Origin of the sequence: Streptomyces chattanoogensis, from assembly GCF_001294335.1 — a bacterium.
In the GTDB taxonomy this organism is placed as follows: Bacteria; Actinomycetota; Actinomycetes; order Streptomycetales; family Streptomycetaceae; genus Streptomyces; species Streptomyces chattanoogensis.
Genome location: NZ_LGKG01000151.1, coordinates 1 through 57,088 on the forward strand (window position 1 = coordinate 1; position 57,088 = coordinate 57,088).

The following is a 57,088-nucleotide window of genomic DNA, read 5'->3' on the forward strand; positions in this document are numbered from 1 at the left end:
GGGGGGGGTGGGGTGGGGGCGGGGGGGAGGGGCCCCGGGGGGGGAGCGCAGGGCTCAGCCGTCCCGCTTCGCCCCCACGACGTCCCCCGTCGCCGTCTCCGAGGTGTCCGCCGGGAGGATGCCCAGCGCCGCGTCCTTTGCCGTTTCGGCCTCGCGGCGGAAGAGGCGGAACCACATGAAGACGACGAAGCCCGCGAAGACGAACCACTCACCGGTGTAGCCGAGGTTCTGGAACGCCTTCAGGTCCAGGCCGCTGCCCTCGGCCGCGACCGGCGGCACGGCATGCAGCGGAGCCGGGGCATCACTGAGGGTGATCCAGGCGTCGTAGACCTTGTACGGCACGATGTTCACCAGCGACGCCGCGCTGATCATGCCGAGCTGCCCCTCCGGCAGCCCGCCTCCGGCCTGTACCCCGGCGGTGCCCTGGTTCTCGGAAGCCTGCAGCGCCCCGGTGACCGTCACCTCGCCCTTCGGCGGCGCGGGCACCTTCAGCCGGTCGGCCTTGTCGTCGGCGTCCCCGGGCAGCCAGCCCCGTACGACCGGCAGCGCTCGCCCGCCGTCCGTACGCAGCAGGGTCAGCACATAGAAGCCCCGCCGCTCGCCCTTGTCGCGCAAGGTGCGGTCCGGTACGAGCAGTTGGTGACCTGCGTCATAGCGCCCGCGGGCGCTGGCCTGGCGGCCGGAGGTGACCTGATCGACCGGCAGCAGGCTCTCCAGCGGCCGGGCCGCCGCGGCCTTGGCCCGGGCGGAGCGGTCCTCCTGCTGCTGGTGCGTATCGACGCGGTCCTCGAAGCGGCCCAGCTGCCAGCTGCCCATGAAAATGCAGAAGGGAATCGCCAGTACGGCGAAGACGTTGATCCCCCACCACCGCGGGGTCAGCAGGAACCGGTACACCCCACCAACGGTACGGGGCGCGTGCGGCGAAGCCGCACCGCCCCCTCCAGGGCCGCCGTACGCCGCGGGCCCCGCGGCCGCCGCCGGGCGGCCGGCACGCCCGCGCCCGTTACTGCGCCGCCAGCGCCCCGGTCCGATACACCGTGCCGGCACACGCATCCGCGATCTTGGCGTCGGCCGAGGCGGGCTCGCCCGCCTCCGGCGTATGGCTGAGGACGACGCCGCCGGACGACGCACCGCCGCCGTCGCCACCGCCCGTACCGCCGGTGCTGCCCGCTTCGCCGCCGCTGCCGTCACTGCCCTCGGCGGCGCCGGCGTCCGGGCTCTCCCCGGCCCCCTTCGACGGGTCGGGCGTCGGCGAGGGCCCCGGACTGGCGCATCCGGTCGTGCCGCCGCCGGCTTCCGGGATCCAGGCGAACTTGACCTCGTACGCCTCGCCCGGCTTGAGAACCAGCTGGTCAGGAGTGGTCGCCGGATCGGGCAGGCCGGTGGCTTCGTCGCCCGAGGTGTGGTCGACGACATGGATGCGGTCGGCGTTCGTGGTGCCCTGCCCGGTGACGCCGACGGCGCCGCCGCCGTCGATCGAACAGGCCGTACCGGACGTGTTGACCACCCGGAACGCGCCGTAGACGCGGCCGGCCGAGTCCGCCGGACCGACCGAGCTGGTGCCCCGGCCGAGCTGAGTGCGACTGCAGACGGGCGAGGTCACGTCCATCGTCTCGTTCGGGGCCGGGGTGCCGTCACCCGCACCATGCCCCGCGCCGTTCTTCTCCGCCGGGTGGCCGCCCTTGTCCTCGGGCTTGTCGGTGCCCGGCTGCCTGCCGTCCCGGCCGGGCAGCTGCGGGAAGGCATGCTCGGTGCCCTCACCGTGTGCGCCCTGGCTGTTGCCCTGTGCCTGCTGGCTGCTGGCGGCGTTGGCGGACCGGTCCTGGGCAGGGTCGCCGAGATTCGCTACGTGCACCATGGCGGGGATCGCCGTACCGCCGAGCAGCAGCGCGGCTGCGGCGCCCACGACGGCGTGCCGACGGCGCTGACGGCGGGCCGGGACCGCGCGGCGCAGCTGTTCCAGCGCGTCCTGCGCGGGCTCCAGGTCGCCGACGCGGGCCTGCAGCAGTCGCCGTAGATCGTCCTCGTCGCCGAAGCCGCCGCCGAAACCTCCACCGAAGCCGCCGCCGGTTCCGCCCTTGCGGCCGCCGCCACCAGAGCCACCACCGAGCTCGGGACGATCGCCGACCTCGGCCACTTCGCCGGCCTCGGGCCGTTCGCCGGCCTCGGGGCTGTCATCGAGCCCCGTACGACCATCCGCCCCGGAGCCACCATCGGCTCCAGAGCCACCGTCGATCCCGGAGCCACCACCGGGCCCGGAGCTATCACCATTCACGGAGTCAGCGGAACGCACCGAGCCGCCGGAACCCCCAGAGCCCTCAAAACCACCAGAGTCCCCAGAGCCCCCGGAACACCCAGCGACCCCAGCCCCCCCAGCCGTCCCGGGCTCCCCCGCCCCCTGTCCCTCACGCACCACGTACAACCCACGCACCACATCACCCGGCAGCCCGCGAACGCCATACGCGCCACCGACCGCCCCGAACGAACCAACTGGCCGCGCCGACGGAACCGCTCCGCCCGGCCCCCGCCGCGTCCCACGCCGCTCGCTACGGTCGAACCGGCCACCCCGCACCCCGGCCCGATCAAACCGATCGGCCGGCTCGTACGGGCCGAACACCTTCGCACTCATGCCGGAGCCTCCATCGCGACGCGCAGCGCCGCGATCCCCCGGGACCCGTACGCCTTGACCGAGCCGAGCGATATGCCCAGCGTCTCGGCGACCTGCGCCTCGGTCATATCGGCGAAATAGCGCAGCACCAGCACCTCACGCTGCCGCCGCTGCAGTCCACGCATCGCCTGGATCAACTGGTCCCGCTCCAGCAGGTCGTACGCGCCTTCCTCGGCGCTCGCCATGTCGGGCATCGGCTTGGACAGCAGCTTCAGCCCGAGTATGCGGCGGCGCAGCGCGGAGCGCGAGAGATTCACGACCGTCTGGCGGAGATAGGCGAGGGTCTTTTCGGGTTCGCGCACCCGTCCGCGCGCGGAGTGCACGCGGATGAAGGCCTCCTGGACGACGTCCTCGCAGGAAGCGGTGTCGTCGAGGAGCAGCGCGGCGAGGCCGAGCAGTGAACGGTAGTGCGCGCGATAGGTCTCGGTGAGGTGGTCGACTGTTGTGCCCGCTGCCATCGCGCCGTCAGTGTCCCCACGCTGAGAAGGAAGCTGCGCGGGGCCCGCGGTGGGCCAGGGGGCGATCACCGGCATGCCCCCGGACACACGGGAACGCGGCGGGCGCACTGCCGCGCCTGCTGCACCCCCTGGGGCGATGGTGAATCCGAGTACCTCTGCCACGCCTGTTGGACACGCTTCCCCCCATAAGGGTTGTACGCGCAAGGCACCGCTTTCGACGATGCATCAAATGCCCTCATGCGTACCAGCTCTTCCTCAATGCCCCATATTTCCGACGCATTCACTCCGACACCCGAGGCCCCCAAGGCGGCCCGTGGGCACCCCCGGGCCACCCGTGAGGGGCGGCCGGAAAGACGTTTCCCGCCGACGGTCGGTTGCAGCGTGACGGCGTGAACAGCCGAACGAACCGTCAGCCCGGATCGACCGGCCCGAACCGACAGTTACTCACGGAATCTTCACACGTCACACAGGGCATCCACAACGTATCTCTGAGGGATCAAGCCCGCGACACCCAATCCCGCCAAGTCACCGGAGCGGGCCGCCCAGAGCAGGTCATCAAGAGCAGCCCACCCGGAGCAAGTAGCGGGGACGAACTCACAGGAGAACTCACAAGGAGAACTCACGAGGAGACCTCACAGGAGAACCCACACGGAGAGCCCAAAGGGAGAGCCCACAAGGAGAACTCGCAGGGAGAACCCGCAGAAGAGGTCACAGGGAAGAATTCTCCCCCACGACCAACTCCCCTACCTGCACCGTGTTCAGCGCCGCCCCCTTGCGCAGATTGTCCCCGCAGACGAACAGTTCCAGCCCCCGCGGGTCGTCCAGCGACCGCCGCACCCGCCCCACCCACGTCGGATCCGTCCCCACCACATCGCACGGCGTGGGGAATTCACCCTCCGCAGGGTCGTCGCACAGCACCACCCCCGGCGCCGCGGCCAGGATCTCGTGCGCGCCGGCCACCGTCACCTCCCGCTCGAACCGCGCATGCACGCTCGCCGAGTGCCCCGTGAGGACCGGCACCCGTACGCAGGTGGCGGAGACCCGCAGATCCGGCAGACCGAGGATCTTCCGGGATTCGTTACGGATCTTGAGCTCCTCCGAGGACCAGCCGTCGTCGGGCACGAGCGATCCGGCCCACGGCACGACATTGAGCGCGACCGGCGCCGCGAACGGCCCCAGCGTGTCGCCGACGGCCCGCCGCACATCGCCGGGCGTGGTCCCCAGTTCCGTACCGGACACCGCGGAAAGCTGCGCCCGCAGCGTCTCGATGCCGGCCTGGCCCGCCCCCGAAACGGCCTGGTACGAGGAGACGACCAGCTCGCGCAGTCCGTACTCGGCATGCAGCGCGCCCAGTGCGACGATCATCGAGAGGGTGGTGCAGTTCGGGACGGCGATGATCCCGCGCGGCCGGACCCGCGCCGCGCACGCATTGACCTCGGGTACGACAAGGGGCACGTCCGGATCCATCCGGAACGCGCCCGAGTTGTCCACCACCACCGCGCCCTTGGCCACCGCGACCGGTGCCCATCGCGCGGAAATCTCGTCCGGTACGTCGAACATCGCGACGTCGATGCCGTCGAAGACGTCCTCGGTCAGCGCGACGACCTCGACCTCTTCGCCCCGTACGGTCAGCTTGCGGCCGGCCGAGCGGGGAGAGGCGATCAGCCGGATCTCGCCCCAGATGTCGGCGTGCTCGGACAGCAGGCCGAGCAGCACCGAGCCGACGGCGCCGGTGGCACCGACGACGGCGAGATGCGGTGTGCGGGCCGTGCGGGCGCCCGTCCCCGCGAAGACCTCGTGGGACGGACGGCCCGCCTCGGCCGGAATCATCGTCCGGTGCCGCTCATCCGGCGCTCAGCGTCCGGTGCCGCCGTAGACGACGGCCTCGTCGCTCTCGGTGTCGAGACCGAAGGCGCTGTGGACGGCCTGTACGGCTTCCTTGACGTCATCGGCGCGGGTGACGACCGAGATGCGGATCTCGGAGGTCGAGATGAGCTCGATGTTCACGCCCGCGTTCGACAGCGCCTCGAAGAAGGTCGCCGTGACGCCCGGGTTGGTCTTCATCCCCGCGCCGACCAGCGAGATCTTGGCGATCTGGTCGTCGTAGCGCAGCGAGTCGAAGCCGACCGCGGCGCGGGTGCGCTCCAGTGCGGCGACGGCCTTGCGGCCCTCGTCCTTGGGCAGCGTGAAGGAGATGTCGGTCAGACCCGTCGACGCCGCCGACACGTTCTGGACGACCATGTCGATGTTGATCTCGGAGTCCGCGATCGCGCGGAAGATCTGCGCGGCCTCGCCCGGCTTGTCCGGGACTCCGACGACCGTGACCTTCGCCTCGGAGGTGTCGTGTGCGACGCCCGAGATGATTGCCTGCTCCATCGGCTGGTCCCCTTGCGGTTCGTTGCTGACCCACGTGCCCTTCAGCCCCGAGAACGAGGACCGGACGTGGATCGGGATGTTGTAACGGCGTGCGTACTCGACGCAGCGGTGCAGCAGCACCTTGGAGCCGGAGCTGGCCAGCTCCAGCATGTCCTCGAAGGAGATCCAGTCGATCTTCCGGGCCTTCTTCACGACCCGGGGGTCGGCGGTGAAGACACCGTCCACATCGGTGTAGATCTCGCAGACCTCGGCGTCCAGCGCGGCCGCCAGCGCGACGGCGGTGGTGTCCGAGCCGCCGCGGCCGAGCGTCGTGATGTCCTTCTTGTCCTGGGACACACCCTGGAAGCCGGCGACGATGGCGATATTGCCCTCGTCGACCGAGCTCTTGATCCGGCCCGGCGTGACGTCGATGATCCGCGCCTTGTTGTGCACGGAGTCGGTGATGACGCCGGCCTGGCTGCCGGTGAAGGACTGCGCTTCATGGCCGAGGTTTTTGATCGCCATCGCCAGCAGGGCCATGGAGATCCGCTCTCCGGCGGTCAGCAGCATGTCGAACTCGCGCCCCGACGGCATCGGGGACACTTCCTGAGCGAGATCGATCAGCTCGTCCGTCGTGTCGCCCATCGCCGAAACCACGACGACCACCTGGTGGCCGTTCTTCTTGGCTTCGACGACTCGCTTGGCAACGCGCTTGATGCCCTCGGCATCCGCAACGGATGAGCCGCCGTACTTCTGCACGACAAGGCCCACGTGCGCTCCTCGCAACTGTCTCTTCGGGAGTTTCCTCCCGGACCCCCGAAATGGGGGTACTGCGGTCGGCTCAGTCTAACGAGCAAGCGGAGTCCGCCCCGTAAATACCACATCGTGAGACACGAAACTCAGATAGCGATCATGGTGTGACCGCTGCCGAGCGTCGCATCGGCTCCGTATCCAGTGGCGGATCCGCAAGGCGCATCGTCACGCCCGCTCGCCCAGCACCTGCCCGCTACGGGCTCGGACACACGGGAACGTAACTCAGGTCACACGCCCAGGGCGGCCGGGCCGCCCGCTCACGTCCCCCGCAGCCCCAGCGGCCCCGCGATCTCCGCCGCCATGACCTTTCCGGCCTCCTCGGCGAGCCGTTCCTCGCCGTCGGCGCCGCCGAGCGCGCTGTCCGTGTCCAGGCCGTCCAGCTCGTCCAGCGGCTGGTCGAGGCGTACGTGGGCGACCAGCGACTGCAGCGCGCGCAGTGCGGCCGAGGCGGTCGGGCCCCAGTTGGTGAGGTAGGAGAACTGCCACCACCACAGGGCCTCGATGACCCGGCCCGCGCGGTAGTGCGCCAGGCCGTGCCGCAGGTCGGTGATGACGTCCGCGAGGTCGTCGGAGATCCGGCAGGGCACCGGCTCCGCGCGCGGCACATACGGGTCGAAGACCTCGGAGTAGACGTCCACCGGGTCGAGCAGCGCCGCGAACCGCTCGCGCAGTTCGTCCACGTCCGGCTCCGGGCCGCTGTCCGGCTCGTACCGCTCGTCGGGGACGATGTCCTCGTGGGCGCCCAGCCGGCCGCCGGTGAGCAGCAGCTGGGAGATCTCCAGCAGCAGGAACGGCACCGCGCTGTCCGGCTCGTCGCCCTTGGCGACCTCCGTCACGGCGACGATGAAACTCTCGATCGAGTCGGAGATCGATACCGCGAAGTCGTCCGGGTCCTGCGTCGCGTTGTGCAGCGTGGCATCAGACATCGAGAAGTCTCCTCCCTTCGAAGGCCCGCCCGAGCGTGACCTCGTCGGCGTACTCCAGATCGCCTCCGACCGGCAGTCCGCTGGCCAGTCGCGTCACTTTCAGCCCCATGGGTTTGATCATGCGGGCCAGATACGTGGCCGTGGCCTCGCCCTCCAGATTCGGGTCGGTGGCCAGGATCAGCTCGGTGACGGCACCGTCCGCGAGCCTGGCCAGCAGTTCCCGTATCCGCAGGTCGTCGGGGCCGACGCCCTCGATCGGGCTGATCGCCCCACCGAGGACGTGATAGCGACCGCGGAACTCGCGGGTCCGCTCGATCGCCACGACGTCCTTGGGCTCCTCGACCACGCAGATGACCGCCGGATCGCGCCTCGGGTCCAGGCAGACCCGGCACTGCTCCTCCTGCGCCACATTGCCGCAGACGCTGCAGAACCGGACCTTCGCCTTGACCTCCATCAGCGCGTTCGCGAGCCGGCGGACATCGGTCGGCTCGGCCTGAAGAATGTGGAAGGCGATCCGCTGCGCGCTCTTGGGACCGACGCCGGGCAGCCTGCCCAGTTCGTCGATCAGGTCCTGAACCACGCCTTCATACACGGAACGTCTTCTCTCTCTTCTGCCGTGCTGCGTACGCTAGTTGGCTACTCCTCGGAAAGGGAGATCCGGGAGGGCAATCCCTGACGGGATCCCTGGAAAATCCCTGGGGAATCCCTGAGGGAACCCCTGACGGGGACGCCTAGAACGGGAGGCCGGGGATTCCGCCGCCGCCCAGGCCCTGGGCGAGCGGACCGAGCTTCTGCTGCTGCAGCTGCTGGGCGCTGGCATTGGCATCCCGGACCGCCGCCAGGACGAGGTCGGCGAGGGTCTCGGCCGTCTCCTCCGCGGAGTCGGTGTCGACCGCCTTGGGGTCGATGACCAGACTCTGAAGCTCGCCGGAGCCGGTCACCGTCGCCTTGACCAGACCGCCGCCCGCAGAACCCTCGACGGGCGTCTCCGCCAGCTCCTGCTGGGCGGCCGCGAGGTCCTGCTGCATCTTCTGGGCCTGCTGGAGCAGCTGCTGCATATTGGGCTGACCACCGGGGATCACGACGTGACTCCTGCCATACGACAACGATTGGTGCGGTAGCCCGAGCCTACGTGTTTCCCGCCCCGCGCGCCCTACGCCGTACGCAGGAGCTGCGGGGGACCTAGGGAGGAGCCGGGGAGGAGCTACGCAGGAGCCCGGATATCCCCGGAAGCTCCCTGCACGCACCGTCGTTCGCCGCTGCGCCGCGGCGACCGGACCGACTGCGAACCCACCCGAAGCCCGCCTCCGGCCAGCCACGATGACGGACCGCAAACACCTGCAGCAGTCCGTAACCGGCCCGGCTGCCCGGCTCCCTGCGGCAGCCGTCGCCCCTCACTCGTTGTTGAACTCCTCCACGACCGTTGCGCCCAGCTCGCGGACGATCAGGTCGTGCCCGCTCAGCGCGGTGTCGACGAGATCCGGGTCGTCCTCGGCCGGCATGTCGTACTCGATCGACACCGGCGGGGGCTCGGGGGTGTACGAGGGCTCCGGCGCGGGCCCGCTGCGGGCCGCCCCGGCGGACGCCGACGGGGCCACCGCCTCCCGCGCCATCCGCGCGCCCTGACCGCCGCCACCGGACCCGCCGCTCTGGCCGCCCTGCGCGCCGGGCCCGTGCTGCCCGCCGGGGCCTTCGGGCGCCGCCGGGGCGCTCTGCGGGGGCGGCTGCGGTACGGACTGCTGCGGCGCGGCGGGCGCTCCTCCGCCGAAGCCGCCGCCTCCGCCGCCGCGGGGCGCGCCACCGGCAGGCGGGTTGGCGCCGCCCGACGGGTCGACGATCGCCTCGACGCGCCACTGCACCTGGAACCGCTCGGCCAGCACGTCCTTGAGGACGTCCTCGCTGCCGCCGTTGGCGAAACTGTCGCGGGCACCGGCGTTGGGGAAGCCGATCTGGAGGGTTGTGCCGTCGAATCCGCTCACCTGGGCGTTCTGGCTGAGCAGGATCCAGGTGAAGCGCCGGCGGCCCTTGACCGCATCCAGAATGTCCGGCCACATCTGCCGCACCTGCGCGGCTCCCTGCGCCGCCCCGGGCACGGCACCGGCGGGCGGCTGCTGCTGTACGGGCGCGGGCGCGGCGGCCGGCGGCCCGGCGGGTGCGGAGGGCGCGGGCGGGGCCGGGGGCGCTCCCTGGCCGCCCTGTCCCGGCGCCACGGCCGAGGGCCAGCCGCCGGGCTGACGGCCGCCATGACCGGCGCCGGGACCACCGCTGCCGGGCCATGCCCCGGGCCGCGCGGGCGCACCCGACGGGCCGGCCGTATCGGCCCGGTGGTGCTCACCACCGGACGCGGGCGGCCCGGCGGCCGGTGGCGCGGAATCGGGCGCCGTCGGTGCCACCGGTGGCGCCGCAGCCTGCGCGGGGGCCGCCTGGGGTGCCTGAGCCGGTGGCGTACCGCCGCCGCCCGTGGCTCCCCGCACCGCGGCCCGGGCGGCCGCCGGTCCCGACGGTCCGGCGGGCGCCGCCACCGGATGGGCCTCCGGCCCCGGCACATACCCGGCCGCCGGTCCGCCCCCGGTGGAAACCACCGGCGCTCCGGCCCCGAGGCCACCACCGGCCGGCGCCCCGCTCATGCCACCGCCCGGCGCCATGGCCCCGACACCGCGCTCCAGCCGGTCCAGCCGCGCCTGCAGCGACCGCTCGTCGTCGTACGCCGCGGGCAGCAGCACCCGCGCACAGATCAGCTCCAGCTGCAGCCGCGGCGACGTCGCCCCGCGCATCTCCGTAAGGCCCGTATTGACCAGATCGGCGGCCCGGCTCAGCTCCGCCGCCCCGAACACGGAAGCCTGCGCGGACATCCGCTCGACAACATCGGCAGGGGCATCGATCAGCCCCTTCTCCCCCGCATCCGGCACCGCCGCGAGGATCACCAGATCCCGCAGCCGCTCCAGCAGATCGGCCACGAAGCGCCGGGGATCATTGCCGCCCTCGATGACCCGGTCGACCACCTCGAACGCGGCCGCCCCGTCTCCCGCGGCAAACGCCTCGACCACCGCATCCAGCAGCGATCCGTCGGTGTACCCCAGCAGGGCCGTCGCCATGGCATATGTCACACCGTCGGCACCCGCCCCCGCGAGCAGCTGGTCCATCACGGACATCGAGTCCCGCACGGACCCGGCGCCGGCCCGCACCACCAGCGGCAGCACACCGTCCTCGACGGGGATGTCCTCCCGGCCGCACACCTCCGCCAGGTATTCGCGCAGGGTCCCTGGCGGCACCAGCCGGAACGGATAGTGATGGGTCCGCGAACGGATCGTCCCGATGACCTTCTCGGGCTCCGTCGTCGCGAAGATGAACTTCAGATGCTCCGGCGGCTCCTCGACCACCTTCAGCAGCGCGTTGAAGCCCGCCGACGTGACCATATGGGCCTCGTCGATGATGTAGATCTTGTACCGGCTGCCGGCGGGCCCGAAGAACGCCTTCTCCCGCAGCTCACGGGCGTCGTCCACGCCACCGTGCGATGCGGCGTCGATCTCGATGACATCGATCGACCCCCGCCCGTTCCTGGCAAGATCCACACACGACTGGCATGTGCCGCAGGGCGTGGGAGTGGGACCTTCCTCACAGTTCAAACAGCGCGCCAGGATCCGCGCACTGGTCGTCTTGCCACAGCCGCGCGGCCCGCTGAACAGATACGCATGGTTGACCCGGTTGTTCCGCAACGCCTGCTGCAGCGGGTCGGTCACGTGCTCTTGCCCGATGACCTCGGCGAAGGTCTCGGGTCGGTAGCGGCGGTACAGCGCAAGGGACGACACGCATACGACGATATCGGGCCCCGCTGACAACCGGCCCTTCCCCAGGTTCCCGGCTTCGCTCGAGCGGGGAGGCCCCCTCACCAACGCAAGCGCCCCCCACGCACCCGCCAGAGCCGACCTACCCTTGCTGCCTTCCGGCCCTGGGGGAGTTCAGTCAGATAGCGCCACGTGAGGGGCTGGGCTCCACACTAGCCGATCCCCCGCCCCAAAAACGAACCCCTCCCCCACCCCCCCCCCGTCCCGACCCCCTCCTCCGGATCATGTTCGCGAGCACTCCCCAACGTCTTGTATTGTTTGCGGCGGAGGATTCGCCTAGTGGCCTAGGGCGCACGCTTGGAAAGCGTGTTGGGGGCAACCCCTCACGAGTTCGAATCTCGTATCCTCCGCACTCGCCCGGCAGGGCAGATGAAGGTCCCGACCGCTCAGCGGCCGGGACCTTCGTCGTTGTCGGGCTTCGGCTCGCAGCTGCCCCCTCCGACGGCGAGTGGGACCGGTACCGGTACCCCTCTGCGGCTACGGCTACGGCTACGGCGTGGACGAACTGCCCGGTTCGCGCGCGGCCGTGACGGTGATGGCCGCGGCGGGGCAGAGGCCGGCGGCCAGGCGGGCCGCGGCGTGGTGGGCGGGTGACGGCTTCGTGTCGAGGAGGACCACGCGGCCGTCCTCGTCGTCCTGGTCGAACACCCCGGGGGCGGTCAGTGCGCACATCCCGGCGCCGACGCAGCGGTCTCGGTGAAGGGTGATGTCCACCGGGTTACTCCTTGTCCCAGGTCACGAGGAGGCGGTGTACGCCGTAGATGTTCATGTTGGCCCGGAAGGGGACCTCCTCGGCCGGGACCGCGAGCCGCAGCGTCGGGAAGCGGGTGAGCAGCGCCGGGAAGGCGACGGCCATCTCGACGCGGGCCAGCTGCTGGCCCAGGCACTGGTGGGGACCGTGACCGAAGGCCACGTGGCCGGTGGCCTTGCGGTGCAGGTCGAGGCGGTCGGGCTCGAGGAACTTCGCCGGGTCGCGGTTGGCGGCCTGGAAGGAGAGGAGGACCGTCTCGCCGGCCTTGATCTTCTGGCCGGCTATCTCGACGTCCTCCAGCGCGGACCGCAGCGTGGGATCGGCGACGGTCAGATAGCGCATCAGCTCCTCGACGGCGCCCTCGGCCAGGCCCGGGTCGTCACGCAGGGCGGCGAGTTGGTCCGGGTTGCTCAGCAGGGCGAAGGTGCCCAGCCCGAGCATGTTGGCGGTGGTGTCGAAACCGGCGGCCAGCAGGAACACCCCGACGCCGGAGAGCTCTTCGTCGGTGAGGTCGCTGGTGGTCAGATCGCTGAGCAGGTCGTCGGTCGGCTCGGCGCGCTTGGCCAGGACCAGCCCCTGGAGATACTCCATCATCGCGGCCATGGCGGTGCCGCGCTCCTCCTCAGACGCCGCCTGGTTGAAGAGCGTCGTCACATGCTCCTGGAAGAAGTCCCGTTCCGCGTAGGGCACACCGAGGAGCTCGCAGATCATCAGCCCGGGGATGGGCTGGGCGAAGGTTTCCACCAGGTCCACCGGTCCCCCGTGGCTTTCCATGGCGTCCAGGCACTCCGCGGTGAACTGCTCGACGCGCTCGGTCAGCTGCCGCATCCGGCGGACGGTGAACTTGCCCATGAGCAGCCGCCGGTAGCGGGTGTGCTCAAGGCCGTCCAGGCCGAGGAATTCGCCGGGCGGCGCCGGCGGGATGTCGCCGACGTCGGCGAGCGGGTAGTGCAGCAGCTCGTACCGCGCGCTGAAGCGGGGGTCGGCCATGATCGACCGGACCACGGAGTGGCCGGTGGCCAGCCAGCCCGTGTGGCCGTCGGGGAAGCTCAGCCGGCGGAGCGGCTGCTCCTCGCGCAGCTGCGCCAGCTCGGCGGGCGGGTCGAAGGGGCAGCCCGCGGGGCGCTCGGTGGGCAGCGTCACCGGCTCGGGATGCTGCGCCGCGTCGTGGACGGGGCTCGTCGACGGTTCGTTGTGCATGGTGTCCTCCGGTGTTGAGTGGCGAGTGGTGAGTGGTGAGCGCACGGTGGTGTGCGGTGAACAGTGCGGTGGAACGTGATGTGCGGTACGGGTGTTGCGTATTGGCAGGTGACGTATCGTCAGGCGCCTTGTCCGTACGGGTGAAGTGGCTTGGGGGGGGACGGTTACCGCTTCGTGTGGCGGTTGAAGGCCGACCGGGCCCAGAGGTAGCCGACCACGATGAGGCCGAGGCACCAGGCGAGGGCGATGATCCCGCTGTTGCCTGTTTCGGTGCCCATGAGCAGGCCGCGCAGCGTCTCGATGACGGGTGTGAAGGGCTGGTACTCGGCGAACCAGCGCAGCCCGGTGGGCATCGACTCCGGCGGGACGATGGCGCTGCCGAGGAAGGGCAGGAACGTCAGCGGCATGGGCATGTTGCTGGCCGTCTCGACGTTCTTGGCGATCAGGCCCATGGCGGCCGCCAGCCAGGTGAGCGCCAGGACGAGCAGGACGAGGAGGCCGGCGGTCGCGAGCCACTCCACGGGGTTGGCGCTGGGGCGGAAGCCCATCAGCAGCGCCACGCCGACGACCAGCGCGATGCTGATCAGCGTCTGGAGGACACTGCCGACGACATGGCCGGTCAGGAACGCGGCGCGGGAGACCGACATCGTACGGAACCGGTTGACGATGCCCTCGGTCATGTCGGAGCAGACGCTGATGGCGGTGGACAGGGCCCCGGAGGTCGCGGCCATCAGGATGATGCCGGGCGCGATGTAGTCGATGTACTCCCCGCCGCCGGTGGGCGTACCGCCGATACCGGTGCCCAGGGCGCCGCCGAAGACGTAGTTGAACAGCAGCAGCATCACCAGCGGCATCGCGACGACCGAGACCGTCATGCTGGGATAGCGCAGCGCGTGCTTCAGATTGCGCCGCAGCATCGTCATCGAGTCGCTGACGGCATAGGACAGGGAGCTCATCGAGCGCTCTCCTTCTGGGAGTTGACTCCGGCGCCGGACGGGGGCCGGCCGGTGAGGGTGGGGAAGACCTCGTCGAGATCGGGGGGGGTGCGCCGTGAGCGCCTCGGCCGTTTCGAGACCGCCGAAGAGGCGCTTCGGGGGCGGTGAGCCGCTCGGTCAGGGCGCAGGCTTCGGCTCCGACTGCGGGGCGGCGACCGCGAGTTCATGCCGGAGATTGCCGACGTAGGGCGTGAGGTCCATGACCCCACTATGGCATCACGATGGCGCCATAACAAGCTTTCTTGGTGCCATCATGGCGTGTTTGTCGCCATGGTGGCGCTATCAAGGCGCCTGAAGAGTGCAGGTGGCGCCATCGTCGATATCGGCGCCACCCCGCAGCACACCCCCGAAATGCGCCGCTCACCTGGGCATATCGGCCTTGGGCTTGGTGGCGCGCACGATGGCGGAATGCATGCCGTCGGCGGCGATGGGGGTGCCATCTCTGACTCCAAGCCGGGAGAGGGGGAGGACAGGAGTGATCTCGATGTCCGTGGAACCGGCGGCTTCGAGGCCCTGGCGGTATTCGGCGAAGGAAAGGGCGCCGGCGATGCAGCCGGCGCAGTCGCCGCGCTCGGCACGCTGGGCGGGGGCAGGCCGTCCTCGGCGACGACGTCGGAGATGCCGATCCGGCCGCCGGGGGCCAGGACGCGGAAGGCCTCGGCGAAGACCGCGGGCCGGCTCGGCCCCGGCCGCGGCCGTGAATCCGGCCGTGGTCGAGGCGATGGCCGAAGCCGGTATCGACATCTCCGCCGAGAGCCCGAAGATCCTCACCACGGAGGCCGTTCGGGCGTCCGATGTCGTGATCACCATGGGCTGCGGCGACGCCTGCCCCGTCTCTCCCGGCAAGCGGTATCTCGACTGGAAGCCGGACGATCCGGCGGGGCAGGGCGTCGCCGCCGTACGCCCGATCCGCGACGAGATCCGCCGGCGCGTCCAGGGGCCGATCGGCGAACTGCTCGACGACCGCGAGTGAGCGTCGGCGGGGCCACGGGCGGGCATGCCCATGCGGCAGGCGGCCCCGTCGCGACACGCCGCCCCGCCCCGGACGCCTTCTCCTAACGTCCTTAGGTACCTCGCTGTAGGGTGCCAGCACCCGGACAGCAAGGAGTCGTCGCGTGGCCAAGCAGCCGACCAGGACCGCCGTACCGGCGGGCAGGAAGAGGGTCGCATTCGTTGCGGCGGCCAGCGCGGTCGCGGCGCTCGCATTCGGTGGTGGTGCCTCGGCGATTACGTCGCGAGGCGCACTGGCAGGCAGTGCGGCCAAGGTTTCGGCTTCGGATCCGCTGCCCGCCCCCGTGGCGTACGGAAGCACCACGGCGCTCCCCCCATGGCCGGCACCGGCGGACGCCACGGCGGGGGCTCGCGCGGCGGGGCTGGAGGTATCCGAGATGGAGGGCACCGCGATCCATTTCCATACCCACCTGGATGTGATCGTCGACGGAGAGCCGGTGCAGGTGCCCGCGAATCTGGGCATCGACCCGGAGACACGGATGATGTCGGAGCTGCACACCCATGACACCCGCGGTGTCCTGCACATCGAGGGACCGGCCGAGCGCCGCTACATCCTGGGGCAGCTGTTCAACGAGTGGGGAGTTCGGCTCAACTCCCGTGGGATCGGCGGCCTGAAGGCGGGCGGGGGCAAGACCCTGACCGCGTACGTGGACGGCGAGCGGGTGTCCGGCGACCCGGCCTCGATCGAGCTGACGGCGCACCGGGAGATCGCGCTGGTCTACGGGGACCCGGACGAGCAGGTGGACGTGCCGTCCTCGTACGACTTCGCCCCCGGCGAGTAAGAACAACGGCCCCGGCGGGGCGGCGCTGGCACATGACGGGCCGGCCGGATTCTGCTGCGGAGCAGGGCGAGCGCCGCAACCAGCACCCAGGCGTCGGTTCCGAAGGCGGCGATCCGCTCCAGAGTCCCCATGCCGATTCCGGGGTCGTACTGACCGAAGAACATCGCTGCCCCGGCCAGTGCGACGGCGGCGAGGGCGAGGGTTATCGGGCGCAGCCTGCCGAGCGGGGCGGTGCGGCGGAGGAATCCCGTGCAAAGAAGCCCGATGTTGCCGATGCCCATGATGATCAATGCGCCCAGTACGTGCAGGTTTTCGTCCACGTCGGCAGGGACGAAGCCCACGAGCACCCATGCGCCGGCGTTGAGGAGAAACAGGATCCGGGCGGTGCGGGACATCCCGCCGCGGCCCCAGCAGGCGGCGCCGGTCAGGAGGGCCCCGGCCAGCAGCAGGACGCCATGGGTCGCGAAGGAGAGGTTCATGACGTCATGCAGCGGTGAGCACACATAGCGCGGACGGGAGACGTCCCAGGTCTGGCAGTGGACGTTGCCCAGGTCGCTGATGTTGTGGCGTATCCAGCTGTAGGGCGTACGCCAGGCGGCTCCCACCGTCCATTGGGCGGCCAGAAACTGCAGGGCGGCGACGATCCACAGGACGGCGCCGACTTTGGCACCCGTAGGGATACGTGCTTCCCGGTGTGGTGGCGAGTGCGATGTCATCTTCCCCCGATTCCCCCTTGGCCGGCACCGGGCGCCGCCCGGCTTCCCACCGGCTCCTGACCGGCCTCGATCGGCGTCTCCCGCGCCTTCGGTCACAGACTCGCAGCGGCCGGCTGCCCGCACATCGCCGCTTCGGGGGAATCGGGCTCCCTCATCCTCGGGATATCGCTCTGGCTCTTCCGGGGGCAACGGGCTCAGGGCCGGCGGCTGTCGGGCGTACCGCCTGGGCCGCCGGAGGCCGCGGCCGGGTCCGCAGCACGGGGATGCACCGCGCCGTTGCGGACGGCAGGACGGGCTTCGAGCAGAGTGGCGTACAGGCCGCTCTGGCGGAGGAGTTGGGCGTGGGTGCCCGATTGGACCAGCCGGCCCTCGTCCAGGACGAGGACCCGGTCGGCGTCGCCGGCGAGCGCCAGGTCGTGGGTGATCACGATGGTGGTGCGGCCTTCGGCCAGGCGGCGCAGGGGGGCCAGGATGCGCTGGGCGGCGAGGTGGTCCAGGCCGGTGGTGGGCTCGTCGAGGAGGAGTACGGGGGCGTCGCGCAGCATGGCGCGGGCGATCGCGACGCGCTGGAGCTGGCCTCCGGAGAGCCGGGCGGTGCCCGGGGCGATGACGGTCCGGTAGCCGTCCGGGAGGGCGGTGATGAAGTCGTGGGCATCGGCGGCCCGCGCGGCGTGCACGACGTCCTCGTGGGTCGCGTGGGCCCGGCCGGAGGCGATGTTCTCCTCGACGGTGTCGTGCAGGACCAGCGTCTCCTGGGGCAGCAGGGTGATGTTCCGGCGGAGCTGGGCGAGCGGCAGCCGGTTCACGGGCACTCCGTCCAGCCGGATGCTGCCGGTGTCCGGGTCGTAGAACCGCAGCAGCAGGGCGGCCAGCGTCGACTTTCCCGCGCCGCTGGGACCGGTGATGACCACCAGTTCCCCGGGGACGGCGGAGAAGGAGAAGTCCTTGAGGACCTCGGTCGGGTTGCCCGGGTAGTGGAAGGTGACCTGGCGTGCTTCCACCTTGCCGATGGCACGGGCCGGGGTCGGTACGACCTCGGAGGGGGGCGGGTCGGTGACGGCGGGGCGCGCGTCGAGGATCTCCAGCAGACGGTCGGCGCCGGCGGTCGCGGCGGTCACCGTGAGGCCGAGCTGGCCGAGGTTGCGCAGCGGCGGGTAGAGGTAGCCGATGAAGGCGGCGAAGGCCAGAAGCTGCCCGAGCGTCATGCGTCCGGCGGAGATCTCCCATGCGCCCAGTCCGATGATGGCCAGGACGCAGAGCGTTTCGAGGACCTCCAGCAGCTGCGCGTAGAACTCGTTGAGCCGTGCGCTGACCACCGATGCCCGGAACCAGGTGCCCGACTCCCGGCGCAGCCGGTCCTCCTCGTCGCGCTGCCGGTTGTACGCCTGGGTCAGGACGACATTCACCAAGGTCTCCTCGACGACCGAGGTGATGGCGCCGTCCGCGCGGCGTTCACGGCGCGCCACCTCTTGCAGACGGCCCGCGAACCGGCGCGTGGTGGCCCAGAACAGCGGGGCCGCGACGAAGGTGGCGAGCGCCAGGTCCCAGCGCAGCAGCAGCGCGGCACCGGCGTAGAAGAAGATGCTGAACAGGGTCGTCACCGCCTGGACCAGTCCGGAGACCACCAGCTGTTCGATGGCGTCGACGTCCCCGGTCAGCCGCTCGACCAGATCACCGCGGCGATTGCGCTGGAAGAAGTGCGGCGGAAGCTTCTGGAGATGGGCGAAGACGCGGGCCCGGAGCCGCACCACGAAGCGCTCGGCGGTCCAGGCGCCGAGCGAATTGCCCAGGTAGCCCACCACGGCGCCCACGACGGCCACCGCCAGCCATTTGCCGGCGGGGCTCCAGAAGGCGCTGACGGAGCCCTTCTGCAGGGCGTTGTCGGTGAGTTGGGCGAAGAGGAGGATCGCGACGGTCTCGGCCAGGGCGGCCACGATCGCGCACAGGACGACGCTCACAAGCCAGCGCCGGTCGCCCTTGGTCAGGGGCCAGAAGCGCTGGAACGCCACCTTGGCGCGGAAGTGCTGGGGATACGGATACTGCTGCTCCGTCAGCAGGCTGTCTGCGCCGCCGCCCGTACCGATGCCCGCACTGAGCGGACGCGTCGGGGCCGCTCGCCCAGACCCGAACCCTTGCCCGTCAGGCGCTTCGGCCGAGCCTTGCGGCGCTGCGCTCGAGCCCTGGCGTACCGCGCCGACGCCGTTCGGTTCCGGGCGCTGTGGCGTGTGTTGAGGCCCGGAGCCCGGCCCTTGCGGCGTCCCGTCCCCGCCTGCGCCTGTGGTGGGCAGCGCCGCTGCCGTCACCTCCGCCGGGGACGGACCCCGCCCAAGGGGCGCTGGGCCCGCACCGCTTCGAGACGGCGCTTCGGGGCGCGCTGGCCGCTGACGTGAGCTGTGAAACCACATAGTTGCTACGTCAAACCCTCATGAGAGGAGGGGAGGGGATGGTCGGTCCGGTGTCCGGACCGGGTTCCGGGCCTCAAGACACGAGGCCGACCCGCGCAGTGCGCGAGCCCGCCTCGTTCTCAGGACATCTCGTGCAGGACATTTCGTTCAGGAACTGCCGACCGAGAACTGATCAGTCGTAGTACCCGAAGAACCGGCGCCTGCGGTGCCGACGGTGCCTGCGGTGGAACCGGCCACGGCGGTAACCGTAGCCACGGCCGCCATACCAGTCGTCCCAGTCGTCGCCGCCGTGCCTGCGCCTGCGGGGGAAGACCTTCCGGAAGCTCATAGTCGCCTCCTGTTATCCGTCTGGTCTCGTCGTGTCTGGTCTGACCACGACACTTTCGAGGCTACGTCGCCCAGTTCCCCGCAACAAGGACTTATGCGTGAAAATTCACGCAATCGGGGAAAATGACACATTGCGCGCCAATGGGTGCACAGGGTAGCCATTTCGTCACCTGTGGCCCGGCGGACGACAGGGCGCGACAATGCGGCGCCCGACAGGGCGGAAGGGCGGCCGGACGCCGGGCCGGGGGAGCGGCCATCGACGGCTGCGCGCAGCCGACTACAGCCAGATGTCCGGGAGTTGGGCGAGCGACGGAGCGGGCCGCGATGCACGGCACGGCGTGACGCTTCGACAGAAGGAAGCGAGCGGAGCGCCTGACGCCCGATCAGTCATGAACTGACGGTTGATCAAGAGTGGGACGTACCACCGCATTTACGCGGCACGCAGCGGCACGGACGCGGGCACCGACGGCGGGCGGCGACGGTCCTCCCGCCGCCCGCACCGCTCACCCCTCGGAATGCCGCGTGTAGAAGTGCGAGAACCGCTCCAGCGGGTCCCCCTCCACGCTCCACGGCCAGGGTGTCGCCACGCCCCCGGTCGCCCGCAACGCCGCCCCGGCCTCGGGCAGGCGGGTGGACTTGAGCAGTGCGTAGGCCAGCAGGTTGAGATCGGCCAGTGCCGCTGCGTGCTTGAGGAAGCCCGGGGTCAGCCAGTCGTAGGCCGCCTGCTCGAGGACCTTGACGACATCGGCGCGGCGCCAGATCTCCGCGGCGCCGAGGGCCATCAGGCCGCCGACGGAGACGGCGCGCGTGTGGTTGCGGACGATGGCGGTGAGTTCCAGGGCGGCGGTGGGGGCGTCGGCCGGCATTTCGGCGCGGATGCCGTCGAGGAGGTCCAGGACCAGCACGCTGGAGCCGCACTCTTCCGGTGAGAGATAGGCCAGGGCCTGGAGGTGGGCCTCCCGGTTCCACGGGTCGCGGGCCTTGATCTCGCGCCAGATCGGCGACAGTTCCCGGGTGGGGCGCCGCTCCAGCCGGAGGGTGGACAGGTGGAGGATCCAGGGGATGGGGTCGGCGGGGACCAGTTCGGCGGCGCGCCAGCAGGTCTCGCGTACGTCGCTCAGATCGCCGGGGGAGCTCTGCTGGCCGGCCTGGACCAGCTCCGACCAGGCATGGAGCAGCAGCGCGCCCTGATCGCGCGGCTTGTGCTCGCGCCAGATACCGGGCAGCGCCCGGCCCGAGACGCCGGCCAGCACCTCCAGCCGGTGGGCCTTGCGGTCCCAGTCCTCGCCGGCTTCGTCGATCACCTGGGACAGCAGGGCCATGACGGCGGTGTCGAGCGAACCACGGTCCCAGCACGACAAGACGCGTCGCCGGACCTTGCCCAGGGCGAGGTCGTCGAGCTCGGGGGCGATACGGGGAGCATTGCCTTTACGGCGGCGTCTTATGAAGGCGGGCATGGCGTTGCGGACGGCCTTCCGGAGTGAGGGCGTGGTGGCGGCAGGGGTGTGGGGGAAGCCGTATGGGCGGCAGCGTGCCATGCACACTGCCGCCCGTACAGCCACCTGGGATTAACGAGATGTAACGGATGCCTGCTCGGCGGTGTTTCCGTTACGTCCGATCAGGTTCCGCACCAGCGAGATGCCGATCACGATGACCGCCAGCAGCACCGACAGCAGGACCTGGATCCGGCCGCCGCCCTCGCTGTCGTCGGTGAGCATGTAGCCGAGAACGAAGGTGATCATCGCGATGGTGGCCCAGGTCAGGTAGGGGAAGAGCCACATCCGGACGACCAGCTTGTCCGGGTTCTCGCGCAGGATGATGCCCCGCATCCGCAGCTGCGAGAAGCAGATGACCAGCCAGACGAAGAGCGCGACCGCGCCCGAGGAGTTCAGGAGGAACGCGAAGACCGTCTTCGGCCACAGGTAGTTGAAGCCGACGGCGACGAAGCCGAAGATCACCGACGCCAGGATCGCGGCCTGCGGGACGCCCCGGGAGTTCGTCCGGGCGAAGGCCTTCGGCGCATCGCCGCGCTGGCCGAGGGAGAAGGCCATCCGGGAGGCGGTGTAGAGGCCGGAGTTGAGACAGGAGAGTACGGCCGTCAGCACGATGACGTTCATGATCTGGCCGGCGTGCGGGATGCCGATGGAGTCGAGGGCGGCGACGTACGAACCCTTCTTCTCGATCGAGGGGTCGTTCCAGGGGAGGAGGGAGACGACGACGAGGATCGAGCCGAGGTAGAAGACGCCGACACGCCAGATGACGCTCTTGGTGGCCTTGGTGACCGCACGCTCCGGGTCCTCGGACTCACCGGCGGCGAGGGTGACGATCTCGCTTCCCATGAAGGAGAAGACGACCATCAGGACGCCGGTGAGGATCGCGCTGGGGCCGTGCGGGAGGAAGCCGCCGTGCGAGGTGAGGTTGCCGAAACCGGTGGCGGCGTGGCCCGAGCCGGGCAGTACGCCGAAGATCGCCAGGCCGCCGAGCACGATGAAGGCCACGATGGCGACGACCTTGATGCCCGCGAACCAGAACTCGAACTCACCGAAGGAGGCGACCGAGGCGAGGTTGGTGGCGGTGAGCACGACCATCACGATCAGCGCCCAGGCCCACTGCGGGACGGCCGGGACCCAGCTCGTGAGGATGGCGGCGCCGGCCGTCGCCTCCACGGCGAGGACGACGACCCAGAAGAACCAGTACAGCCAGCCGATGGAGAACCCGGCCCAGCGGCCGAGCGCCCGGTCCGCGTAGGCGGAGAAGGAGCCGGAGGTCGGGTTGGCGGCGGCCATCTCGCCGAGCATCCGCATCACGAAGACGACCAGCGCGCCGACCAGGGCGTACGAGAGCAGGATGCCGGGACCGGCAGCCTTGATGCCGGACGCGGAGCCCACGAAGAGACCGGCACCGATGACCCCGCCGACGGCGATCATGGACAGATGGCGGTTCTTGAGGCCCGAGTGCAGACCTGACTGTCGCGGGGCCTCGCCGCTGCCGGGAGGGGCGGGCGGCGCGGCCAGGTGGCCGGGGGGAGGTGTAGTCATCGTGACATCCATGAGGGTTGAGGGGTCATGCACGGGGTGACTGCTGGATCGCCTCGGTAGCTGGCTGCTCGCCAGGTTTTCTCGGTGGTGTTGTCGCTAGCGGTTCTCGGTGTCCGGACGCGCGCAGGGGCCGGGGTTGTCTGGCAGGTGGCGATCGTGGCCCTGACGCGTGTCGACCGCGGCGACAAGGGCCGCGGTCGTTCGATGCCTGCGTGGGTGGGGGAGGCGCCTACCGCGCGTCCACGCCGTGGCCCGCTCCTCCTTGTGGGAGGTGAGCCGCATCACGTCCGGTGTGGGATTTGCGTAAGCGTATGCGGCGATCCGCGACGGCGTATTTGTCCGGCCCGACAAATTAGCCCTCAATGGCTGTTCTGTCGGCCAATGCGGATCGGCCGGCGATGCGGCTCGCGGCCCGGTGACCGGCGTGCCCGCCGCCTCCTCCGCATCGGTTCGGCATCCGATCATCCCCGTGCGACAGCGGCGCGACCAGCAGCGGAATGCCGGATGAACGGAGCCGGGGCGACGGAACCTCAGGCGATCCGCGGCTGCGTTCCCGCCCCCTGCTCCGCCCAGATGATCTTCCCCGTGGGCGTGTACCGCGTCCCCCACCGCCGCGTGAGCTGCGCCACGATGAACAGCCCGCGCCCGCCCTCGTCGGTGGTCCGGGCATGGCGCAGCCGCGGCGAGGTGCTGGAGGCGTCGAAGACCTCGCAGATCAGAACGTCGGGGGCAGGCTGGCGGATCAGGCGCAGGGTGACGGGTCCGGTGGCGTGGCGGATGGCGTTGGTGACCAGTTCACTGACGATCAGTTCGGTGGTGAACACCAGCCCGTCCATGCCCCATTCCGTCAGCTTGCGGTCCACGAGCGTCCGGGCGCCGGCGACCACGGCAGGGTCGGCGGCCAGCTCCCAGGAGGCGACCTGGTGGGCGTCCAGGACCCGGGTACGGGCCAGGAGCAGGGCCGCGTCGTCGGACGGCGGACCGGTCAGCAGGGCCCTCACGACAGTGCCGCCGGTCTCCTCGAGGGACGCGCCGGGCACCGCGAGGGCGCCGCGCAGCCGGGACAGGCCGACACCGATGTCCTGGTCGCAGGCCTCGAGGAGGCCGTCGGTGTAGAGCGTGATCAGACTGCCCTCGGCCAGCTCCAGCTCCACCGATTCGAAGGGCATCGCCCCGAGGCCGAGCGGCGGACCGGCGGGCAGTTCCGGGAAGTCGACGGTGCCGTCGGGGCCGACGACCGCGGGCGGGAGGTGGCCGGCCCGGGCCATGGTGCACTTCCGGCTGACCGGGTCGTACACCACGTACAGGCAGGTGGCGCCCATGAAGGTGGCGGCCACGCCGGCGTTCTCCGCCTCGGCGGTCGCATCCGCGCTGCTCGTCTCGAGCAGGCCGATGACCAGGTCGTCCAGGCGGGCCAGCAGTTCGTCCGGCGGGGGATCGAGATTGGCGAGGGTACGGACGGCGGTGCGCAGCCGGCCCATGGTGGCCGCGGCGTCGATGCCGTGTCCGACGACGTCCCCGACGACCAGGGCGACCCGGGCACCGGAGAGCGGGATGACATCGAACCAGTCGCCGCCCACACCGCTGGGGGTGTCTGCCGGGAAGTACCAGGACGCCACCTCCAGGGCGGAGCCCCCGGTCAGTTCGTGGGGCAGCAGGTTGCGCTGCATGACGCGGGCGGCGGTGCGCTCACGGGTGTAGCGGCGGGCGTTGTCGACGCAGACCGCGGCGCGGGCGACCAGCTCCTCGGCGAGGCGTACGTCGTCCGCCACGAACGGACCCAGCCGGCTCGAGCGGGCGAACGTCGCCGCGCCCAGGGTGATGCCGCGGGCCTTGATGGGCGCCACCATCACCGAACGGAACCCGAAGGAACGGACGACCGCCGCCCGCTCCGCGGTCTCGTTGACCCAGGCGCTGTGCTCGAGGTCCAGATCCGCCTCCACCTGGGACTCGCCCTCGAGCAGACAGCGGGCTATCGGGGACGACGGGTCGCGCGGAACGGCTTCTCCGATGGCCAGCGCCGCCTCCGGGCAGCCTTCGTTGACCGACTGCTGTCCGCAGCGGCGCAGGACGGGGGCGCCGCCGACCGGCCCGGGGACCGGCTCCTCGCCCCTGATGACCGAGTCCAGCAGGTCGACGGCGACGAAGTCGGCGAGCGGCGGTACGGCGACATCGGCGAGCTCCTGGGCGGTGCGGGTGATGCCGAGGGTGCTGCCGATGCGGGCGCTGGCGGCGTTGAGCAGGGCCAGGCCCTCCTGGGCCCGCCAGCGTGCGGTGACGTCGATGACCATGTACCAGATGCCGACGCGGCGGCTTTGCGGGTCCTCCAGAACGAAAAAGGAAGCCGAGTAGGCGCGCTCCTGGTGGGGGTCGGCGTAGGTGGGGCTGCGGAACTCGTAGTCCATGACCGGCGATCCGGTCCGCAGGACCTTCTGCATCCGCTCCTCGAACGCCTCGGCCTCCAGCTTCGGCAGGACCTCGTGCACCGTGCGCCCCAGCCGCCGCTCCAGGGGGATCAGCCGCTCCAGTACGTCGTTGACCCAGACGTAGCGCAGATCGGTGTCGAGTACGGCCATGCCGACGGGTGCATGCGCCAGAAACGGCTCCAGCATCAGCTGGTTGACGCCGCCGCCCGGCAGCCGCCACTCCTCCAGGGCCAGGACCGACCACCGCTCCCGGCCCGCGCCTTCGGCGACGCCGTTGACGACGGGCGTCACCTGCACCGCCAGCTGCAGCTCCCGGCCGTCCCGGTGGCGCGCGGCGACCGAGCCGCCCCAGCCGTCGCCCGACCGGCACCACCGGGCGACGGCGGCCGCCCGTGCCGTGTCCCCGGGCACCGCCAGCAGCTCCGTCGCCGGATGGCCGAGGATCTCCGCGGCCCGGTAGCCGAGCAGCCGCTCCGCCGCCAGCGTCCAGGAGACGACCCGCCCCTGTGCGTCGAGTTCGGCCGTGGCCGCCTTCGCCATGTCACATGCCTGGCCGGCCCCGCCCGGCAGGGCGTCTCGTGAGGTCTTCATCGCCAGCCCGTCATCCACCCCGTCAGCCACAAGCCACACAAACGATTCAAAGCGCGCATGGTGGCACATCCCCCATATTGCCCACTTTGGAGTCAGTTAAATGGCCAGAAGGGATGAAACGGCGACGGACTGCCGGGCCCGCCTCGGCACCGCCGCCTCAGCCCGCCGCCGGCAACCGCAGCTGCAGCATCGCCAGCAGCCGCTGATCCGGACGGCTCAGATCCAGCCCGGTCAGCTCCTCGGCCCGGCGGATCCGGTACCGCAGCGTATTGGGGTGCACATGCAGCTCGGCGGCGGCCGCCCGTACGTCCCCGAAGGCGTTCAGATACGCCAGGACGGTCTCGGCCAGCTGCCCCTGGCTGCGGCTGTCGTAGCTCACCAGGGCGGTCAGCCGGGGGTCGCGCAGATCGGGGTGCGCGGCCAGCAGCGCCAGCAGTTCGCTGATCAGTACCTCCGCCTGGATGTCCGGCAACGCGGCGACGGTGGTGTCGACGCCGACCCGCACCATGGCGTCCAGGATCCGGTCCGCCTCCCGGCGCGACTCGGGAACGCCGCCCAGCCCCGGCACGATGCAGCCGACCGAGCCGCGCAGCGACAGCCCCAGGTGGCGGTACACGGCCTCGCTGATCTCCTGCCCCCACCCGCGCAGCGTGCCGACGTCGATGCTGCGCGGCAGCTGCGGCAGCAGGACGTAGATCCGCGCATCGACCTGGGTGACCAGGGCGCTGCGGTGCCGGGCGGCGGTGTGCACCGAGATCAGATTGCCGACCTCGGTGCGGGAGAGCTCCGACACCCCGGACGCGGTGTCCGCACCGCTCCCGTACGAGAACCCGAGCACGGCCGCCGGCCGGGCCAGGTCCAGCCCCAGATGCGTCGCCAGCGGCTGCGGCCCCGTGCTGCCTTCCAGCAGTCCGGCCGCCAGGGTCCGGGTCAGCGTCAGATCGGCGGACAGCTCCCGGCGGCGGCGTACGAGATGGAGCGCGGCGACCCGCGCGGCCCCCAGCAGCGCCTGGTCCGCATGCTCGGCCAGCGCCGCCGAACCCTCCTGCACCCAGATGATGCCCAGCTGCCGCTCCCCGGACCGGATGGCCACCGCCAGTCGGCGGCGGATGCCCGACTCCGGATCGCCGTCGATGTGGACCACCTCGTCCGAGGCGCGCAGCCGCTGGAAGACGCCCCACTCGCGCAGCCGCGCCAGATACTCCTCCGGGCTCTGCCAGCCCAGGATGGACAGCCGGCGCAGATCGTCCACCTCGTCGGAGTCGCTGGAGCGGGAGTACGCCAGCACCCGGGTGGTGGTGTCCTCGATGCTGACGATGCCCCCGGTGAGCACGGCGGTCGTCTGGGCGAGCGCGAAGAGGTCCCCTTCCCCGCCTGCCTCACCGTTGCCCCCCGACGGCGCATCCTCGAGCGCCGCGCGGGCCAGCGCGTCCACCTGTTCCCAGCGCACGTCCCGCCGTACGGACAGCAGCGCCACGCCCGCCTCGGCGGCGGCGTCGCTCAGGGCGGCGGCCTGCCCGGGAACGTCCAGCTTCACGGCGACCGCGGCGGCCCCGTCCCGCCCGCCGACCCGCACCGCGGGAAGAGCGGCACGGCCCCGGGCCCCTATGGCCAGGACCAGCGCGCCGGGACGGGCGGCGGGCGGATCCTCGGGGTCCAGCAGCGCCACGCTGCGGATCTCCACGTCCAGCCCGGCGGGCGCGGCCTGCAGTTCCACCAAGGGTTCGCCCAGCGACATCAGCAGATGACGGAGGCTGATGCCGGTGCGGGGCGGCGGTGGCGAGGGCGAGGGCGCGGCAGCTGGATCCATGATCGGTGCCTTATCGGTGCCTTTTATCGGTGCCTTGATCAGCGGCTTCGGCGGGTCGGTGACCTCTACCGATGCTATCCCGCCCGGGGACACCGGAAGGCAAATGACGAGTTACCGTCCGGTACGGCCATCAGTCGCCGCCGACCGCCGAAATCGGGCGCAACGGCGCTGGTCACCGGCGAAGTTGCCGCCCTGCCGCCCTAAGTCGCCCATTTCTCCGTCCGCTTGCAGCGACGGCTTTCCCAGCGATTCCCTGCGAATCCCAGCGATTCCCTGCGATTGCCTGTGAATCCCTGCGAAGGAAAACGGGCGGCGAACTCGCCGAATAAGCAACGCATGCAGGGCAGAACCGACATTCCTTCAAGGCATCGGCCGGTAGCACGTAATGTATAAGTAAACTCCTGACGGCGCTTGCCTCTTGAGGAGCGGGCACGCCCGGCCGCATCCAAGGAGGACCCCCATGGAAGAAGCCCGGATTCAGGCCGCCCGGGAGCGGTTCCAGGGCCGGGCGGCCCGGAAGGCGAGGACGCAGCAACTCGCCCCGGGCGAGGCGGCTTTCGACCACCCGCAGACCCAGGCGGACTGGAGGAGGACCCGGCGCAGGGTGCGGTGGAGCCTGACCCTCTTCTCGGTGGTGTGGACGGCTCTGTTCGTCGCCCTCGCCCTGGTCAGCCCGGAACTGGGCCTCTCCGCCAAGGCCGAGCACAACGTGACCGGCGGACTCGGCTCCCTGCTGTTCCTCTCGTATCTCTTCATCCTCTACTTCCGCCTCAGCTCGCTCAGCTGCCTGCGCCGTATCCGCGACGTCCTGCGGAGCGACGTCTGGCACCCGATCCCCGCGGCGCGCCGGCACTCCGGCGCCAAGGACCCGTACGGGGTGCCCGTCCAGCTGGACCGCGGCACCGGCCACGCCACGGGCGGGCCCGCCGCGCGCGAGCCGGTCCGCAAGACGAAGGGCGCGCCCAAGGTCCTGTCGGCCCGCAATCCCGTCCACCGGCGCCGCTGGCACCCGGCCATGGAGCAGGGCGCCTGGTACGCCGGCGACGCGGACCTCGCCGTCCTCGCCCTGCCGGGCGGCACCACGCTCATGGAGCTCACGCCCCGGCAGGGCTACTAGTCACTTCTTCGAGGGCCGACGCCGCCTCCTCCCGCACCCAGGCATCGGCATGGCCGAGGAAGGGCCGCACCAGCGGGGCCGCCGCCGGGTTCCGGGTCGAGCCGAGGATGCCCAGGGTGTGGCCGAGGAGCTCCGGGTCCATGCCGGCCATGCCGGGCACCAGGGGCAGGAAGAGCTCCAGCGGGAACGCGTAGTCGATGCAGGCCTCGCCGACGGAATGCAGCGCCGATTCGCGCACGCCGCGGTCCGGCTCGCCGACGGTGCGGCCGACCAGGCGGGAGACCACCAGCTCGGCGGCCGCCTGGGGCAGGGATCCGCCGCGCAGCCGGTCGCCGAGCTCGGCCGCGGCGATGTCACGGGTGCGGGGGACGGGGCCGGCCAGTGCCGCCAGGGCGTCGCGCAGATGCGGGTCGGGGTCGCGGTACGGAGCCTCCATGCCCGTGGACCCTACGGCCGGCCGCCCGCCCTGCGCGGCGCCGCCGTCACTCCCAGCCGCGGGCCCGTCTCGTCATCGAACTCCTCGCAGAACGGGCCCAGCACATCGCCCAGATGCCGCATGGACCGCGCGCTGAACAGCACCGGCTGGTACCCGGTGACGTCGTATGCGGTGCGCGCCATGTCCTGGATGTCCAGCTCCCGGATCTCGTTCCGCGCCAGCTGGGTGATCTCCGCGTACGAGGACAGCAGCGCGGCGCCGTACGCCTTGACCGCGCCGCCCTCCGTCATCACCCCGACCTCGAGGGTGAACCAGTACACCCGGCTGAGCAGGTCCAGGGCCGCCTCCGTACGGGCCTGTCCGGCGGCCCGCCCGATCAGGCGGTAGAGGGCGGCGAACTCCGGGGACGCCAGGTGGACGCCGTGCCCGAACACGTCGTGGATGACATCCGGCTCGGGGGTGTAGAGCGGCGCGGCCGGATGGCGCACGAACTGCACCGCGTGGAAGAAGCTGCGCTCCATGGACCCCAGGAACCGCCGGTTGGGCACGAACCCGCCGGCCGGGGTGAAGTCGAAGCCCGTACGGGACCGCAGATGCGCCCCCACCTCCGCATGCTGCGGGATCCGGTCGGCGGGGATCGCCGCGTCCTCCCGGGCGTCCAGTACGGCGCGGCACGCGTGGTCCCGGTGGGCGGGACCCAGCGCGGCATGGACCGTGCGCCAGGTCCGGTGCTCCGTCTCGGTGTAGGTGACCGGCGGGGAGGCGTCCCCCGGCGCATGCTCGCTCGCCAGCGCGGCGAGGGAATTGCGCCTCTCCAGATAGCGGCGGTCCCGGAAGCCGGGGTGGTGGCTCACGGGGCCCAGCCGCCCGTCGGCGTCGATCGGAATCCTTGCGGCATGCGCGGAGAGATCGGTCATAGAACGTATCGTGCCAAACCAGACACAACATCAACACTGCAGCGCCTCCGCCACGGCCGCCCCGACGTCCTGAGCCAGCCGCCCCCACACCTCAACCCCGCGCCGGACACGGCCCGTTCTCTCCGGCACGAGGCAGGACACCCGGCCCGCTACGGCACGTCCGCCGGCGTCACGTTCTGGTTCGCGTGGAAGACGTTGTCCGGGTCGTAGGTCCGCTTCACGCCCGCCAGCCGGTCGTAGTGGTCCCGGTAGGTGGCCCGGACCCGGTCGTGCCCCTCCCCCGTCCCCATGAAGTTCACATACGCCCCGCCCATCGAATGCGGATGCAGCTCCTCCCAATAGTCGACCGCCCACTGCCTGATGGTCTCGGCGTTGTCCGGGTCGGGGTCGATGCCCGCGATGACGCCGGACCATACGGCGTCCCGGTAGGCCCATGCCGTGTCGTCCTTGCCGACCCGCGCCGCGGCGCCGTTGACCGGGTAGAGGTGCATCGTCGACAGATCGGTGGGGATGTTCTCCCCGTACTTGAGGTGCACACCGATCGTGTCATCGGAGATCCGGTCGAAGAACGCCCCGCGCCAGTACCACTGCAGCCCCGGCGGCATCAGCTCGTCGAACATCGTCTGCAGCGCCGGATACGGCATCGGCGCCGCGAAGTGGAAGGTCGGCGCCCCGGGGCCGTCCGGCGGCGCGAGCGCCGTCTCCACGGCGGCCAGGTCGCCCGTCCAGCACCACACCACGCCGCACATCTTGTGGCCGTGGATGTCTTCCGGGAAGGGCGGCGCAGGCGGCACCACCAGCTGCGCGAAGAATCCGTTCAGGTCCTCGGACGCCGCGGGGAGGAAGTCCCGGTACCACTGCAGCACCTCGCGGGCCTGGTCGACGGGCCACAGCGTCACCCCCACACCCACGGTGTGCACGGGCCGCAGCTGGAAATTGAAGGACGTCACCACCCCGAAGTTCCCGCCGCCACCGCGCAGCGCCCAGAACAGATCCGGGTGCTCGGTGGCGCTCGCCGTGACGAAGCTGCCGTCGGCCAGCACCACGTCGGCGCCCACCAGGCTGTCCACCGTCAGGCCGTATTTGCGGGTGAGGTGACCGTGCCCGCCGCCGAGGGTGAGGCCCGCGACGCCCGTCGTGGACACGATGCCGGAGGGAATGCCCAGGCCGAAGGCGTGCGCGGCGTGGTCGACGTCGCCGAGCAGGCTGCCGCCGCCGACCCGCGCGGTCTTCGCCACCGGATCCACGCGGACCCAGCGGATCGGCGACAGGTCGAGGGTGACGGCGTCGTCCTGGACGCACAGGCCGGCTCCGCTGTGCCCGCCTCCCCGTACGGCGAGTTCCAGGCCGTGGTCGCGGACGAAGTCGACCGCGGCCATCACATCCGCCGCATCGGAACATCGCACCACTGCGGCCGGCCGCCGGTGGATCATCGCGTTGTAGACCGTGCGGGCCTCGGCGTAGCCCTGGTCCTGGGGCCCTATGACCGGCCCGCGCAGCGCGGCCCGCATCTCTTCCGCAGTGGTGCCGTCCATGGCGCACAACTCCCTCAACGAGCTGCCGGTATCGACCGCAACCCGCCCAGGGCAAGCCCCGCAGGGCTGCTGTCTCCAGCGTCCCGCCGGTCGCCGGACGCCGCAATTCCGGGCCGGGGCGAGGGCGCGCACCCTGCCGTGGGCGCGCACCATGGAGACATGGGCGTGCAGCACGGGGGCACGGGCGGCGCGGGTACGGCGAACGAGCGCCACGGCCCTGCCGCGCCCCTGACCGCGATCAGCCCGCCGGCCCGCCTCGCCGCTCCCCACGAGGCCCTCGGCCAGGACGAACTCGCCCTCGCCACCCGCAACCACGGCCTCCCCCTGGAGGCGCTGCGCTACGACATCACCCCGGCCGGCCTCCACTACGTGCTGATCCACTACGACATCCCGGACGCCGCTGCCGACGCCTGGCGGCTGACCGTACGGGGCCGCGTCCGCAACCCCCTGTCCCTCGACCTGGACACGCTGATGTCCCTGCCTTCGGCCACCCACCGCGTGACGCTGGAATGCGCGGGCAACGGCCGGGCCCTTCTCTCGCCGCGCCCGGTGAGCCAGCCGTGGCTGCTCGAGGCGGTCGGCACCGCCGAGTGGACGGGCGTACCGCTGCGCACCCTCCTCGCCGCCGCCGACGTGGCCCCGGACGCCGTCGAAGCGGTCTTCACCGGCGCCGATCACGGCCTCGAGCGCGGCGTGGAGCAGGACTACCAGCGCAGCCTGCCGCTTTCGGTCGCCACCGCCGACGGCCCCGAAGTGCTCGTCGCCTACGCCATGAACGACGCCCCGCTACCGCCCCAGCACGGCTACCCGCTCCGTCTGATCGTGCCCGGCTGGTACGGCATGGCGCACGTGAAGTGGCTGCGCGACATCACCCTCACCCGCACCCCGTTCACCGGATTCCAGCAGGCCACCGCCTACCGCTACCGCCAGACCCCCGAGGCCCCCGGCGAACCCGTCACCCGTATCGCACCCCGCGCCCTGCTGATCCCGCCGGGCTTCCCCGACTTCATGTCCCGCACCCGCGTCGTCCACCCCGGTCCGGTCCTCCTGGAGGGCCGCGCCTGGTCCGGCCACGCGCCGGTGACCAGGGTGGAGCTGAGCGCTGACGACGCCGCCACCTGGCGCCCCGCCCAGCTGGCCCTGCCGGACCCCGCCCACCCCTGGTCCTGGCGCCGCTGGCACACCACCTGGCCCGCCACCCCCGGCACCCACCACCTCACCCCTCGCGCCACCGACGCCGAGGGCCGCACCCAGCCGACCGCCCCGCCCTGGAACCGCGGCGGCTTCGGCAACAACCTGGTGCAGCGGGTCACCGTCGTCTGTCTCCCGGGATGACGGCGCGACCGTGCCTCAGACCGCCCCGAACGCCCGCGCCAGCTCCAGGCTGTCCTCGAAGGTGACATAGCGGGTGATCTTCCCCGCCTCGACCGTGAGGTGGAAGGCGAAGGGCGAGGCGAAGGTCCTCCCGGTGGCCTTGACCACGTGGCTCATGTCCCCGAGGGCGACGGCGTCGGCACCGTCGACGAGGATGCGGGAGACCGTGAAGTTCTCCAGCTGAAGATGGTCGGGAAGCGACGTGAAGAATTCGACGGCCTCGGCGCGCGTGGTGCGCCGGCCCGTCCAGGGCACCTCCTTCGCTCCGTAGATGTCCCATGCGATCTCGTCGGCGAAGAGCTCGCCCAGTGCGTCGATCTCGCCGGCGGCGAGGAGACGGTAGAACTCTTCGACGACGGTGCGGGTCTCGCTCACGGTTCCCCCGTAGGTCATGGGCCCTGGGCCCTGGTCAGTACGTGCTGTGCACAGTCGCCAGCGCGCGACGGGGCCGGGGTATTCCCCAACGCGCCGCCGGTTCCACCGCGTTCGGGCACTACCCCACCGGAGCGCCGAGCGACTGCAGCAGCCGCGCGGCCGAAGTGCCCAGTCCCGTGGGCCCTGCGAACCGGGCCTGCGCCCCCGAGCGGTGGCGCAGAAAGGACTCCCGGTAGCGGTGGCAGTCGCGGTGCCAGACGAGGCTGCCGGCCATCCAGTTCTCCAGTGCGCGCGCGTAGCCGTCGAGAGACGCGCGGGCGTCCGCCGACAGCGTGAAGTCGTCGCAGACGATGGGCAGTTCATTGGCCGCGACGTGCTGGAATTCCCGCATACGGGAGGTCATCAGATCGTTGATGACGGCCAGGGCCGTCGGGTAGTCGCAGGCGAAGAAGTTCTGGACGACCAGGATGCCGTTGTGGATCTCGCCCTCGTACTCGATCTCCTTCTGATACGAGAAGACGTCGTTGAGGAGCATGGTGTAGTCGGCGGCGGCGTTCTCGAGGGAGATCAGGGTCCCGGTGCGGAAGATCTCGGGCGGGAGCCGGCGGGCATGGCCGATGCGGCCGAGGGCCCTCATGAGATCGGCGCCGAAGGTCGCCCGGCGCATCTCGAGGTAGTCGACGGGGTCGGGGATGCGGTTCTGCGTCAGGTTGTCGAGCTCCCAGATCCAGCTGGCCGTCATCGTGTCGACGGCGTCCCGGATGGTACGGCGCGCGTCGGCCGTCGCGGGGCCGACGGTGCGTGCCCACAGGTCGGCCAGGGCGCGTTCCATGGCGTTGGCCGGCTCGGGCGCGGGGGTGGCGGGGTCGAGGGGCATGAGCGACGACAGCCGCTCATTGGTCGCCTTGGCGGTGACCAGGTCGCGGGTCCGGCCGAAGACTGCGGGGTAGTAGTCGTCCAGGTAGGTGCCCCAGGTCAGCCAATGGGAGATCAGGTCGAGATCCTCCGGGGTGGCATCGGGGTAGATCCCCGCCGAGGCCAGCGGGACATCGATGCCCAGGAGCATGCGCTCGTCCCAGATATCGGAGAGCGGGACGCCGGGCTGCGGCTCCAGCAGGCCCATTCGGTGTGCCCAGTCGATGCAGTTGCGGCGGGCGGCGTCCAGGTGGGGGCTGAGGCTCGCGGTGAACGGCATATGGAGGTCGGGGATGCGCGACGGCCCGACCTTCTGGTGCGGGGTGTGGGTGTAGCGGCGCAGACGGCGGATCTCGGAGGCGGCCAGGGAGGACTTCAGATCCGCGGCGGAGGTACCGAGACCGTCGAGGGCGAACGGCGACCAGGCGGTGCCGCTCGTGGCGGCCGTCCCGCCGCCGTTCATATAGCGGCTGGACCTCATATGCCATTCATGACCGCCGGACTGCCAGTCCTGGAGCCCCTTGGCATACGCCAGAACGTCGGCGCAGGCCTGCGGATCCAGGCCCTTTTCCGCGAAGAGCACCGGCAGTTCGCCGCACACGGTGTCCTCGAACTGCTGGAGGCGGGAGGTGATGAGGTCGTTGACGGCGTCCGCGGCTTCTTGTGTCGTACAGCCCAGAAAGGTTTCCAGGACCAGTACGCCGTTGCTCAGTTCGCCCTCGTCCTCCGTCTCCCGCTGGTAGGAGAAGAGGTCGTTCCGCAGATGTACGGCGTCGGAGAAGGTGTCCTTGAGGACCCGCAGCGGCCGCGAACCGGCGACGGCGGCCGGCACTTCCGCCCCGGCCGCGTATTCCACCAGGCCCGCGGACCACGGTGCGCCGCCCACCTTGCGGCGCATTTCGATGTACTCGACGGGATTGGGCACCCGGTGAATGTTGATGTTGGAGAGTTCCCAGAGCGATTCATTGAGGAGGTTCTCGGTACTTTCGCGGAACCGCGCCCGCCAGTCCCCCGACATGGCCGGGACGGTGCGCGCCCAGAGGTCCGCCAGCCCTGCCTCCACGGGGTTGGTCGGCTCGGGTACGGGCGTATCCGTGTCCATCGGCATAAAGGCCGGGAGCCGGTCGAGATATTCCTTGCCGCCTTCGCGGTCCAGTGTCCGTTTGAATCTCTCCAGGAAGTGGTCGTCGAAGAAGAAGACCCAGACATACCAGTCGGTGACGAGCGAGAGCGCCTCCGCGGAGCAGTCCGGATGCGTGTACGAGCACAGCAGCGCATAGTCATGGGCCTCGAGATCGCTCTCCTCCCAAACACCCGAACCCTCCAGCATTTCCATGCCGCGGGCCCATTCCTTCGAATGCCTCCGGGCCTCTTCCAGATGCGGGTTCAGCCGCGCCGGATACGGTGTGTAGAAGTTCGGCAATTCGAATGGCTGTGTCATTGCTGCTGACCTCTCCCCAGGGCTGCCGTGCACGGCGGATTGACGGCACAGCACTACCCCGGGGCGGCGCAGACTAGGCAATAAACGGCATTAACTTGCCGAAAGGGGCTCGGTGTTGGTAAAGGCCACCGGCGGTCGTGCGGCCGCCCGGAGTGCCAGTTCCGCCAATGCCTCCGGGGCACCCGCCTGTCCGCGGATTCCTGGAAAGGCATTGATGTCCACGATGAGCGGCGCGCCGTCACCGGCGTCCAGGATGTCCACGCCGTAGACCTCCAGGCCGAAGACCTCACCGACCTGCAGCGTCGCGGCGGTCCAGGCCGCGGGCAGGTCATCCGCCGCGAGGGGCAGCGTCGGGCCGCGCCCCTCCGGGGCCAGTTCCGAGCGGCGGCGTGCGGCGAAGAGCCGGCCGTCGACCACCCACAGTTTGTGGTCCCAGCCGCTGTTCGCGGTGAACTCCTGGACTATCACCGGCTCGTCGGGCCATGCGGCGGCCAGTGCGTGCAGCTGTACGGCACGGTCGGCGCGGGTCACGAGGTCATGGCGGCGGCTGTGGCGGCTCTTGATGACCAGAGGGACGGGCGGTTCGCCGTCCGCGGCCAGCCGGGCGAGTGCGGGGACGTACCGGGTCTCGGCGAACGGCAGCCCGGCGCCCCGGGCCAGCTCGGCCATCTCGACGCGGTCCTGGCAGCGCGCGGTGGCCGCCGCGGAGTTGATGACCGCCGCCCCGCGCTCCTCCAGGGCGGCGGCGAGGGCCAGTGCCCGCGGGGTGCGTGCCTTGAGGAGGTAGACATCGGCGAGACCGGCGGGCGGTCCGGCGGCCCCGGGGTCCAGGAATTCCACCTGGTGGCGGGGGCTCAGCAGCGCGGTGGTGGCGGCCAGCAGCGGATGCCCCGGATCCGCCGTGACCAGGCAGATCCTCACAGCGCACCGCCCACCGCGGCGGCCGGCCGGGCCGGCGGAACGGTCGCCGTGGCAGCCGGTACGACGGCCGGGTACCCCGCAAGGGCCTGCCCATCGCCCGTACGCGCGAGCCGCAGCACCGCCTCCCCCACCCGGGCCACCGCATCGGGCACCTGACGGAAGCTGGGGAAGTCATTGACGTCCACGACCACCGGTCCGTCCGGCCCGAGCAGGATGTCGGCGCCGTACAGATCCAGCCCGTAGACCTCGCCGATCTCGGCGGTGATCCGGGCGATTTCGGGGGTGAGCGGGACCAGGCGTTCGCGGACGGTGTGCGCCGGGTGCAGCGGTGAGCGGCGTTCGGTGGCGTACAGATCGCCGGCGACGCTGTACACCTTCAGATCGGTGCCGGAATTGGGGACGTACGGCTGCGCGATGAGCAGCCCCCCGACGGCAGGGCCGGCCTCCGCGAACCCCGGGTCCAGCAGCCGGTCCGGCGAGGCGACCAGCCGTACGGCGCGGCCCGAGCTGCCGTCAGCGGGCTTGACCACCAGCGGGTATGCGGCCTGGGGCAGCTCCGCGAACTCCTCGGGCCGGACGGCCGCGTAGGTGTCCGGGACGGGCAGCCCGCTGCGGCGTCCGATCACCGCCGCCAGCGCCTTGTCGCGTACGCCCCGGATCGCCCGTGCGTCGTTCACCGTCGTCAGGCCGACGGTGGCGGCGGCTTCCAGGAGGGTGAGGCCGGGACCGCCGGAGACGGTCTTGAGGATCCAGGCGTCGTGGCTGCCCGCCCGGATCGCCTCCGATATCCGGATCAGCGACCGGCCCGGCCAGACCACGTCCACCTGGTGTCCCCAGGCGCTGAGTTGGCGGATCACATCCAGCGGCATGCCGTCGTGGCGGTACTGCTCCTCCACCAGGAAGCAGAGTTTCATCGGTACACCTTCATCACCCTCGCGGACGCCGCATGACGCACCAGGATCCCATGCGGCACTCGGGCAACAAGCTGGGGACCGCGCGGTGAGCTCCCTTCCGTTTCCCGGCGTCCACGCCGTGTTTCGGCGGCGTTACGCCACCCCCGGCGCCCCGCTCCGGCGCCCTGACCTGGGCGGCACCGGACGCCGCCGAGGGCTGCGCCACCCGCCTCCCCACCTCGTAAATCCCGCATGTCGGAAGCCTTGTTCCGCTTCTGGCGCGGTCCTAAGGTCGGGCCACCCCGGGGACGGATCGGCAAGAGATCGGCACGACAAGCACGACAAGAGGTCGGCAAGCGGTACGTACACGTACCGGAGTACGGGAAGCAGGCGAGCGGGTTGGCGAACGAACAGCACAGCGGCTTCGGGCGGCGTGGGTTTCTGGCCGGTGTGGGCGGGCTCATGGGCGCATCGGGCATCGGCGGTACGGGCACGGCGCACGCCGCCGCCCCGCACGACGCCCCGGGGAAGCCGGACGGCGGGCCGCGGCCCGCACACTTCCACGGCACCCGGCAGCTGCTGATACCCGAGCTGCTGCTCCTGCCGGACGGTCCGGTGCGGGGCCGGGCCGTGCTCGTGGAGGGCGGGAAGTTCCGCGCCATCGGGCCGGCCGAACAGCTCATCACCGCACACCGGGACCTGCGGCCGGTGCGCCTCGACGGCCATCTGCTCATGCCGGGCTTCGTCGACGCCCACCATCACCTCACCCAGAGCTTCGGCAAGGCCCAGTCGTTCGGCCAGCCCTCGGAGATCTTCAAGACGATCTGGGAGCCGCTGGAGCACGCGCTGGACGAGGAGACCGCCTATCTCTCGGCGAAACTGGCCGCCCTGGACGCGCTGCGCGGCGGCTTCACGACCGTCGCGGACGCCGGTACCCGCGCTCCGGTCGATGTGGCGGCGGTGGCGAAGGGCACCGAGGAGGCCGGTATTCGCTGCGTGCTCTCCAAAATCGTCTCCGATGGGCAGGGCGGGCCCGCGCACCTGGCGCGGTGGGACAAGCACCCGCTGATTCATCCGTCACTGGCGATCGCCGTCCCCGAGAACGCCACCGCCTCTGTCATCAAGAACACCGCGGAGCTGTGTGCGGATGCAGGCGCGGTCCTCCAGATCCACGTCAACGAACATCTCGCCTCCGTGGAGCGGTCGCTGAAGAGCGTCGGCCGCCGCCCCGTCGACTATCTGCACCACATCGGCGCCCTCGGGCCGCATGTTCTCGGTGCGCACGCCACCCTGCTCACCCCGGCGGAGATGCGCATGCTGGCCGACTCCGGCGCGGCGATCAGCTACAACCCCGTGGCCAGCGCCTGGAAGGGCAATGCCGTCGCCCAGGCCACCATGCTGGCCGCGCTGGACGTACGGTTCGGACTCGGCACCGACGGCACCCGGGGCGACGGCTTCCGGCTGCTCGACGCGGCGGAGTCGGCGCAGCGGCTGACCGTCGGGCTGGCGACCGGGGACTCGGTGTGCGGGGCCGGGCGCCTGTGGCTGGAGCATGCGACGTCCCGCAGCGCCGACGCGCTCGGGCTGGGCAAGGTCACCGGGGAGATCGCCGTCGGCAAGGCCGCCGACTACCTCCTTGTGGACATCAACGTCCCGGAACTCACCCCTTCCTACGATCTGCAGTGGGAACTCGTCCGCCTGGCGAACCGCGATCTGATCACCGCGGTGGTGGTCGGCGGCCGGCTGCGGCTGTGGGAGGGCTGGCCCACGGACTGGGACGCCCGCGCCCTGGTGGAACGGGCGGCGAAGGTGGGGCCGGAGGTCGTACGGAAGGCCCAGATACAGCGCGTCGAGCCGCGGTAGCGCGAGGAACCGGGAAACGGACGGGGCGGTGGCCGGCCGTCAAGGGCCGGTCACCGCTCCTTCGGCATCCACCACCCGACCACCAGCGCCGCGGCCGCAACTCCCCCGGCCAGCCCCAGAGTTGCGGTATGCATCCCGCCCGTGAACGCCTCGACGGCCGCCTCCCGCACCCGGCCGTCCGCCGTACGGGCCTCGGCCGCCGCCACCGTCGTCGGATGGCCGGGCCCCGCCAGCACCGCGGGCAGCCGCGCCGTGAACACGGCCGTGGTGATCGTCCCCGTCACCGCGATGCCGAGCGCACTCCCCAACTCCCGCGCCAGGCTCTGCAGTCCGGACCCGGTGCCCGCCCGGTCGGCGGGCAGCGCAGCCATCATGGCGTGCGAAAGGAGCGGCGTGGCGATGCCGCAGCCCAGCGCGGTGAGCCCGGCACCGAGGGCGTAGAGCGCGTACGGGGTACGGGCACCGGCGGCGGAGACCGTGGCCAGTCCGCCCGCCAGCACGCCCATGCCGACGACGACCGTGCCGCGCCGCCCGCACCCCCGCTCCAGCAGCAGCCCGCACCGCGGCCCGGCCAGCAACGCCGCCGCCATCGGCAGCAGCCGCACCCCGGCCCCCAGCGCCCCGTACCCCTTGGCGTACTGCAGATACTGGCCGTTCAGATAGAAGAGCCCGAACATGCCGGTGAACAGCGCCGCCATGCCCACCGCCCCCGCGCGCACACCGGGGCGCGCGAACAGCCTCGGGTCGAGCAACGGCTCGGCGACCCGCAGTTCGTGCCGCACCCAGGCGGTCAGCAACACCCCCGCCGCGGCCAGCGTCCCCAGTACCACCGGACTCCCCCACCCGGACTGCGGCCCCGCCACGATCCCGTACAGCAGCGCGAGAAATCCGCCGGTCAGCAGCGCGCTGCCGAGCGGTGCGGCCGGGCGCGGACGGCGCGCGGTGACCGGGGTGACCACGGCGACCAGCAGCAGGGCGGCCAGCGCGAGCGGCACCAGGCAGGCGAACAGCGTGCGCCAGGTGCCGTACTGAAGGGCCGCGCCGCCGCCGACGTTCCCCAGTACGGCGGCGAGCCCGGTCATCGACGCCCAGACGGCGATGGCCCTGCGGCGCGGCCCGTCCGCCGGCCCGTCCACCAGAAGCGCCAGCGTGGTGGGCAGTACGGCCGCCGCACCCGCCCCGGCGATCATCCGCCCCGCGATCAGCACACCGGCATGCGGCGCCACCGCGCACACCAACGAGCCGGCCGCGAAGACCGCCATCCCGCAGAGCAGCGTGCCCTTGCGCCCCCGCCGGTCGGCCAGCGCACCGGCGGGCACCAGCAGGCAGGCGAAGACGACGACGTATCCGTCCACCACCCAGACGACCGCCTCCGCGGAGGGGTGCAGCGTCCCGGCGGAGAGGCGGGGAATGGCCAGGTTCACGGCCGAGACCGCGCCGACGACCAGGGTGACGCACAGACACATGGCCACGGTCACCAGGGCGCGGGGGCCGCGCACCGGCCGCCCCCTACGCCGGGCGGGACCGGTCCGCACCCGTACCCCGTACCCGGTCGAGCGTCGCATGCAGGGTCAGCCGGTCCCCCCGCAGATGAATGAACTCCAGGTCGGCGGGGCGTCCGTCGGCGAGCCGGGTGAGCCGTTCGACGGCCAGCACCGCGCCGCCCCCGGGCATCGCCAGCACCGCACACGTCGCCGGATCCGCGACCACGGCCTGAACGGACACCTCGGCCCGCCCCAGCCGCACCCCGACCCCGGTCTCGATCAGATCGAAGACGTCCTGCCGCTCCAGCGCGTCCCTCCCCCGCGCCAGCAACGGCTCCCCCACCTCCGGGATGAGATAGGTGCAGTCCAGCGACAGCGGCGCGCCGTCCACCCGCCGCAGCCGCTCCAGATAGACGGCCGGGCTCCCCTCCGCCAGCCCCAGCCGCCGGGCCACCGATCCCGGCGGCCGTACGACCCCGGCCTCCCGCACCTCGTTGACGACCGCTCCGTGGCGCCGCAGCACCTCGGCGAGACCGGACAGTTCCCCGAGCGGATGCTCGTACGCCCGCCCGACCACCACCGTCCCCACACCCCGCCGCCGTACCACCAGCCCCTCGTCGCGCAGCAGCCCCAGCGCCTCCCGCACCGTGTTCCGCGACGCCCCGAACTCCGCGATCAGCGCCCGCTCGTCCGGCAGCACCCCGCCCGGAAACGCCCCCCGCAACACCTGCCGCCGCAGCACATGCGCCACCCGCCGGGCCCGGTCGGCCCGCGTCAGCGACTCGCCGGCCGCCGCACCGTCCCCGTACGCGTCCCCGTCCCCCGGCTTCGGACCACCCACAGAGCCTCCTCGCCCACCACCCATGTCACGGCCACGCACAGCCATCCACGCCCACCGACGCTAGGCACCGCAGATTGCGGCGACGTTACGCCACCCCATCTGACCTGCATCGATGTATCACCTGCGAGTTTGCGGGCGAGGGCGGGCGCAACGCCACCCCCTGCACCGCCCCACGGGTCGCTACGGTGGCGCCATGCCCAACAAAGCCGCCCCTTTCGACACACTGGACCGCCAGATCGTCGCGGCCCTGACGGAGAACGGACGGGCCAGCTTCGCGGAGATCGGCGCGGCCATCGGGCTGTCGTCCACCGCGGTCAAACGCCGGGTCGACCGGCTGCGCGAAACCAACGTGATCACCGGCTTCTCCGCCACCGTGCGACCCGCCGCGCTGGGCTGGCTCACCGAAGCCTACGTCGAGGTGTACTGCGACAGCGCCGCACCGCCCCGCCGCCTCGCGGAGGTCGTCCGCAACCACCCGGAGATCGCCGCCGCGATGACCGTGACCGGCGGCGCCGATGCCTTGCTGCACGTCAGGGCCAGGGACGTGGAGCACTTCGAGGAGGTCCTGGAGCGGATCAGGACCGAGCCGTTCATCCGCAAGACGATCAGCTACATGGTGCTGTCCCATCTACTCCCGGACAGCCCGGAAGCGGGCGCACGCCGCCCCGCCACGCCCGCAGCCGCACCCGACAGCGCAGCAATCCAGCGCTGACAGCCCCTCATACGCAGCATTCCTGCACCGATAAGCAGCCTTCGTTTCTTGTGGCCGGAATCGGGCGCTCCGTACCGTGGAAGTCGCCCGAGTGACGATCAGTGACCTCCCATCACCCCTCGGTCACCTCTTCATCTCCGGGCACCCCGTTCATCCGCCCCACCTGCACACCGCGCAGGAAGCGAAGGGATGCTTCTGTGCCGACGAGCCGTGCGCCGCGCACCCGGCGCTATCTGGTCTGTGAACCCCGACACTTCGACGTCCACTACGCCATCAACCCCTGGATGCGCGACGACGCCCAGGTGGACGCCGCCCTCGCGGCCCGCCAATGGCAAACCCTGATCCACACCTTCCGCGACCACGGCCACCAGGTGGAGACCGTCGACCCGGTCCCCGGCCTCCCCGACATGGTCTTCGCGGCCAACTCCGCCCTCACCCTCTCCGGCAAGGTCTTCGGCTCCCGCTTCCACGCGCCGCAGCGCCGCCCGGAGTCCACCGAGTACGCGACGTGGTTCAAGGCGTCGGGATACGACGTCTACCAGCCGGAGTCGATCTGCGAGGGCGAGGGCGATCTCGTACCGGCCGGCCGCTACATCCTCGCCGGCACGGGCTTCCGCACGACCCGCGATGCCCATGCCGAGGTGCAGGAGTTCTTCGGCGTACCGACGATCGGCCTGCGCCTGGTGGATCCGTACTTCTACCACCTGGACACGGCCCTCTTCGTTCTCGACGAGCCCGCCGGGAGCGCCGGACCGGACGACGACGCCCCGACCATCGCCTACTACCCCGAGGCGTTCTCCACCGGCAGCCGCGAGGTCCTCCAGCGCCTCTTCCCCCACGCGATCCTCGCCACCAGGGACGACGCCATGGCCTTCGGCCTCAACTCCGTCTCCGACGGCCGCCACGTCTTCATCGCGCCCGGCGCGACCGACCTCATCGACCAGCTCACCGAGCGCGGTTACGTCCCCGTCCCCGTCGACCTCTCCGAATTCCACAAGGCCGGCGGCGGCATCAAATGCTGCACTCAGGAGATCCGCTCATGACCGCACCCGCCCGTATCGCCCGCCCCGGCACCCCCCGCTCGTCCGCCGAGCTGATCAAGTCCGAGGCCCCGGTCCTCGCCCACAACTACCACCCCCTCCCCGTGGTGATCGCGCGCGCCGAAGGCGTCTGGGTCGAGGACGTCGAAGGCCGCCGCTACCTCGACATGCTGGCCGGCTACTCGGCCCTCAACTTCGGCCACCGCCACCCGGACCTGATCGAGGCCGCCCACCGCCAGCTCGACCAGCTCACCCTCACCTCGCGCGCCTTCCACCACGACCGCCTCGCCGGGTTCGCCGCCGGCCTGGCCGAGCTGACCGGCCTCGACATGGTGCTCCCCATGAACACCGGCGCCGAGGCCGTCGAGAGCGGCGTCAAGGTGGCCCGCAAATGGGCGTACGACGTCAAGGGCATCCCCGCCGACCAGGCCACCGTCATCGTGGCGTCCGGCAACTTCCACGGCCGTACGACCACCATCATCAGCTTCTCCGACGACGACACCGCCCGCGCCGGCTTCGGCCCCTTCACCCCCGGCTTCCGCGTCGTCCCCTACAACGACATCCCCGCCCTCGAAGCCGCCATCGACTCCACCACCGCCGCCGTCCTGATCGAACCCATCCAGGGCGAAGCGGGCGTCCGCATCCCCGACGACGGCTACCTCACCGCCGTGCGCGATCTGACCCGGCGCGAGAACTGCCTCCTGATCGCCGACGAGATCCAGTCCGGCCTGGGCCGCACCGGCCGCACCCTGGCCATGGACCACGAATCCGTCACCCCCGACATCCTCCTCCTCGGCAAGGCCCTCGGCGGCGGCATCGTCCCCGTCTCCGCCGTCGTGGCCCGCCGCGAGGTGATGAGCGTCCTCGGCCCCGGCCAGCACGGCTCCACCTTCGGCGGCAACCCCCTCGCGGCCGCGGTGGGTTCGGCCGTCATCGACCTCCTCGCCACCGGCGAATTCCAGGCCCGCGCCGCCGAACTCGGCAAGGTCCTCCGCGCCGGCCTGGAAGACCTGTCCACCCACGGCGTCACCGGCTTCCGCACCCGCGGCCTCTGGGCCGGCATCGACATCGACCCCTCCCTCGGCACCGGCCGCACCCTGTGCGAACGCCTCCTCCAGGAAGGCATCCTCGTCAAGGACACCCACGGCTCCACCATCCGCATGGCCCCGCCCCTGACCATCACCCGGGAGGAACTGGAGGGAGCGTTGGCGGGGTTGCGGAGGGCGTTGGCGTAGGAGCCCCCGTAGCGAGGGTTCTGCCGTACGGCGCCTGGCACTGACACCGGGCCCTGCGGCAGGACCCGGCCACGGACATCCTCCCCGGACGGCAAAGAGGGCCGATTCCTCTGGCAGTGCTGCTGACCCCCGAGGGGCCCTCAGTCGGCCTTCAGCGTCTCCACGAAGGAGGCCCAGGCGGCGGGGCCGAAGACGAGGTGGGGGCCAGCGGGGTCCTTGCTGTCCCGTACGGGAATGACACCGGCGAAGCCGTCGGCGACCTCTATACAGTCGCCTCCGTCCCCGCTGTAGCTGCTCTTGCGCCAGGTAGCCGCTTCGAAGGGGGTGTTCATCATGCGTAGCCTCTCTTATTTCCGTGCTGCTACATGCTTCGCCGCACCTCGGCGATCAACTCGACACTGTCAGCCGGGCTCAGGGTGACCGACTGGAGCGAATCGAAGATGACCGCATACTGGGCCGTTTCTTCCTGAGCCTCCATGTAGAGCATCCCGGTACGGTGCTCTACTGACACCACCTCGGGATAGGTGGGGTTGGGAAAGCTGAAGAGCACGAACGCACAGGTCAGCCCGGCGTGTGCCCCGGCTCGGTCTGGGATGACTCTTATCTCAACCGAAGGGTGACCGGCCATGGCCTCCAGGTGCTCCAGTTGCTTACGCATCGCCTGGCGACCGCCGACCTGGACTCGGAGTGCCGCCTCGTTTTCGACCACGTACAAGCGAGGTGGGTCGGCGCGCTCCAACACCTCCTGCCGCTTCATGCGTGCCTCAAACAAGGCCTCCATCCCCTCGTGCCCAAGGTTTGAGGGACGAGTGGAGAGCACGGCGCGCGCATAGTCGGGGGTCTGCAAAAGCCCCGTGATGAGGGTGTTGTGGAAGGACCGAATGCAGGCCGCCGATTCCTCGTAGTGGATGAGGTCCGTTATCGACGGACGCACGAGCGCCGCGCGTCGCACCCACGCAGGCTCTCGTCTGCGCCTCGCCAGTGACACCAGGTCGTCGACCTCGTCAGGATCGTCCACCTCATAGAACGTCAGCAGATCACGCAGCTCACCCAGCGAGATCCCAAGGCGTGCGTTCTCAACCCTGTTGATCTTCGTCCGGTGGCACCCGATGCGCTCGGCCGCCTCCTCCGGGCTCCTCCCCGCCTGCTCTCTGAACTCGACGAGCTTCGCAGCAAGGCGGCGACGCCAAACCGGTGGACTTGCTCCGGCCATGCGGCCCCCCTCTCAACACATCCGTGAGCAGAACACTAGCCCCTGCATGCGATGTTGGGACAAGTTCCAATTGGACAGTTGCATTTCAGGCGAGTCCGGAGCAGTCTAGTTCGCGATCACACAGCGTCTCGTAACCGTTACGGCTGGGTGATCTTGACGCTCCGTCATGCGCACCAAGGGGATAGCCATGTCCGCACGCGCCCGACCTGCTCTCACCACCCCCACCCCACCTCCCGCCGTGGCATACCGCTTACCCCCCTGACGGGCGGAGCGTCGGGTGGGCCCGCAAGGAGCTGAGACGGCATCTGCGGGTCTGGCACATCGGCGGAGAACTGGCCTACATCGCAGAGCTGTTGCTGTCCGAGCTGGTCACCAATGCGGTGCAGGCGTCCACACCCGGCGCCACACCGCTCGGCATCCGCTTCGCGCTCGTCGATGGACGGCTCCGGCTGGCGGGGCGGGACGGGAGCGACGAGCAACCCGTGATGAACCGAGACACCGAGGAGGACAAGGAATGTGGTCACGGCTTGGTATTGGTCGACGCCTTGGCGCACGGCTGGGGCGTCGACCGGCGCGCCACCGGAAAGACCGTGTGGGCGGAAGTGGCCGTCACTGTAAGGGGGTTGAGGTGCCGGTAGCGGTGATCTACCGGGCGTCGGTCGTTGTCCTGTGTCCGGACGGGACCGCCTTCGACCTCGGCGGCATCATGTCGGCCTCCCCCGGCCGGGCCCTGGGATGGCTACGGAAGCGGGCCGAGCAGGTGGCCGTCCAGTTAGGCGCTCCGTATGACGGCGCGGTGCGCAAGTGTTTCTGGGGGACGAGGGCGAGTACCAGTGGACGCTGTACGGGCTCGCGGCCGACTTTCCGTTCAGGCTCACCGCCGATGACGGGGACGGGTGCACGTACGTCCTCGCCGTACGGGCCGAGGACGGCACCGGAGCGCGGCACAGTCAGGAGGCGGCATGGCTGGCGGCGTGACACCGGGCCCGTTCACCCTCCTCCCCGGCTACTGGTGTGAGCGGTTCGTTTATTCGTCCCTGTATACGGAGGTGCCCGTCTCCTGGGCCGTCATGACCACGACCAGTGCCGTACCGGCAGTGCGCTGCATCAACGCGGACGCGCGGCGGATGGCGTTCGGGCTGCCCGAACGGGAGCGGCTGCGGGCGCTGGACCGGATGGGACGGCAGAAGCCGCTCGGGGCGATGGCCGCACTCCACCGGGGCGAGCCCTGCGGGCTGGGGCTCAAACTGGGCGGGGCCTGGGTGGAGTGGTCGGCCCGGCCGGTGCTGTTTCTCCCGCTGGCCGGCCGCACGCAGCCGACTTGCCCGCGTACGGACGAACTGCGGGAGGGGTTCGGTGCGCCTCTGACGATGGCAGCCGATGACTGCTCGTAGCCTGACGCCGAGACAACTCCGGGGAGCTCTGGCGCCGGCACCAGAACCCCCCGGTTGGTTGACCGCGGTTCGCAGCCCGTTACCGCTCCGACCGTGGTCTCAGTAGAGGTGGATCACCAGCTGAAGTAGCCGTGGGAGATCCACCCGGAGACGCCGCTGTCGACGTCGTAGACCTTGTCCCACTGGCCGTCACTGGAGACGTCCCGGTGCGCCAGCCGTTCGCCGGTGTAGCACAGGCCGAGAACCGCGCCCGACGTGCTCGGGGTGGAGCGGATGCGCACACCGTCCCCGGTGCAGTGGCCGTAGACGTCGTCGGCGTAGGCCGGCGTGGACAGCGTCGCGCCACCGATGGCGGCGGCGAGCACCAGGCCCGTCAGCGCGAAGGCGCGCTTGCGGGTGTTCTTCCCCCGTACTGCAAAGGTCACAACTACTCCTGTGTGAGCAGAGAAGCCGACCAAGACGATCTTGATCGGACAAAAGATAGCATGTCCATGATCGTCTTCGGTCGTCGCTGCCCGCACCGCCGCTACGAACGCAGGGGCCGTTGCCGTACTAATGAACGGAGCCGAGCAGCTGGATGAAGAGCAGGAGCAGGCCGATGAGGGAGCCTGGCGCGAGGACCGCAAGGATGATGCGGGCGGCGACGTACTGCCTGCGCCAGGGCAGGATCCAGCTGGCCGTAAGAAGAGCGACGGGGATGACCAGCCCGGCCGCGAACGACCAGAAGAGGACGTTGAAGTCGTCCTGCTCGGTGGCTGAGCACGCATCACAGGCCATCGGCGACAGCATGAGCACCGTGAAGGCGAACGGTGCCACGATCACGGTGACGATGGTCGCGATGCACGGCGCGATCCATGCTCCCCAGTGGCGGTCGTCCATGGTGGTGGCCGGCATACCGGGAGGTGGCATGTAGGAGGTCATGCACGTCAGCCAAGCCGCGGGGCCGCCACCCGCACATGAGCCCGCGTACTCAGGAACACCGGACCGCGGTCCCCAGTTGCGCCGGCCGTCCGCACTCCGCCCGCGTTACCGCGCGCCAGGCGGCGAATCGCTCGGTCGGGCGCCGTCATCCGGCACGACACTGCCCAGCCACAGGACGTCGCGGGCGCGCGTCATGGCGACAAAGAGCTGACTGCGGGCGAGTTCGGCCCGTTCTCGCGCGGTCTCCGGAAGGCGGTCCATGGGTACCTGTCCGTCATCCGACAGACCGGTGCCGAGAAGGCGGCCGCTGTCGTGCAGGCCCTCGTCGTGCCGCGGCAGATACACCCGTTTGAATTCCAGGCCCTTGGCCCGTCGATAGCTGCCGAGCTTCACCGCCTCGACCGGGTGGCCGTCGTAATGCTCCAGCGAGCACACCGGGATGCCCTCCTTGGTGAGCAGCCGGTGGCAGCGCTCGATGGCTCGTTTCGACGGGCACAGCACGGCGGTGTCGGCCTGTTGCTCCGGTGACAGTGCGCGCAGCGCGTCCAGGAGGGCACGGTCGTGCTCGGCTTCCGTGGGCTTGACCACGTACTGCACCTGCCCGTCGTAGTACGTCAGGTCCACATCGCGGCGGCCGGGGGTGCGCAGGCCGTCGATGTCGTCGAAGGTGTCCTCGGCGACCACCCCGAGGGCCGTGTCCAGGATCTCCTTGCTGTTGCGGTAGTTGACCCGGAGCACCTGGCCGCGGTCACCGCGGACATCGATCCCGGCTTCTGACAGGCGGAAACCGCCTGGATACACCGCCTGTTGGCCGTCGCCGATCAGCAGTAGGCCGTTGGCAGCGTTACCGACGAGGGCATGCAGCAGCCGTACCCCCACCAGGGTCAGGTCCTGCACCTCGTCCACGATCACGGCGGTGTAGGGAGCCGGACCGGAGTGCTTGGCCGCCTCCGCCAGAGCCAGGGCCAGGACGTCATTGAAGTCGTGTACGCCGCGGCCGGCCCGGTAGGACTCGTACTCCTCGTACAGCTTCCAGACCGCCTGCCGGTGCGGCCGCCGAAGGCTCGAGCGGCGGCGGCGCCGGGGCACCGCCGCGTACTCGTCGAAGCTGGTGATGCCCCGGCCCTTGATGACGCAGTTGATCTCGTCCTGCCAGTAGTGCGGTACGGGGTCGATCTCCTCCAGGCAGCTGCCTCGCCCTGCCCGCGTCCAGGCACGGAAGAAGGCAGTCTCCGCCTTGTTCTTGTCGAGGCGGACGGACACACCTCGTGCGCGCAGATACTCCTGCGCCCAGGAATGCAGACTGCGGAAGTCGATCCGGTCCGCGGTGGCCGGTGCCATGGACTTGAGGAAGGTGGCCTGCACCCGGGGCAGGTTGTTGGCGAAGGTGACGTACAGAATCCGGCCGTTGGTGCGCTGCGCCAGGTGAGCCGCGCGGTGCAGTCCGACGACCGTCTTGCCGGTGCCCGCCGGGCCGCTGATGCGCGCGGGCCCGGCCCAGTTACGGCGTACCAGCGCGACCTGATCCGGATGCAGAAAGGTCATCCATTGCTCGATGGGCGCCTGCCGGGCCTCGTCGAGCGTCGCCTCGACCAGCCCGTCGAGGTCGAAGAGCCCGTCGGCCACCGGCACCTGTGGGTGGTCGGGCCGCTGCGGGGAGGGCGTGGCGCCCGGATCCTCGTACTCGGGGAACACCCGCTCCAGATGGTCGGCGATGGCACGTACCGACGCGGCGGACAGTCTGCCCCGTTCGCGCACCAGTGCCGGCCCGATGTTGTGTTCGCCCAGCAGCCGGATCCTGCCGAGCGCAACGTCCAGCCGACGCCCGGCGAACACCATGACCGGGCGTACCGCCACTGGGGACAGCCCGAGCGATGCCACCGCCGATTCCGCGGTCCTTGTCATGGCCGTCAGCTTGCGGGCATCCGCGTCCCGTGATTCTCCCCCGGCGATCAGCCGCCCGTCGCATATCTCCGGAGCTGCACGCCAGTTCTTGACGTCGATGACGAAGACCCCGCCGGGTCCGATCAGCAGCATGTCCACATTGGCCGCCCGGGTACCGGGCCAGTGCCGGTCGACGAGCAGCCGCCACCCCTGCTCCCGTAACACCAGCAGCTGCGCCGCGACCTGCTGCTCCCCCTCGCTCGCCGCCTCCCACCGGCGGGCTTCCTGCCTGGCGGCCTGCCATTGCTCGCGTAACCGCCGCTCCTGCCGTCGCGCCTCCTGCGCCCGCCGCGACGCCGAACCACCTGCCGCCATATCTCGTCCCTCCCAAGCGGAGCAATGACCATAGGCCGTTCCAGGAACGGCATGTAAGGGCGCACGATCGGCACCCGGGGGCAGCTACCGGGGCACGGATACCCGGAGCTCAGAGCGTTGTCCGCAGCACCGCTGCCCATTGCGGCAGCGCGGCCAGCACCAGCACGATGCCGGTCTCGATCCAGCGGTACTTGGCGCGGATGATCTCGCTGGTGGTCTGCAGCGAGGCGAGCAGCGGGCCGGTCGGATCGTGCGCCATCCGCTCGAATGCGCGGCTCAGGGGCTCCGTGTCCGGCCCTTGTGCGATGTGTTCGAAGTACCCCGGGACATCAGTGGAGAGGTGTCTGCCCCGTCGCCGCCGGGGAGTGAGGGCGCAGATGAAGCTGGCGACAGCCAGCAGCGCAATGATCACCGCGCTCCACCACAGCACACCGGCCCACCCGGGCGTCGGCGCCTGACCGCTCGCCGCCGTCCGGGTCACGGTCATGAAGGCGCCCAGCATTGCGCCGATGAAGCCGAGCAGGATGGCCGCCTTGGTGTCGGCCCGTACGATCTCGGCGCTGTTGGCAGCCATGAAGCGTTCCATGGCCGCCAGCGTTTCCGGCTGCGGTGCGGCGACGGCGGCGGCGACGGCGGACGACCGGGGAAGCCGGCCACGGCGCGCTCGATGCAGCCGGTGGAGCGGGGACGCAGGCGGCCCGGGTCGGCGGACTGCGGGCCGACGCACAGAGATACGGGTCATACCGGCGGCCGCCCCGGTCGGTCCCACGGCCGGCCGCTGCCACCGCCCTGCGGCTCACTCTGCGGGGGCACCCGACGGCCGAGGGATACCAGCCGGTCCCGCAGGACCTTGGAGAGCTCTCCCTGCTCCTCCTCCGTCAGCTTGCGCAGCAAGCCCGCCATTTCGTCCTGCCAGTTGGGCTCCTCCCGGACCAGGCCCTGGTTGCCCGCCACCCAGTTCAGTACATCCGGGACCTGGTCGGGATGGCGCAGGAGCCACAGGGCGGCGAGTGATGCGGGGCCACCACGGACCGCCTGCAGGCAGAAGTCGTACTCCTCCCGGCGGCTGGCGGTCCAGGCATGCGGCAGTCCGCCGCCGCCCGCGGGCGCCAGCAGCAGTTCGCCGTCCGCATCGCGCGAGCGGACGTCCGTGACCCGGTACGTGAGACCGCAGTCCGCAAGTTCCTGCGCCCCGGCCAGCCGCTCCTGCACCTCCGCAGCACCCAGCGGCCGGCCGGCCGACGCATAGGCGCTCTCCAGGTCCCGCAGCCGCCCGTCCAGGTCCTTGCGTACGGCGTCCCAGCCGTCGCCGGTCCGGGCCCGTACGACCTGGGCCGGGTCGTGGACCCACCATTGCAGCCGCACCTCGACCGGCTCGGGCCCGTACTCGTCGCGCAGCCGGACGGCCCGGGTCGCGGGGCGCTCCGCGAGCGAGACGTGGTAGGCGCGGTCGTAGCCGCCCCGCAGCTTGCGGGCCGCGGGGTCCCACATCGCGACGGCCTCGTCCTCGGCCGTGTCGTACGGGGAACGCCCGCGCCGCCCGCGCCGTCGGGGCCACAGCACCTCGTGCTCCCCGTCCGGGCTGCTGAGCACCAGCGCCCTGTCGTGGCGGCCCGACCAGCGATGGCGCAGGATCTCCCGCCAGGGGGCGTGGGTGGCGGGCGTGTACAGGGGCTGGGCCTGCTCGGCCGTCATGGCATCCTCCGGTGGTGGTGTGCGGTGGTGCTGCGCGGCGCTCGGCCGCTCCGCCAGGCCTCCAGCGCCTCATCCGCGAAGCGCTTGCCGGGCAGGGCCGGGGACTCGTCCTGGGCGAGCACGGCGAACAAACGCAGGACGCCGGTGGCGGGACGGTCCGGCTGTACCAGGTCTTCCGCCAGGGCGAACAGCAGGATCTCCACAGCGGCGTGGTAGTTGTCGTCCCACAGGGCGGCGGTGCACCAGCTGTGTACCGCCCCGGCCGTGGCGCCGAAATATTCCTCGTCATTGAGCGTGCGGCGGATCAGATCGACGGTCCGTGCCGCGAACTCGCCCTCGGTGATGAGCTGTTCGGCGAACCATTCCGCCCCGCTGCGGAACAGGGCGGGCAGCGTACGGAACGCCAGCCCGGCCTCCGTGCCGTCCGCCTCCGACCAGTCCGCCAGCCTCCGGAAGACCGCGGTCTGGCTGCCGCCCACGAACAGGTTCACCAGCGCCAGGCGCATCACCCGGTCGACCTTGGCATCACGTTTGTCGTCCAGCTCCCGCGCGAGCCGGCTGAGCAGGCGCAGGGCACGCTCCGGCCGGGCGGCACCGAAGTCCGTGCCGCAGGCATGGGCGACCGTCCAGCGCAGTTTCCAGCCCTGCGCCCTGCTCCATCGGTCCAGCCGGTATTTGACCTCACTGGCCAGGACGGGATCCTCCGCCGCCACGCCCAGGGCGTGCACGGCCAGTTTGCGGCTTGTGGTGTGGTCGGACGTGGCAAGAGCCTGGATGTGCGCCAGTGCGCTGCGGCCGCCGCCCCAGCTCGCTGCCATCCCCATGACGCGGCCGACGGCCCCGGTCAGCTCGTCGTCCAGTCCCACCCCCTCCAGCCAGTCCGTGAGCAGCTCCGGCAGCTGCCCGAACTCCCGCCAGACATACCTGAGGACGGCCTCCGCCTGCCGGTGCCGGGTGAACCGGACGGGTTCGACGGCGTAGTCGTGGCCGGAGGTGGCACGGATCTCCCGAGGGGAACACTCCGCGCGGACCGTGCGCAGCAGATCGTCCATCGACCTCCGGAAGACGAAGTCGGGGTTGGGCCGGGGCTGCTGCGCCTGCCCCGGGCCCTCCCCGTCCCGTGGCACGAGGACGGCGTCCAGTCTCCCGTCCGCACGCGCCAGCAGCCGTTGCGCCTGGTCCCGGACGATCCGGCGGTCCAGCCCTTCGAAGACACAGGTCGCCAGGAGGAAGGCCAGCCCGTCGGGGTCGTTGAGGAGCTTCTTGAGCAGATCGGGCACCTCCTTCCCGGCGAGGAAGCTCAGCCGGTCGCGGAGGTCGCCGGCGTCCGTACCGCCGTCCTCGGCGCTGGTGATCGCGGTCACCAGCTCCGCCACCTGTACGGGCACCAGCTGCGGCGCCAGCAGCTCGTCCAGGAGGTCGGTCTCCAGCCCTGCCAGCAGTCGGCTGCGCGTGGCCGCGTCGGGTACGGCATCGGCGAGCCGGGCGGCGAAGACGTCGTGTGGCGGCGGGGGGCTGTAGCGCACGACGGTCAGATGCAGATCGCGTTCCAGGTCCCGTACCAGCTCCGGGTCGTCCGGCAGCACGATCAGCAGGCAGGCATCGGCGTCCCGCAGCCGGTTGCGCAGACTGGCGATGACTCCCGCCTTGAGGAACCGTCGGTCGGGCACGCCTTCCAGAAGACAGCCGCGCGCATCGCCGCGCCTGGGGCTCCATCGAGAGAGGTCCAGATCGCTGTCGAGGGCGCGCAGGGCCATGCCGTTGTTGTTGTGGCGGCGCAGCAGGTTGAGCGCGGTCGTACGCCGGCCCGTTCCCGGTTCGCCGGACAGGAAAAGGATCCGGGAGGTGAGTTCCCCAAGTGCCGCGCCGAAACAGGCGGGTTCGGCGAACCCGGCCCCGGCTTCCAGGATTTCCTGGGCCGAGACGGGCCCCTCGTGCGACTCCAGCCGCCGCCCCGCCTGCTCGCCGGGACCACCGTGGTTACCGACATGCTGGCCCCCGCTGAGCGCGCCCATGTTGATGGCGGCCTGGGGCGCGTGGACGAACTGCACCGACCGGTCCTGGGGCAGCGAAGCCAGCGAGGCGTCGAGGAAGTCGGCAATGGCGTCCTCCCATGCGTCACCCGGCTCGGGCGGCTCGTCCCCGGCTGCGGCCCCCGCCTCCTTCGCGGCCTCCGGCCCGGCCTCCGATGCCGCTGCCGCCGTCTCGTCCTCGGTGCTCACCTTCCGCCCCCGCGCTTGTCACCGTGCACGATGTCGCCGAGATCGCCGTGGACGGTGCCGACCTTGTGTCCGCCGACGGAGTCCCCCGCGATGTGGTCCCCGGCCACGTAGTCCCCCGCAACGTCGTACTCGTTGTTGGTGAGGTGCTGACCGCCCTCCACCCGGCCGGTGTTGATGATGCCGCGGTCGGCCCGGGTCACCGTCACCGAGCGGCGAGGCGGCTCCTGACGGGCGGGCCGGTCGGAGTCCGCCTGGGTGCTCCGGTCCTCCTCGACGACGTGCTCGCCGAGAATGCGCCGGTCGTAGAGGCTGCCCGAAGGCGCCGGCACATAGAGCCAGGCCCGCTGGTCGAACCGCTTGCCCTCGACGGTGGCGGGCACCTCGATGAAGTAGTCCTCGTGCCGGCCCGTATAGCCGCTCGCCACCGCGTCCTGGTAGCAGCGGTCGGAAAGAATGGCGGCGACCTGGGTGATGTTCTCGCTGGACGACGCCAGGATCGCCTTGACCGGACGGGAGTCCAGCAGGCGGTGGGTGTCGTTGCGCGGCGTTCCGTTCCCGTCGTATTCCTGCCCCGAGTCGGGCAGCGGGCCGATGTGGAGGCTCACCCGGAGCCGAATGCGTACCGCGCCGGTGGAGTTCACGTTGAATTCGGTGAGGACGCTCTGCAGAACGTTCAGCCACGGATGGATGAAGAAGGGCATCGCGGCGGGGTCGAACCCGAAGACATAGCCGTCGCCGGTCGAATTCGGGAAGCGGCGGTCGTCCCACACATGGCCGAGCTCGGCACGCCGGAACGACTCCTCCAGCAGCTGCGGAATGACGCGGCTGATCCCACCGTGCTCAATGGCCGGATAGCCGGTGAAGTCCTTGGCGTCGACGGCGACGATGCCGCGGTACGGCGGAAGCGGACGGCTGCGAGTGTGGGGCCCGGCGGACGCCTCGGGCAGCGGCTGGCGAAACTGTGACATGGCGATTCCTCTGGACAGTTGGCAGGTACGGACACGGGTCAGGGCAGTGCGGTACGCGGTTCGCGGCGCCCCGACCAGGGCGTCGAACCGGTGATATGAGAATCGCGTGAGCGCGGTTTGCCGTGTGCTTCCTCAGTGCGGATAGCAGGTGGCGCGCATCACATTCGCCGTCCCCGTACCGGAATTCAGCCGCCCAGCGTTTGGGCGGTACGACGCAGGGCGGGCAGGTCATGGATCACAATGCGCATCCGTCGGGTCTGGACGCACCGGGTCCCGAGCTCGGCCAGCTTCGCGGTGACGGTATTGCGTGATGTCCGCAGATACTGGGCCAGTTCGTGCCGGGTGAGGGCCAACTCGAGAGGTTCATCGGGGCCGTGGAGCGCATGCCCCGAGAGGTCGGCCAGCTGTACAAGGACCGCCGCCAGCCGGGCCAGCGCATCTCCGCCCCCGCGGGCCTGGTCCGATTCCCGTAGCCGGGTGAGTGCGTAGCGGACCAGCAGCGGGAACAGGTCGTGCCGGGTCGCGAAGTGCGTGAACTGGTCCTTGGTCAGGACCCCCACCACACAGTCGGTCAGTGCCTCGACGCTCGCCAGCCGTACGTCGTCGTCAAGCACCGCGACTTCTCCCAGGAGCTCGCCGGCACCGCGAAAGGCCAGCAGGTTGAGTTCCCCGTTCCGCTCGCGCCGCACCACTTTCGTCACTCCGCCGAGCACGGCGAGCACATGCGTACCGGGCTCCCCTTGGCGCAGCAGCGTGGCCCCGGCCGGATGCCGGCGCTCGACGGCGTTCTCCACCAGATCGGTCCAGACCTCGTTCCCCACAAAATCACGCAGGGTCCGACCTGCCGATTCCCCCGATGCACCCACCCGGTCGCTCATACGACGACCCTAGAAAGTCTCGGCCGTGTCGCGCAGAGAAATGGCCCAGAGAAAGGACCCAGAGAAAGGAAGCGCTTACGGACTACCCAGCGATTACCGGCCCGCCGCCACCAACGCCCTGGCCGCCGCCCCCGCATCCCGCGCCGCGTCCGGGCTCCCGGAAATGGCTGCCGTGGTGATCGCTCCATTGACCAAGAGCGCCAACTGGCCTCCCAGCAGCGCCGGTTCACGTACCCCGAGGTCGCGGGCCAGCTCGGTGAGGTAGTCCAGCAGGGCCTCCTTGTGGCGCCGGGCGGCGGAGGTCACGGCCTGCGAGGTGGCGCCCAGTTCGCCGAAGGAGTTGATGAAGGCGCAGCCACGGAAGTCGGGGGTGGCGAACCAGGCGTGGAGCCAGTCGAAGACGGCCGACGGGCAGTCTTCGAGGGTGGCGGCGTGCTGGGTGACGTATGCGGTGAGGGCGGTGCGCCAGCGGGTGTCGCGGCGGTCCAGGTAGGCGGCGACGAGGTCGTTCTTGGAGGGGAAGCAGCCGTAGAGGCGCTTGAGGGAGACGCCGGCGGCGGTGCGGAGCTCGTCCATGCCGACCGACTGGATTCCCCGGTCGTAGAAGAGCTTGTCCGCGGCGTCGAGGATCCGCGTGCGGGGCTCGTCCTGGGCTTCGGCCCGGGGTTCGTCCTGATGCATTTTCCGGCTCCCTCTTTCCTGGAGAACGTTCGTTCTCTAGGCTAGTCGACGGAAGTGGAGAACGAACGTTCTCCGCTGTACTTCGTCAGGTCCGCCGGAAGGAGATCGCCATGACGTCACGGCCCCCGTTCCCGCCGTTCGACGAGCGGAGCGCGCAGCAGAAGGTGCAGGCAGCGGAGGATGCATGGAACACCCGCGATCCGGAGCGGGTCGCGCTCGCCTACACCGAGGACTCGGTCTGGCGGAACCGGGACACCTTTCTCACCGGCCGCGACGAGATCGTGGCCTTTCTGCGGCAGAAGTGGGATCGCGAGCGGGATTACGCGCTCCGCAAGGAGCTGTGGTCGTACGGCGGGAATCGGATCGCGGTGCGGTTCCAGTACGAGTGCCGGGATGCGCAGGGGCAGTGGTGGCGCAGTTACGGGAACGAGTTGTGGGAGTTCGACGAGAACGGACTGATGCGGCGGCGGGAGGCGAGCATCAACGACGTGGCGATCGGGGAGTCCGAGCGGCGGATTCGCCGCCTTTCCCTGCCTGCGGCCTCACAGACGGCGGAGGACTTCTCCGACCACTGACACGCCCTCGGTGATGGCCGCCGGGGAGCTCGAGGCGTAGCCGAGGACGAGGCCCGGTGGGTGGGG

General features: G+C 70.8%; 51 protein-coding genes, 1 tRNA gene, 1 other RNA gene and 2 pseudogenes (1 of these 55 cut by a window edge). 13 read left to right on the plus strand and 42 right to left on the minus strand.

Features of this window, described 5'->3' with window-relative positions; genetic code table 11:
• Positions 1-54 precede the first annotated feature (54 nt).
• The 10 genes from ADL29_RS25370 to ffs form a co-directional block, all read right to left on the minus strand.
• The gene (locus ADL29_RS25370; protein ID WP_053925913.1) at positions 55-894 is read right to left on the minus strand and encodes an SURF1 family protein; all 840 of its coding nucleotides are present in this window, start codon (positions 892-894) and stop codon (positions 55-57) included.
• A 109-nt stretch (positions 895-1,003) separates the two neighbouring features.
• A complete protein-coding gene (locus tag ADL29_RS25375) occupies positions 1,004-2,275 on the minus strand; it encodes a hypothetical protein (RefSeq protein WP_245689627.1) in 1,272 nt (423 codons plus the stop codon).
• 350 nt (positions 2,276-2,625) lie between these two features.
• Positions 2,626-3,201 carry a SigE family RNA polymerase sigma factor gene (locus tag ADL29_RS25380; protein WP_053925914.1) on the minus strand — a complete coding sequence of 192 codons (576 nt, stop codon included), beginning with the start codon at positions 3,199-3,201 and terminating at the stop codon, positions 2,626-2,628.
• A gap of 633 nt (positions 3,202-3,834) precedes the next feature.
• Complete coding sequence (locus ADL29_RS25385) at positions 3,835-4,956, minus strand: aspartate-semialdehyde dehydrogenase (protein WP_053925915.1); 1,122 nt, start codon at positions 4,954-4,956, stop codon at positions 3,835-3,837.
• Positions 4,957-4,980: 24 nt separating this feature from the next.
• Positions 4,981-6,252 (minus strand): aspartate kinase, encoded by a 1,272-nt coding sequence (locus ADL29_RS25390; RefSeq protein WP_046926849.1) that lies wholly within the window; start codon positions 6,250-6,252, stop codon positions 4,981-4,983.
• A 299-nt stretch (positions 6,253-6,551) separates the two neighbouring features.
• Positions 6,552-7,220 (minus strand): DUF5063 domain-containing protein, encoded by a 669-nt coding sequence (locus tag ADL29_RS25395; protein ID WP_053925916.1) that lies wholly within the window; start codon positions 7,218-7,220, stop codon positions 6,552-6,554.
• A complete protein-coding gene (gene recR, locus ADL29_RS25400; protein WP_053925917.1) occupies positions 7,213-7,812 on the minus strand; it encodes a recombination mediator RecR in 600 nt (199 codons plus the stop codon). Before recR ends, ADL29_RS25395 begins: the two co-directional genes overlap by 8 nt.
• Before the next feature lie 139 nt (positions 7,813-7,951).
• Positions 7,952-8,302 (minus strand): YbaB/EbfC family nucleoid-associated protein, encoded by a 351-nt coding sequence (locus ADL29_RS25405; RefSeq protein WP_078971277.1) that lies wholly within the window; start codon positions 8,300-8,302, stop codon positions 7,952-7,954.
• Between the two features lie 312 nt (positions 8,303-8,614).
• A complete protein-coding gene (locus ADL29_RS25410; protein ID WP_053925918.1) occupies positions 8,615-11,029 on the minus strand; it encodes a DNA polymerase III subunit gamma and tau in 2,415 nt (804 codons plus the stop codon).
• Between the two features lie 82 nt (positions 11,030-11,111).
• An RNA gene (gene ffs / locus ADL29_RS40240) (signal recognition particle sRNA small type) lies at positions 11,112-11,210 on the minus strand.
• 120 nt (positions 11,211-11,330) lie between these two features.
• Here ffs and ADL29_RS25415 point away from each other — a divergent pair.
• Positions 11,331-11,415 (plus strand) — tRNA-Ser (locus ADL29_RS25415).
• Positions 11,416-11,554: 139 nt separating this feature from the next.
• On the opposite strand, the gene ADL29_RS25420 is transcribed toward ADL29_RS25415, so the two are convergent.
• The 4 genes and pseudogenes from ADL29_RS25420 to ADL29_RS46690 form a co-directional block, all read right to left on the minus strand.
• The gene (locus ADL29_RS25420; protein ID WP_053925919.1) at positions 11,555-11,779 is read right to left on the minus strand and encodes a ferredoxin; all 225 of its coding nucleotides are present in this window, start codon (positions 11,777-11,779) and stop codon (positions 11,555-11,557) included.
• A gap of 4 nt (positions 11,780-11,783) precedes the next feature.
• Positions 11,784-13,016, minus strand: a complete 1,233-nt coding sequence (locus ADL29_RS25425) for a cytochrome P450 (RefSeq protein ID WP_053925920.1) — start codon at positions 13,014-13,016, stop codon at positions 11,784-11,786.
• Positions 13,017-13,180: 164 nt separating this feature from the next.
• Complete coding sequence (locus ADL29_RS25430; protein ID WP_053925921.1) at positions 13,181-13,972, minus strand: ABC transporter permease; 792 nt, start codon at positions 13,970-13,972, stop codon at positions 13,181-13,183.
• Positions 13,973-14,262: 290 nt separating this feature from the next.
• Positions 14,263-14,688, minus strand: a pseudogene (locus ADL29_RS46690) (class I SAM-dependent methyltransferase); the annotation flags it as partial.
• Between ADL29_RS46690 and ADL29_RS25435 the strand changes: the two are divergent.
• Both ADL29_RS25435 and ADL29_RS40245 read left to right on the plus strand, forming a co-directional pair.
• Positions 14,685-14,984, plus strand: a pseudogene (locus ADL29_RS25435) (arsenate reductase/protein-tyrosine-phosphatase family protein); the annotation flags it as partial. The pseudogenes ADL29_RS46690 and ADL29_RS25435 overlap by 4 nt on opposite strands.
• Before the next feature lie 142 nt (positions 14,985-15,126).
• Positions 15,127-15,804 (plus strand): hypothetical protein, encoded by a 678-nt coding sequence (locus ADL29_RS40245; RefSeq protein ID WP_063788533.1) that lies wholly within the window; start codon positions 15,127-15,129, stop codon positions 15,802-15,804.
• Here ADL29_RS40245 and ADL29_RS25445 read toward each other — a convergent pair.
• The 7 genes from ADL29_RS25445 to ADL29_RS25470 form a co-directional block, all read right to left on the minus strand.
• On the minus strand, positions 15,741-16,520 hold the full coding sequence (locus tag ADL29_RS25445) for a DUF998 domain-containing protein (RefSeq protein ID WP_053925923.1): 780 nt from the start codon (positions 16,518-16,520) through the stop codon (positions 15,741-15,743). The genes ADL29_RS40245 and ADL29_RS25445 overlap by 64 nt on opposite strands.
• A 194-nt stretch (positions 16,521-16,714) precedes the next feature.
• Positions 16,715-18,529: an ABC transporter ATP-binding protein gene (locus ADL29_RS25450; protein ID WP_063788534.1), complete on the minus strand. Its 1,815-nt coding sequence runs from the start codon at positions 18,527-18,529 to the stop codon at positions 16,715-16,717.
• 568 nt (positions 18,530-19,097) lie between these two features.
• Positions 19,098-19,253 carry a hypothetical protein gene (locus ADL29_RS43675; RefSeq protein WP_157878576.1) on the minus strand — a complete coding sequence of 52 codons (156 nt, stop codon included), beginning with the start codon at positions 19,251-19,253 and terminating at the stop codon, positions 19,098-19,100.
• 502 nt (positions 19,254-19,755) lie between these two features.
• On the minus strand, positions 19,756-20,709 hold the full coding sequence (locus ADL29_RS25455; RefSeq protein WP_053925987.1) for a hypothetical protein: 954 nt from the start codon (positions 20,707-20,709) through the stop codon (positions 19,756-19,758).
• 111 nt (positions 20,710-20,820) lie between these two features.
• Complete coding sequence (locus ADL29_RS25460; RefSeq protein ID WP_053925988.1) at positions 20,821-22,290, minus strand: amino acid permease; 1,470 nt, start codon at positions 22,288-22,290, stop codon at positions 20,821-20,823.
• A gap of 530 nt (positions 22,291-22,820) precedes the next feature.
• Entirely contained in the window at positions 22,821-25,307 is a 2,487-nt protein-coding gene (locus tag ADL29_RS25465; protein WP_053925924.1) for a SpoIIE family protein phosphatase, read from the minus strand.
• Positions 25,308-25,464: 157 nt separating this feature from the next.
• Positions 25,465-27,117 (minus strand): PucR family transcriptional regulator, encoded by a 1,653-nt coding sequence (locus ADL29_RS25470; RefSeq protein ID WP_078971279.1) that lies wholly within the window; start codon positions 27,115-27,117, stop codon positions 25,465-25,467.
• Between the two features lie 460 nt (positions 27,118-27,577).
• Here ADL29_RS25470 and ADL29_RS25475 point away from each other — a divergent pair, with 460 nt between their 5' ends.
• On the plus strand, positions 27,578-28,234 hold the full coding sequence (locus ADL29_RS25475) for a hypothetical protein (RefSeq protein ID WP_053925926.1): 657 nt from the start codon (positions 27,578-27,580) through the stop codon (positions 28,232-28,234).
• Here the strand turns inward: ADL29_RS25475 and ADL29_RS25480 are convergent.
• From ADL29_RS25480 to ADL29_RS25490, 3 genes are all read right to left on the minus strand, one after another.
• The gene (locus tag ADL29_RS25480) at positions 28,212-28,670 is read right to left on the minus strand and encodes a HEAT repeat domain-containing protein (RefSeq protein WP_245689628.1); all 459 of its coding nucleotides are present in this window, start codon (positions 28,668-28,670) and stop codon (positions 28,212-28,214) included. The two genes, ADL29_RS25475 and ADL29_RS25480, sit on opposite strands and share 23 nt — an antisense overlap.
• Before the next feature lie 11 nt (positions 28,671-28,681).
• Entirely contained in the window at positions 28,682-29,587 is a 906-nt protein-coding gene (locus ADL29_RS25485) for a phenylalanine 4-monooxygenase (RefSeq protein WP_053925927.1), read from the minus strand.
• A gap of 149 nt (positions 29,588-29,736) precedes the next feature.
• Positions 29,737-31,122 carry an FAD-binding oxidoreductase gene (locus ADL29_RS25490; RefSeq protein ID WP_053925928.1) on the minus strand — a complete coding sequence of 462 codons (1,386 nt, stop codon included), beginning with the start codon at positions 31,120-31,122 and terminating at the stop codon, positions 29,737-29,739.
• Positions 31,123-31,281: 159 nt separating this feature from the next.
• Between ADL29_RS25490 and ADL29_RS25495 the strand changes: the two genes are divergently transcribed.
• Entirely contained in the window at positions 31,282-32,457 is a 1,176-nt protein-coding gene (locus tag ADL29_RS25495; protein WP_078971280.1) for a sulfite oxidase, read from the plus strand.
• Between the two features lie 15 nt (positions 32,458-32,472).
• On the opposite strand, the gene ADL29_RS25500 is transcribed toward ADL29_RS25495, so the two are convergent.
• The 4 genes from ADL29_RS25500 to ADL29_RS25515 form a co-directional block, all read right to left on the minus strand.
• Positions 32,473-32,871 (minus strand): nuclear transport factor 2 family protein, encoded by a 399-nt coding sequence (locus tag ADL29_RS25500; RefSeq protein ID WP_078971287.1) that lies wholly within the window; start codon positions 32,869-32,871, stop codon positions 32,473-32,475.
• Between the two features lie 118 nt (positions 32,872-32,989).
• Positions 32,990-35,227 carry a terpene synthase family protein gene (locus tag ADL29_RS25505; RefSeq protein WP_053925930.1) on the minus strand — a complete coding sequence of 746 codons (2,238 nt, stop codon included), beginning with the start codon at positions 35,225-35,227 and terminating at the stop codon, positions 32,990-32,992.
• Positions 35,228-35,317: 90 nt separating this feature from the next.
• A complete protein-coding gene (locus ADL29_RS25510; protein ID WP_053925931.1) occupies positions 35,318-36,148 on the minus strand; it encodes an ATP-grasp domain-containing protein in 831 nt (276 codons plus the stop codon).
• Positions 36,145-37,062: an ATP-grasp domain-containing protein gene (locus ADL29_RS25515; protein WP_053925932.1), complete on the minus strand. Its 918-nt coding sequence runs from the start codon at positions 37,060-37,062 to the stop codon at positions 36,145-36,147. The genes ADL29_RS25510 and ADL29_RS25515 overlap by 4 nt, the downstream gene beginning before the upstream one ends.
• A gap of 441 nt (positions 37,063-37,503) precedes the next feature.
• Here ADL29_RS25515 and ADL29_RS25520 point away from each other — a divergent pair, with 441 nt between their 5' ends.
• The gene (locus tag ADL29_RS25520; RefSeq protein ID WP_078971288.1) at positions 37,504-38,904 is read left to right on the plus strand and encodes an amidohydrolase family protein; all 1,401 of its coding nucleotides are present in this window, start codon (positions 37,504-37,506) and stop codon (positions 38,902-38,904) included.
• A 50-nt stretch (positions 38,905-38,954) separates the two neighbouring features.
• Here ADL29_RS25520 and ADL29_RS25525 read toward each other — a convergent pair whose 3' ends face one another.
• Entirely contained in the window at positions 38,955-40,403 is a 1,449-nt protein-coding gene (locus ADL29_RS25525) for an MFS transporter (protein ID WP_245689629.1), read from the minus strand.
• A 10-nt stretch (positions 40,404-40,413) separates the two neighbouring features.
• Positions 40,414-41,229 (minus strand): GntR family transcriptional regulator, encoded by an 816-nt coding sequence (locus ADL29_RS25530; RefSeq protein WP_245689630.1) that lies wholly within the window; start codon positions 41,227-41,229, stop codon positions 40,414-40,416.
• Between the two features lie 193 nt (positions 41,230-41,422).
• Between ADL29_RS25530 and ADL29_RS25535 the strand changes: the two genes are divergently transcribed.
• The 3 genes from ADL29_RS25535 (at position 41,423) to rocD (ending at position 44,216) form a co-directional block, all read left to right on the plus strand.
• Positions 41,423-41,941, plus strand: coding sequence for an Lrp/AsnC family transcriptional regulator (locus tag ADL29_RS25535; RefSeq protein WP_046926869.1), 519 nt, complete (start codon positions 41,423-41,425; stop codon positions 41,939-41,941).
• 197 nt (positions 41,942-42,138) lie between these two features.
• The gene (gene ddaH / locus ADL29_RS25540; protein WP_053925934.1) at positions 42,139-42,984 is read left to right on the plus strand and encodes a dimethylargininase; all 846 of its coding nucleotides are present in this window, start codon (positions 42,139-42,141) and stop codon (positions 42,982-42,984) included.
• Positions 42,981-44,216, plus strand: coding sequence for an ornithine--oxo-acid transaminase (rocD, locus tag ADL29_RS25545; protein ID WP_053925935.1), 1,236 nt, complete (start codon positions 42,981-42,983; stop codon positions 44,214-44,216). The genes ddaH and rocD overlap by 4 nt, the downstream gene beginning before the upstream one ends.
• A 140-nt stretch (positions 44,217-44,356) precedes the next feature.
• On the opposite strand, the gene ADL29_RS25550 is transcribed toward rocD, so the two are convergent.
• Entirely contained in the window at positions 44,357-44,551 is a 195-nt protein-coding gene (locus ADL29_RS25550) for a DUF397 domain-containing protein (RefSeq protein ID WP_053925936.1), read from the minus strand.
• Between the two features lie 26 nt (positions 44,552-44,577).
• Positions 44,578-45,429 carry a helix-turn-helix domain-containing protein gene (locus tag ADL29_RS25555; RefSeq protein WP_053925937.1) on the minus strand — a complete coding sequence of 284 codons (852 nt, stop codon included), beginning with the start codon at positions 45,427-45,429 and terminating at the stop codon, positions 44,578-44,580.
• Between the two features lie 320 nt (positions 45,430-45,749).
• Here ADL29_RS25555 and ADL29_RS25560 point away from each other — a divergent pair, with 320 nt between their 5' ends.
• The 3 genes from ADL29_RS25560 (at position 45,750) to ADL29_RS25565 (ending at position 46,823) form a co-directional block, all read left to right on the plus strand.
• Positions 45,750-46,067 (plus strand): ATP-binding protein, encoded by a 318-nt coding sequence (locus ADL29_RS25560; protein WP_245689634.1) that lies wholly within the window; start codon positions 45,750-45,752, stop codon positions 46,065-46,067.
• A 166-nt stretch (positions 46,068-46,233) separates the two neighbouring features.
• Complete coding sequence (locus ADL29_RS43680; protein ID WP_157878577.1) at positions 46,234-46,407, plus strand: hypothetical protein; 174 nt, start codon at positions 46,234-46,236, stop codon at positions 46,405-46,407.
• Positions 46,392-46,823, plus strand: a complete 432-nt coding sequence (locus ADL29_RS25565) for a hypothetical protein (RefSeq protein WP_053925939.1) — start codon at positions 46,392-46,394, stop codon at positions 46,821-46,823. The genes ADL29_RS43680 and ADL29_RS25565 overlap by 16 nt, the downstream gene beginning before the upstream one ends.
• Positions 46,824-46,936: 113 nt before the next feature.
• Here ADL29_RS25565 and ADL29_RS43685 read toward each other — a convergent pair whose 3' ends face one another.
• The 9 genes from ADL29_RS43685 to ADL29_RS25610 form a co-directional block, all read right to left on the minus strand.
• A complete protein-coding gene (locus tag ADL29_RS43685; protein ID WP_053925940.1) occupies positions 46,937-47,248 on the minus strand; it encodes an SH3 domain-containing protein in 312 nt (103 codons plus the stop codon).
• 127 nt (positions 47,249-47,375) lie between these two features.
• A complete protein-coding gene (locus ADL29_RS43690; RefSeq protein WP_157878578.1) occupies positions 47,376-47,744 on the minus strand; it encodes a hypothetical protein in 369 nt (122 codons plus the stop codon).
• A gap of 105 nt (positions 47,745-47,849) precedes the next feature.
• Entirely contained in the window at positions 47,850-50,003 is a 2,154-nt protein-coding gene (locus tag ADL29_RS25580; protein WP_053925942.1) for a nuclease-related domain-containing DEAD/DEAH box helicase, read from the minus strand.
• A 109-nt stretch (positions 50,004-50,112) separates the two neighbouring features.
• Positions 50,113-50,577, minus strand: coding sequence for a Pycsar system effector family protein (locus ADL29_RS25585; RefSeq protein WP_157878579.1), 465 nt, complete (start codon positions 50,575-50,577; stop codon positions 50,113-50,115).
• Between the two features lie 164 nt (positions 50,578-50,741).
• Positions 50,742-51,698, minus strand: coding sequence for a hypothetical protein (locus tag ADL29_RS25590; RefSeq protein ID WP_053925944.1), 957 nt, complete (start codon positions 51,696-51,698; stop codon positions 50,742-50,744).
• The gene (locus ADL29_RS25595; protein ID WP_053925945.1) at positions 51,695-53,920 is read right to left on the minus strand and encodes a hypothetical protein; all 2,226 of its coding nucleotides are present in this window, start codon (positions 53,918-53,920) and stop codon (positions 51,695-51,697) included. Before ADL29_RS25595 ends, ADL29_RS25590 begins: the two co-directional genes overlap by 4 nt.
• Complete coding sequence (locus tag ADL29_RS25600) at positions 53,917-54,888, minus strand: hypothetical protein (RefSeq protein WP_053925946.1); 972 nt, start codon at positions 54,886-54,888, stop codon at positions 53,917-53,919. Before ADL29_RS25600 ends, ADL29_RS25595 begins: the two co-directional genes overlap by 4 nt.
• Before the next feature lie 185 nt (positions 54,889-55,073).
• Positions 55,074-55,766: a Crp/Fnr family transcriptional regulator gene (locus tag ADL29_RS25605; RefSeq protein WP_245689631.1), complete on the minus strand. Its 693-nt coding sequence runs from the start codon at positions 55,764-55,766 to the stop codon at positions 55,074-55,076.
• 93 nt (positions 55,767-55,859) lie between these two features.
• Positions 55,860-56,447 (minus strand): TetR/AcrR family transcriptional regulator, encoded by a 588-nt coding sequence (locus ADL29_RS25610; RefSeq protein ID WP_053925947.1) that lies wholly within the window; start codon positions 56,445-56,447, stop codon positions 55,860-55,862.
• A gap of 110 nt (positions 56,448-56,557) precedes the next feature.
• Between ADL29_RS25610 and ADL29_RS25615 the strand changes: the two genes are divergently transcribed.
• On the plus strand, positions 56,558-57,022 hold the full coding sequence (locus ADL29_RS25615) for a nuclear transport factor 2 family protein (RefSeq protein ID WP_053925948.1): 465 nt from the start codon (positions 56,558-56,560) through the stop codon (positions 57,020-57,022).
• On the opposite strand, the gene pdxR is transcribed toward ADL29_RS25615, so the two are convergent.
• On the minus strand, positions 56,990-57,088 hold the end of the coding sequence (gene pdxR, locus ADL29_RS25620) for a MocR-like pyridoxine biosynthesis transcription factor PdxR (RefSeq protein WP_053925949.1). The gene runs 1,503 nt beyond the window's last position; only the last 99 of its 1,602 coding nucleotides appear in the window; its start codon lies off the right edge, out of view; its stop codon occupies positions 56,990-56,992. The genes ADL29_RS25615 and pdxR overlap by 33 nt on opposite strands.

What these genes read in the sequence shown, in the direction of transcription:
- ADL29_RS25495 (WP_078971280.1), top strand. Translation starts at nt 31,282, where the DNA reads ATGGGCGTGCAGCACGGGGGCACGGGCGGCGCGGGTACGGCGAACGAG.
- ADL29_RS25550 (WP_053925936.1), bottom strand. Translation starts at nt 44,551, where the DNA reads ATGATGAACACCCCCTTCGAAGCGGCTACCTGGCGCAAGAGCAGCTAC.
- rocD (WP_053925935.1), top strand. Translation starts at nt 42,981, where the DNA reads ATGACCGCACCCGCCCGTATCGCCCGCCCCGGCACCCCCCGCTCGTCC.
- ADL29_RS25475 (WP_053925926.1), top strand. Translation starts at nt 27,578, where the DNA reads ATGGAAGAAGCCCGGATTCAGGCCGCCCGGGAGCGGTTCCAGGGCCGG.
- ADL29_RS25430 (WP_053925921.1), bottom strand. Translation starts at nt 13,972, where the DNA reads ATGAGCTCCCTGTCCTATGCCGTCAGCGACTCGATGACGATGCTGCGG.
- ADL29_RS25565 (WP_053925939.1), top strand. Translation starts at nt 46,392, where the DNA reads ATGGCTGGCGGCGTGACACCGGGCCCGTTCACCCTCCTCCCCGGCTAC.
- ADL29_RS25490 (WP_053925928.1), bottom strand. Translation starts at nt 31,122, where the DNA reads ATGGACGGCACCACTGCGGAAGAGATGCGGGCCGCGCTGCGCGGGCCG.
- ADL29_RS25580 (WP_053925942.1), bottom strand. Translation starts at nt 50,003, where the DNA reads ATGGCGGCAGGTGGTTCGGCGTCGCGGCGGGCGCAGGAGGCGCGACGG.
- ADL29_RS25585 (WP_157878579.1), bottom strand. Translation starts at nt 50,577, where the DNA reads ATGGCTGCCAACAGCGCCGAGATCGTACGGGCCGACACCAAGGCGGCC.
- ADL29_RS25535 (WP_046926869.1), top strand. Translation starts at nt 41,423, where the DNA reads ATGCCCAACAAAGCCGCCCCTTTCGACACACTGGACCGCCAGATCGTC.
- ADL29_RS25465 (WP_053925924.1), bottom strand. Translation starts at nt 25,307, where the DNA reads ATGAAGACCTCACGAGACGCCCTGCCGGGCGGGGCCGGCCAGGCATGT.
- ADL29_RS25590 (WP_053925944.1), bottom strand. Translation starts at nt 51,698, where the DNA reads ATGACGGCCGAGCAGGCCCAGCCCCTGTACACGCCCGCCACCCACGCC.
- ADL29_RS25395 (WP_053925916.1), bottom strand. Translation starts at nt 7,220, where the DNA reads ATGTCTGATGCCACGCTGCACAACGCGACGCAGGACCCGGACGACTTC.
- ADL29_RS25505 (WP_053925930.1), bottom strand. Translation starts at nt 35,227, where the DNA reads ATGACACAGCCATTCGAATTGCCGAACTTCTACACACCGTATCCGGCG.
- ADL29_RS25555 (WP_053925937.1), bottom strand. Translation starts at nt 45,429, where the DNA reads ATGGCCGGAGCAAGTCCACCGGTTTGGCGTCGCCGCCTTGCTGCGAAG.
- ADL29_RS25380 (WP_053925914.1), bottom strand. Translation starts at nt 3,201, where the DNA reads ATGCCGGTGATCGCCCCCTGGCCCACCGCGGGCCCCGCGCAGCTTCCT.
- ADL29_RS25445 (WP_053925923.1), bottom strand. Translation starts at nt 16,520, where the DNA reads ATGACATCGCACTCGCCACCACACCGGGAAGCACGTATCCCTACGGGT.
- ADL29_RS43690 (WP_157878578.1), bottom strand. Translation starts at nt 47,744, where the DNA reads ATGACCTCCTACATGCCACCTCCCGGTATGCCGGCCACCACCATGGAC.
- ADL29_RS25460 (WP_053925988.1), bottom strand. Translation starts at nt 22,290, where the DNA reads ATGACTACACCTCCCCCCGGCCACCTGGCCGCGCCGCCCGCCCCTCCC.
- ADL29_RS25605 (WP_245689631.1), bottom strand. Translation starts at nt 55,766, where the DNA reads ATGAGCGACCGGGTGGGTGCATCGGGGGAATCGGCAGGTCGGACCCTG.
- ADL29_RS25455 (WP_053925987.1), bottom strand. Translation starts at nt 20,709, where the DNA reads ATGCCCGCCTTCATAAGACGCCGCCGTAAAGGCAATGCTCCCCGTATC.
- ADL29_RS25615 (WP_053925948.1), top strand. Translation starts at nt 56,558, where the DNA reads ATGACGTCACGGCCCCCGTTCCCGCCGTTCGACGAGCGGAGCGCGCAG.
- ADL29_RS25385 (WP_053925915.1), bottom strand. Translation starts at nt 4,956, where the DNA reads ATGATTCCGGCCGAGGCGGGCCGTCCGTCCCACGAGGTCTTCGCGGGG.
- ADL29_RS43675 (WP_157878576.1), bottom strand. Translation starts at nt 19,253, where the DNA reads ATGAGCTTCCGGAAGGTCTTCCCCCGCAGGCGCAGGCACGGCGGCGAC.
- ADL29_RS25480 (WP_245689628.1), bottom strand. Translation starts at nt 28,670, where the DNA reads ATGGAGGCTCCGTACCGCGACCCCGACCCGCATCTGCGCGACGCCCTG.
- ADL29_RS25600 (WP_053925946.1), bottom strand. Translation starts at nt 54,888, where the DNA reads ATGTCACAGTTTCGCCAGCCGCTGCCCGAGGCGTCCGCCGGGCCCCAC.
- ADL29_RS25520 (WP_078971288.1), top strand. Translation starts at nt 37,504, where the DNA reads ATGGGCGCATCGGGCATCGGCGGTACGGGCACGGCGCACGCCGCCGCC.
- ADL29_RS25610 (WP_053925947.1), bottom strand. Translation starts at nt 56,447, where the DNA reads ATGCATCAGGACGAACCCCGGGCCGAAGCCCAGGACGAGCCCCGCACG.
- ADL29_RS25470 (WP_078971279.1), bottom strand. Translation starts at nt 27,117, where the DNA reads ATGGATCCAGCTGCCGCGCCCTCGCCCTCGCCACCGCCGCCCCGCACC.
- ADL29_RS25485 (WP_053925927.1), bottom strand. Translation starts at nt 29,587, where the DNA reads ATGACCGATCTCTCCGCGCATGCCGCAAGGATTCCGATCGACGCCGAC.
- ADL29_RS25425 (WP_053925920.1), bottom strand. Translation starts at nt 13,016, where the DNA reads ATGCACAACGAACCGTCGACGAGCCCCGTCCACGACGCGGCGCAGCAT.
- ADL29_RS25515 (WP_053925932.1), bottom strand. Translation starts at nt 37,062, where the DNA reads ATGAAACTCTGCTTCCTGGTGGAGGAGCAGTACCGCCACGACGGCATG.